This window comes from Halomicroarcula saliterrae (assembly GCF_031624395.1).
GTDB lineage: Archaea > Halobacteriota > Halobacteria > Halobacteriales > Haloarculaceae > Haloarcula > Haloarcula saliterrae.
Genome location: NZ_JAMQON010000004.1, coordinates 345080 through 398155, shown reverse-complemented (window position 1 = coordinate 398155; position 53076 = coordinate 345080). Strand labels below are relative to the sequence as shown.

Here is a 53076-nt window from a genome sequence, read left to right as displayed (position 1 = left end):
ACCAGTAGACCACGGTTTCACGGCGTCGCGAGCCGTCTCGGTGACGTTACCCGTCGCGGCGAGCCCGCTCCACCGCGGGGCTCGCGGATACGGTGGGCTTTCTCTCGGTGCCCGGCTGATAACAAAGACAGTGGCTACCAGACGCGCGTACGATGGACGAGACAACGACACGTCGACGGGTCATTCAGGGGGCGGGAATTATCGGTGCCACAGGAATCGTCGGCAGTTCCGTCGTCACGGCTCAGGAACAGACACCGACCACACAGGACGGGGAGACTGCCCTGCGGGTCGCTCACGCGTCGCCGGACGCCCCGGACGTCACCGTCCGTCTCGACGACCAGGCGGTCGTCGAGGGGCTCAGTTTCGGCAACGTGACCAGCTACCAGTCGGTCGACCCGGGAACCTACCAGCTGCGGATCGTCCCCGCCGAGCAGGGGCTTCTGGGCGGGTTTCTCAGCGACCTCTTTGGTTCGCAGGACGGCGAGACGGTGCTCTACGACCAGCAGGTGACCGTCGAGCAGGGGGCGACTCTCACCGCCGTCGCCTTCGGCGAGGCCGGACAGGGACCCGCCGAGACGCCGACCGGCACGGCCACTCCCACGCCCGACGGGGGTGCGACCCCGACCGAGCCGGCGGGGACGGAAACGGGGGCGACGCCGGCGATGGCGCAGGAGCTACAGATGGGTGGCGGCGGGCAGGCCGGGCCGCTCGTTCAGGGCCTCGCCTTCGGTGAGAGCGCGAGCGCGACCGTCCCGGCCGGTGACTACCGACTCCTGATTCGACCGGCGGCGGGAGACGGTGGGACGACCCCTGCCGGCACGGCCACTCCCACGCCCGGTGGGGGTTCGACGCCACCGGACGGCGAAACCGGGACCCCGGAGGAGACCGGCGCGTTCCGTGTCGAACTCCTCGAAGACGACCTCTCCAGTCCGTCCGAGGGACAGTCCCGAGTCCGTATCTTCCACGCGGTCCCGAACCTCGGGGAAGTGAATATCGTCGCAACGCCCCAGGGCGGCGGACAAGGTCAAGGGCAGACTCCGGGCCAAGGTCAGGGCGGTGGCCAGGGTCAAGGTCAGGGCGGCGGGCAAGGTCAAGGGCAGACTCCGGGTCAGGGTCAGGGCGGTGGTCAGGGTCAAGGTCAGGGCGGTGGCCAGGGTCAAGGCCCACCGGTTAGCGCCGATGTCTCGCTCGAAGCAGGCACCGTCTACAGCGCCTTCGCGGTCGGGTACGCCGACACAGGCACTGCGGAGGCGACGCCCGGTCAGACGCCGACGGAGGGAACGCCCGGACAGACGCCGACAGAGGGAACGCCCGGACAGACGCCGACCGAAGGCACAGCGACGGGGACGCCCGGCGGGGACCGGCCGGAGTTCGAACTGGTCGTCGTCGAGACTGCCACCGACGGGCAGCGAGTCCAGAACGGCGGGACGTGAGACCCTGACGCCGCGGTATCGGGCCGCTCACTCCCCGATTTTCCGGACGATCCGATTCGCCAACTGGACGGCCGTCTGCCGGTCCACCGGCGTCGGAATCAGGACCGATTCGGTGTGCCACTCGCCGCTTCCCTTCAGTTTCCCCGTGCGGACCTCGGCTCCCGGCGCGATGTCCTGGGCCGCGTGGGCCGCCCAGTCGGGGGTCCGAATCGTCTCGAAGGCGTCCGGGTCCCGGAACCGGACGTGGACGTACTCGTCGCCCTGCTCGACTTTCTGTGCACCGCCTGTCCCTCCGCGCTGGGCGCCCTGTCGATTCCGGGACGACGCTCGCTGTTGAGATGGCTGTCGCTGCTGTGACTGTTGCTGTGGCTGCTGGTGCGTTGGCTGCTGCTGTGGCTGCCGTTGTGGTGGTTGCTGTCGCGATAGGCGGTGGTGCGGTGGCTGCTGCTGTGGTGGCTGTTGTTGCTGCTGGTGCGTTGGTTGCTGTTGCGATGGCTGCTGCTGTGGTGGTGGTTGCTGTCCGGGCTGTCGACGCTCTGCTCCTGTCACCCGTTGTTGCTCGGACTGTTCTTCCCGCCGGTCGAACGGTGGTTGCTGACTCATGGTCGGTCTCCGTTCCCCGACGACGCCGTGCAGTGGTCCGACCGGGTCGGCAGTGGGGGGTCGGCGTTCGTGCCGGAGCGACAAAACTGATGTCCCGGCACCTGCGAGAGCGTCAGCGTCCCCGGTCGAACAGCGTCGGCGTCGAGAGCACTGCGAGCCGTTCGACTTCGACGGTGACGGCGTCGTCGCTCCGGGCGACAGCCACGTCCGTGCCCGTGAACCGGTCCGTGGTGTCGACGACCGGCCGGAGGTCGACGGTCCGCGGGTCGGCGGCGAAGTTGACGACCACGATGCGTTTCTCCGCGCCGGCGTCGCGACCGAAGACCAGCACGTCCTCGGGCGCCTCCGTGCGGTAGGCCGGGCGCACGAGCCCGGCCGTCGGCCCGAGCACGGGCGACTCGTGGTAGAACGCGACGAGGTCGCGGTAGAATTCGAGGTGAGACTCCGGACACGTCTCCCAGTTCACGAACGCCCGCTTGTACGGGTCGCGCTCGATGTCGTCGGCCCGCTCCGGGTCGTCGGCGTAGGGCAGTTCCCGGCGCTCTCCGTGCCGGGTGATGAGCCGTTCCTGTCCGTAGTAGAGCATCGGGACGCCGGGGAGGGTACAGGCCGCTGCGGCCGCGGCCCGAGCCACCGCCGCCGGCTCATCGCGGTGGCCGACGGCGGCCTCGTGGGCCAGACGGGCCTCGTCGTGGTTCTCGGTGGCGTTGAGCAGCCGGGTGTAGCGGGGGAACCCGTCGCGTTCGCGGGCCTCGATAGCGTCCAGCAGGTCGGCCGGCGGTCGCTCGCCGCGAGCGACAGCGTGGACTGTGTCGGTAAACCCCGTCGTATCGAAGTGGAGGTCGAACTCCGAAGCGGCGAAGGCCGGCGTCCGGGGGATGGCCTCTTCCAGCAGGAGGAAGTCGGCGTCCATTGCGCGCACGCGCTCGCGGACCTCTTTCCAGAAGCTGTGTGGAACGCCCCAGGCGATGTCACAGCGGAAGGCGTCCACGCGCTCGGCCCAGAACTCGACGGCCGCGAGCAGGTGCTCCCGCAGGGCGACGTTGCCGTGGTTCAGGTTCGGCTGGAGCCGGACGCCGAAGAAGCCGGTCCCCGCCGGTGCGGCGTCGTGGCGGCTCGGGCCCAGCTGGCGGTCGAACCAGTCGAAGTACGTCGAGGACTCGTCCCACGCCTCGACGTCCGGGAACGCGTAGGGGTCGTCGGGCTCGGGGCCGAGTTCGGCGATGGTGTCCTGGTAGAACGGGTGGGTCCAGCCGCAGTGGTTCGCGACGAGGTCGAAACAGACCCGGATACCGCGGTCGTGACACGACTCGACGAACCGGTCGAAGTCGGCCAGCGTTCCCAGGTCCGGGGCCACGTCGAAGTAGTCGGTCGCGCTGTAGCCGTGGGGGCCGCCCGGTGCCGACTCGACGGTGGGGCTCCAGGCGGGGACGACGGGTGTCAGCCACACCACGTCGACGCCGAGGCCGTCGAGGTAGCCGACGCGTTCCGTCAGCGTCTCGAACGTCGTCTCGCCGGGTTCGCCGGCGAACGAGCGGGTGAAGATTTCGTAGACGACGGCGTCGTCGAGCCAGTCCGGCGGTCGGTTCGGGAGGGAGACGGACTCGCCGTCGGGGTCCAGCAGTATCTGGTCGGCCACGCCCACGCGGCGCCCGTCGAACGGCGCCGCGTAGACGCTTGTCGGCCCGTCCAGTGCGGCCGCGGGGACCCGTGCGGTCGTCCCTTCGACGCGGATGTCGGTCGCTTCGAGACTCGCTGCGTCGTGCGGGAGAAACGCCACGTCGAGTTCGGACTCGACGGCGTGGCTGTCGGGCGCGAGCTCGGGGTTGGACTCGACGACGAACTCGTCGGCGGCCGCGTCGTACCGGCCCCCGAGTTCGATGCGCGGCGGCCCGCCGCTGTCGGTCGCCCCGGCGCCGCCGACGCCGTCGGCCGCCGCGGCGTCCTCGTCCCCGTCGAAGACGCGTATCGTCAACTCGTGTGTATCGTCCGGCGCGGCGAGTTCGAGGACGTAGGTCCCCGGCCGGTCGGGCTCGAACTCGGCGGTGTTGTGCAGGCCGTGGTCGTACCGGTCGCGGTCGTCGTACGGCGTCGGCGCGTACCGGAGCGTGGCGCTGCTCCCGGCCGGTCGCGAGGCGAGCGACCACGTGAAGGCCGCAGCGCCGTACTCGTCGGGGTCGCGCTCCGGCGTCCCCGCGACCGTCGGTGCGAGGTTGTCACGGTCGAACCCGTGTTCGACGTCGACGAAGACGGGGTCGACGATGCGCTGGCCGACCTGCAGGAACCGCGGCGGCCCGGGATGGTGGCTGTCGGTGGGTGTCTGGCGGACCATCGGTGCGCTGTCGTTATCGGCTGGGTCGCCCCCGGAGATGAGCGTTTGGGGTCGCCGGTAGCGACACCGTCGAGTCCGTGTCGACGGACCGGATGCCTGTGAGCGAACCGCCCCGATTCAGCCGGGCCGAACTCGGGTTACCTCCTGCCTAGTCGCAGTCGTCGCGCGGCTTGCGGCTACATAACGAAGCGCCGTCGCCGGGAACGGCCTGACAGCCGGGTGTACCATGGCAGAGACCTCGTGTGAGATACAGGACGGCGCTATCGTCGAGCGGCCGCGGGACGTCCGACAGCACCCGTTGCTGGCGGCGATATACGAGCGCCACGACGAACTGATCGCGACCCATCTCCCGGGCGGTGAGACACTGGAACTCGCCTTCGGCCAGCACGTCCACCCGCAGGCGGACGTCGGGACCGAGGCGTGGCGGCCGAACGTTCGACGGGTGCGGACGCCGGCGGTCCTCGGGGACGCGCGGTCGCTGCCGTTCGCGGACGGCTCGTTCGAGGCCGTCATCGGCCGGCGGTTCCTCCACCACGTCCCCGCCGAGGACCGGCCCGCGATGCTGCGTGAGGCCCGGCGCGTCCTGAAACCCGGCGGCCGACTGGTCCTCCTAGAGGGGACGCCGGGGCTGTACCGACGCGTCACCAAACGGCTCGCGTTTCGGTTCGGGTTTCTGGACGAAGACACGGACCGGTATGGTCACCTCTCCGAGGCCGACGTCGACGAGCTCGTCCGGTCGACCTTCGAGGTCGTGGACACGGAGACGCTCGGCTCTCCGCTCGTGGTCGCCGGAATCGCCGAGAGCCCCGTCGCCGCGGCGCTGTTCCCGCTGTACCGGCGGACCCAGTGTGTCAAGTGGTGGACTCTCGTCGTGGGCCGCAAGCCCGCCGAGCCGGCCGACACACAGGGTTAAGCGCCTGTCCGTCGACTGACGCCGTATGCGTGCCACGCAGTCACCGGATGGGAGCCGCCGGCGACGGTTCCGGTCGGTCGTTCGCGGCATCCGGGGGCGACAGCCCGAGCCAACCGACCGCTCGGGCGACCCCGACCTGCTCGCCCTGGTCGCGGAGCCGTACACGGACGTCGAGGCGGTTCACCGAGAGCTCGGCGCGCTCCTGCGGGCCTTCGAGACGCGAGAGGACCGCCGTGCGGTGTTTCTCGGTATCTACGCGCGGATGACCGACGCGGTCGGTCGCCGCGTCCAGCGGAGGGCGTTTACCGACCCGGACTGGGTCGCCGACTATCTCGTCGCCTTCGCCAACCGGTATCGCGTGGCGGTCCGCGACTTCGAGACCGGCGATACCGACGCCCTCGCCGACCCGTGGTGGCTGGCCTTCGAGGCCGCCGACGGCGGCGATTCGCTGGTGCTGCAGGACGCGATGCTCGGGGTCAACGCCCACATCAACTACGACCTGGCGCTCGCGCTCGACGACGTCGGCGTCGGCGCCGACCGGCCGTCGAAGTACGCCGACCACTGCGCCGTCATCGACGTTATCGCCGAGCTCGTCGACGAGGCACAGGACGGGTTGGCCGACCGCGACGCCGACGGACTCGCCGCCCTCGACAGCTCGCTGGGGCGCTTCGACGAGTGGCTGACCGTGGTCACCATCGACGAGTGCCGCGACAGCGCCTGGCGGACGGCGGTCGCGATGGACTCCCGGTTCCGGAGCCGCCGCCGCGTCGCGCGCTGGCTGAACGACCGCACCGCGACCGGCGCCGCGCACCTCATCCGGAGTTCACGCTCCAGCGACCGCGTTCACGACGCGCTGGTCGACCTCGAACGGACCGACGGCTGAGAGCCGGGTCGCGGCCGGCGGGGACACTCGGCCGTCACAGCCGCTCCGCGCCGGTCTTGAACTGCGTCGCCGTCGCGGTGCGTCGCGCTATCGTGGCCGCCCGCAGGACGTACGCGAAGACGACGGCGAGCGGGGCGAGGCCCGCGGCGACGGCAGCGTTCACCAGCCACAGCGGGGGCGCCACCGACGTCGCGCCGAACAGTCCGATGAACCGGAGCAACACGACCGCCATGAACGTCTCGGCCGGGACGCCGACGTACAGCAGTATGCGGGACATGTTCGAGAGGCTCTCCCGGGTGAACAGCTGCTTGAAGTGTTCGCGGGTGACGGCCAGCAGCTCCAGCTGGGCCGCGAGGCGGTCGACGCTCTCCCGCTCGGCCGACGAGACCGGTGGCGTCTCCGCCTGCCGGAGCCGGTCGACGCGGTGGTACAGCTCCGCGAAGTCCACCGCCAGGAGCGCGATGACGATCTCGTCAGTGGCTCGCACCGGCCGGTCGAGCGCCGCCCGGACCGCCGCGATATCCTCGGTGAGGCGCGCGGCGAACGCTTCCCGCCGGTCGTCGCCGGACTCCCGCAGCGTCGCCAGCTCCTCGTCCATCGCGTCGAGGAGGCTCAGCGCGAACTTGGCGGGCGTGAGTGGCTCGAACGCCTCGTCGCTCACCGACGCTACGTCTTCGCGGAGCTCGCGGATGCCGGCTATCTCCTCTCTGAACTTCCCGGGCGATTTGAGCTCCCGCGTGAGGACGAGCTGGTTGATGGAGACGACGATGGTGAGGAGGTTGAGATTCCCGCCGATGAGGGCGCTGAAGGCGTATAACAGCGGGGTGATGTTCCGATCGGTGAGTCGCGGCACGGGCTGGAACACGAGCAGGAGCGCCAGCGTGACGAGGACGACTGCGGCGGTGACCACCAGCCGATTCCCCCCGAGCAACAGCCAGTCTATGGCCCGGTGCGAGGCCGGCCGGCGAGTCCGTGTCGCGTTCGGTGTTTCGGGGGACATCGTGTGGTCGCGGCGAGGAGGCTACAGGATAGAGCGGACAGCGCGTTGTGTGCACTTCTCTTGCAGTCGCAGGCGACCGCCGTCACGCCGACGCCGCCGGCCGGTGCCTCGACGAGGTCCGTCCGGTCCACGAGGCCGCGCGGGACTCGCTCCTGGGGTGCCGGAACGCGAAACCGTTCCCGCCGCCTCGCCGCTACCCGCCGCTCTTGTACGTCTCACGCAACACCTGCTCGCCGTCGGCTGTCCGAACGCGAATCGTCGCCCCGTCCGCGGGCAAGAGAGACTCCGCCGCGTCCCAGTACCGCTCCGAATCAGTGTCCTTCCCCGTATCGCCGTGGAGGGTGAGCTGTTCGCCGGGGCGGAGGGTGGTCTCCCCCTCGAACCGGTAGGACTGTCCGCGGTCGGTCTCGACGACCCAGCCCGACAGGTCGACCGGCGCGTCGCCCTCGTTCTCCAGGACGACGTACTCGTCGGACCCTCGCCACTCGTCGGGGCCGACACGCTGTTCGTGAATCTCGTCGAGCACGACCGCCTCCGCCGCGTCGACCGACCCGCGGGCGGACTCGGTCATCGGCGTGTCCTGGGCCGACTCGCCAGCGTCGGCCCGCGGCTCGCTCTCCACGCGGTCGAAGATGGCCGGCTCGTCGCCGCCCGTGTCGCTGGTCGCGAGCTGGTCGCTGTCGACCCCCCTTGGCTCGGTCGTCTTTTCCGCCTCTCCGTCCCGGTCGCCCCGACGGACGAACGCGTAGTCCGCCTGCAGGTCGTCGTGGCCCTGGCGCTCCCGGTAGCGCAGCGCCAGCCTCTCCTTCTCCAACAGGTCGAAAAAACGGTCCCACGGGAGCCGAGTCCCCTCGGTGTCGTCGGCCCGCTCGATGCGGAGCTCGACCTGCCCGTCCGACTGTTCGACCGCCGTCGGCACCGCGTCCCGCGCGCCCGCCCACTCACGTATCAGGTCGCGATTCGCCGTCGTCTGCCAGTCCGCGGACTCGCCCGGCATGTGTCACAGTACTAACTGGAGCGGGTAATGCGCTTCGGCGGTGCTCCCCAGACGGTCACGAAGGGTCGGCCGTAAGCGACCCACTGACGGGCCGTATCCACATTCCGATTGTTTTTATACTATTAATATTAATAACTACAGGCTATGAAACGAGTCCTCTCGAGCATCGGTGTCGGTGCGGCGACAGTGGATACGGTCTTTCCCCGGACGGAACTGGTCCCCGGCGAGACCGTCACGGCCGAGGTGGAACTGTACGGCGGCGACGCGACACAGGAGATCGACGGTATCTACTTCGACCTGAAGACGCGCCTCTCCGAGGGCGAGGACGAGGAACGCCTCATTACGGAGTTCGCTCTCGACGAGGAGATCGAGCTCTCGCCGGGCGACGAGCGGACGGTTCCGGTCGACATCGAAATCCCGCCGTGGGTGCCACTGACCCGCGGCGGCGCGTCGGTGTGGCTCGAAACCGGTCTCGACATCGACTGGGCCGTCGACCCGACCGACGAGGACCGCATCGACATCGTCCCCGACGCGTACATACAGGCGTTGTTCGACGCCCTCGAAGAGCTCGGCTTCGCACTCCGATACGCCGAACTCGTCGAGACGCCGTATCTCGACGACCGACCGTTCGCTCAGGAGTTCGACTTCCGGCCGACGGACAGTCGATTCACCGACGACCTCGACGAACTCGAAGTCACAATCGTCCCCCGCAGTGACGACCTCCGGGTGTTCGTCGAGTTCGACACCGTCGACGAGGTCGCCGAAGAGTACGACATGGACTTCGACGAGATGGAGGCCTCGCTCACCTTCGACCGCGCCGACGCCGAGATGATTCGTCGCCGCATGAAAAACGAAATCAAACAGCACACCTGACACACCGGGTCGTCTCTGGGCCACAGATCCCTTCGTGTGAGTGCGTCTCTACGTGGGACGGCCGCCGTTCATACTGGTGGCTGTAACAAACTGTAGTAATTCGCCACCACGGGGTGGCGAATATCGTGACGAACGTACAGCCACCAGTATCAGTCCGACACTTCCGTCACCTCGATAGCGTATTCGACGTCGCCCGCGACCCCGACAGTCAGCGAGACGTTCCGCTGTTTGCCGGGCTCGATATCGACCGTCTTCGAGTTGGACGTTCCGCCGACGGTTGCCGTAACGTTCACCGTCATCGTCTCTTCTTCGGGATTCTCGACGACAGCAGTGTAGTCGGCGAACGCGCCGGCCACCTCCACGCACTCCTTTTCCACCACGTTCGGTCCGCCCAGAACGCCGCTACACCCGGCGAGCAAACCAGCGCCAGCACCCCAGTGGCGGCTACGTTTCCCATACGTCTCACTGATTCAAACGCGAAAGATACCGTTCGAGTTATCTGCCCATACGCCGCTCCGTTTCTGCCGTCGGTCGGCGCGTGTCAGGGACCGACCGGCGTTCGTTTGGCCCGGCTTACCCGCGCCGAGTCAGGCGCTGGACGGTCGGTGTCCCCGCTGACAGTCGGCGGCACCAGTCCGTCCGGGCACAGCGGATAGCCTGAGTATTACAAGGCGCGTATTCCCCGGCTATTCGAACATGGCCGGGGACGAGTATCGGATTCGACCGTACCGATCGAGCGACCGGGCAGCCTTCCTCTCGCTGTACGAGACTGTCTGGGGCTACAGGAAGGACAGCGACTGGTTCGAGTGGCGGTTCCGGGCGAATCCGTACTGTGACGGCGTGCAGATGGTCGTCGCCGAAGCCGACGACGGCGTCGTCGGCGTCGAACCGCTGCTGGCGTTTCCCCTCCGCATCGGCGACCAGCGCCTCGCCGCCTACCAGCCCGTCGACTGGCTCGTCCACCCCGACCACCGCCGGCAGGGCCTGTTCACGCGGATGACCGAGCGGCTCCTCCAGCGCGTCGCCGACGACGTCGACCTCCTGTTTAACTTCCCGAACGACGCCCTGCTCCCCGGGCTGGAGTCGTTCGACTGGCGCGTCGTCGGCGACCTGCCCACGAGCTATCGCGTCCAGAACCCCCGCCCGCTGCTCACCGACGCCGTCGGCCCCACCACCGAGCGGGCGCTCGCCCCCGTCCTGTGGCTCGCCTCGGCGGCCACGAAGTGGGGCCTCACCGCCCTCGACCGACTCAACGCCCCGTCGAACGACAGCACCGTCGAGTCACACGACGGCGTCCCGGTCGAGACGGTCGAACGGCTGTACGACTCGGCGCCACCGGACGCCATCCACGTCCCGCGGGACGACACCTACCTCGACTGGCGCTTCGACAACCCCAACTGGGAGACGACGACCTACGTCGCCACCGACGGCGGCGCTCCCGTCGCCAGCCTCGTCGCCGCGACCGAGCGCCGCGACGGCTGTGTGACCACGATGATTCTGGACGTCCAGCCGATGGATGACCCCGGCCACGCCGATGTCGTCGCGTCGCTCCTCGTCCGGCTCCTCCGTGACCACCGCGACGCCGACGTGATCAAATCACCCGGCTGGTACGCCCCGCGGCTCCGCCGCCGCTACGGCTTCTGGCACGACAGCGCCCTCTCGGCCTCCCGGCTTCCCAGCGTCTCGCGGGTCGCCGTCCGACCGCTGCCGGCGGGGGACATAGACGACGCCGACGCCTGGCACGTCGACGGCCTGTCTCTCACCGACTGCGAGAACTGGCGGCTCACGCTCGCCGACCTCGATATCGAGTAGCGCGGGCTTGCACGCGGGCAGGAGTACCGTTGCTCAACCGCCCGACACTCAGACACGCCCCTGCGTTGCAGTGGTAGTATCCTCCCCGCACGCACCGCTCGTGACCGCGACGTCGTCCTACAGCTCTTTCCCCGTCGCCTCTTCCGCAGCCTCCTCTGCTCCCTCCGAGAGTGCCTCGCTCGCCCCACCCGAAAGATACCCCTCGACCGCCTCCAACAGAATCTTGAGTACGTTCATACGGCACAACCACACTCGGCGCCATGAAATAAATTTCGGTCAGTAACTGGTGTATACTGCGATAGCGCGCTCTCTGCTCTCCACCTTGCCATCGACCGGACGACGCGGTCGTTGCGGTGACGGTCGGCTACAGAAAATGCCGCCTCCCGGATTTGAACCGGGGACAGCTCGATCTTCAGTCGAGTGCTCTCCCAGTCTGAGCTAAGGCGGCGCACTTCGAGCGAGGACGAGGGTAGAAAAAAGGATTTCGATAGCCCGCCGCCCTACGGGAGAAAGAGGTCGGCGCTGTCGAACGCCTCCCCGCAGTCGTCACAGGTGTACTCCGTGCCGTTCTCCGTGGATACGTGCCCGCTGCAGTACGGACAGGTCGAGCCGTCTATCATGGGTGGTGGTACCACAACTCCGGGTAAGTGAGTTTCGGCAGCTGACAGCTGACTGGCGGATTCGGGCCACGCCGAGACGGACTCCCCGTGTGCGTCGTCAGAAGTGGGTCTGGGCGGATTCGAACCACGGTCACTCCGCTTCGCTCCGTTCCCTGATTCGCATCCGCCAGCCGCTTCACACACGCGGCGCTCGCAAGTGAGCGCCGCGAGACGTTCAGTGGGTCCGGGCGGATTCGAACCACGCCGAGACGTGCTCGCTTCGCTGCGCGCGCCTCGTCTGCTTCGCATCCGCCGGATTCCACTCCTCGTTCCTCACGTCCGTTCGTCACAGAAGAGTGGGTCCGGGCGGATTCGAACCGGAGAGAGACTCGCTGTGCTCGTCTCTCAGGGCTCGAATCCTTGTCACCCACACAGACGGCGCTGGCTCCTCACTCCGTTCGTCGCAGTCGCCGTCAGAAGTGGGTCCGGGCGGATTCGAACCACCGACCTCGGCCTTGTAAAGGCCACGTCATAACCAACTAGACCACGGACCCGCGTTCGCAGTTTTTCCATCGGCAGGAATAACGCTTTCTCTCTGGGGCGGAACGCTTACCCATCGGCTGGTCCACGGTGTACCCATGGGACGCCGCGCGCTCGCTGCCGTTCTCGGGGTCGTCGTCGCACTCGCCGTCGCCGTGGTGGTCTTCCAGAGCGGCCTCTGGATCGACGTCCTCGGTGTCGGCGGCTACGAGACCGGGACAGTGACGGTCACCGACAGCGACAACTCGACGCCGTGTACCGCACCGCCCAACCGGACCGCGGTCTCGGCCTGCGACGAGTCCCGGACCTTGGCGACCGTCGACGTGCGCATCGCGGCCAACAGGTCACAGCGAATTACCGGTCTCAGCGACACCGAGTCGCTCGGCCCCGACGAGGGGATGCTGTTCGTCCACGACGAGGAGAAACAGCACACCTACGTCATGCGCGATATGGACTTCGACCTCGACATCATCTTCATCGATTCTAACGGCACTATCACCACCATCCACCACGCGCCCGCACCGCCGGAGGGCGAGTCCTACAGCGAACGGTATTCGGGCCGCGGGAAGTACGTCCTCGAAGTGAACCGCGGGTGGACCAACCGCACCGGCGTCGGTGTCGGCGATACGGTGGAACTGCCCGCTGGGGTCGAATGAACGACTGTCGCGAGTGACGGTCAACACAGCACTACAAACAGCCGGAAAGCCCCCACGTTCTCAGCTCCCGGGACTCGTTGCGGTCCTCGCTCACTTCGTTCGCTGCGGTCCGTCTGTCGTCCGGGGGCTTTCTGGCTGTTCGGAGTACCGTCGACGCGGACTGGTACCGGGGCTTTCCGACTATCCACATCGTCATCCGCTGCACTACATACGACCGTTCTCGTTCCAGAGCCCGACGCGTATTTGGGGCTCGAACCGCTACCCGTGGGCAATGGATATCGAGGCGGCGTCGGACGACGACGTGTTCGAGGACGCCCGCGACCGGGTCGACCGGCCGATGTGGCGGCTGTTCACGGAGTACGGTCGGGACCAGCGACTCGCCTTCGTCGTCGGGCTCGTCAGTTCGGTCTTCGCCCGGATGCTGGACCTGCTGCCGCCGCTCCTGCTCGCGCTGGCTATCGACGCCGTCATCGAGAGCAACACGAGCTACAACCTGCTGTTCGTTCCCGACGCGTGGATTCCGGGGGGGACGACCGGGCAGCTCTGGCTGACGGCGGGGCTCATCGCGGCCTCCTTCGGGTTCGGGGCGGTGTTCCACTACGCGCGCAACTGGGGGTGGAACAAGTTCGCTCAGCACGTCCAGCACTCGGTCCGCACGGAGACCTACGAGACGATGCAGCGGCTCAACATGGAGTTCTTCGCCGACAAGCAGACCGGCGAGATGATGTCGGTGCTCTCGAACGACGTGAACCGCCTGGAGAAATTCCTCAACGACGGGCTGAACTCCTCCTCGCGGCTGGTCATCATGGTGCTCGGTATCGCCGCCTACCTCTTCTACATCAACTGGCAGCTGGCGCTGGTCGCGCTGCTGCCGGTGCCCATCATCGCCGTCTTCACGAAGTGGTTCATCGAGACCATCCAGCCCAAATACGCCGAGGTCCGGGGCTCCGTGGGTTCGCTGAACTCCCGGCTGGAGAACAACCTCAGCGGCATCCAGATAATCAAGACCGCGACCACCGAGGAGTACGAGGCCGACCGCGTCGAGGACAGCTCACAGGACTACCTCGACGCGAACTGGGACGCCATTGGCACCCGAATCACCTTTTTCCCGGGCCTGCGGCTGGTCTCCGGGCTGGGCTTTGTCGTCACGTTCGTCCTGGGCGGGCTCATCGTCGTCGGGCAGGCCCCCGGGTTCTTCACGCTCGAACTCACGACCGGCGGGTTCGTCGCCTTCATCATCTACACCCAGCGCTTCGTCTGGCCGATGGCCCAGTTCGGGCAGGTCATCAACATGTACCAGCGGGCCTACGCCTCCGCCGAGCGGGTGTTCGGGCTGATGGAGACGCCGGGACGACTGGCCGAGGCCGACGAGGCCCCGCCGCTATCGGTCACCGAGGGAACCGTCGAGTACGACGGCGTGAGCTTCGGCTACGGCGAGGACGACCCCGTGCTCGACGACGTCTCCTTCGAGGTCGCGGGCGGCGACACCGTCGCGCTCGTCGGCCCGACCGGGGCGGGCAAATCGACCGTGATGAAACTCCTCTTGCGGATGTACGACCCCGACTCGGGTACGGTCCGCATCGACGACCAGGACCTCCGCGAGGTCCAGATACCCTCCGTCCGGCGGGCCATCGGCTACGTCAGCCAGGAGACGTTCCTGTTCTACGGCACCGTCCGGGACAACATCGCCTACGGCAGCTTCGACGCCACCGACGCGGAGATCCGCGCGGCCGCCGAGGCAGCCGAGGCCGACCAGTTCATCCGGAACCTCCCCGAGGGGTACGAGACGATGGTCGGCGAACGCGGCGTCAAACTGTCGGGCGGCCAGCGCCAGCGCATCGCCATCGCTCGCGCGATGCTCAAAGAGCCCGACATCCTCGTGCTCGACGAGGCCACGAGCGATGTCGACACGGAGACGGAGATGCTCATCCAGCGCTCGCTCGACGAGCTCACCGCCGACCGGACGACCTTCGCCATCGCCCACCGGCTCTCGACCATCAGGGACGCGGACGTCATCCTCGTGCTCGAAGACGGCCGGGTCGTCGAGCGCGGGAGCCACGACGACCTGCTGGCCGAGGACGGGCTCTACGCGAACCTCTGGGCGGTTCAGGCGGGCGAAATCGACGAACTGCCCGAGGAGTTCGTCCAGCGGGCGATTCAGCGCCGAGCGCAGACGGATGCGGATGATTAACTGATCGAGGGCTGCGAGGCGTGCCCGAGACGTAAATTAGCCGCAGTTGCTGATGATTGACTGACCGAGGGCCGGGATGGGTGCCCGAGGCGTGAATCGTCAGCAATTCCGACGACAGACCGGTGGCGCTGTGGCTTGCTGTTAAGCCACTGGAGTCCTATCCACGGGTATGCGCGTCCTCGTCACCGGAGCCAGCGGATTCGTCGGTGGCCACCTCGTCCCGCGTCTGGTCGAGCGGGGCCACGACGTCGTCGCGCTGATCCGGGACCCGTCGAGCTACGTCGCGCCCGCCGGTGTCGAGGTGGTCGAAGGCGACGTGCTCGACGCCGACCTGACGCTGCCGTCGGTCGACGCGGCGTACTATCTGGTCCACTCGATGCAGGCCGGGGGGGACTTCGAGGAGCGGGACCGCCGGGCCGCCCGGAACTTCCGGCGGGCGGTCGACGCCGCCGGAATCGAGCGGCTCGTCTACCTCGGCGGGCTGGGGAGCGAGGACGAGGTGCTGTCGGAGCATCTCCAGTCCCGCCGGGAGGTCGAGCGGTTGCTGGGGGAGGGTGAGGCGCAGCTGACCGCGCTGCGGGCCGCTATCGTCATCGGCGAGGGCTCGGCGAGCTTCCAGATAATCCGTCAGCTCGCGGCCCGGCTGCCGGTGATGGTGACGCCGTCGTGGGTCCGCACGGAGTGTCAGCCCATCTACGTCGACGACGTGGTGACGTATCTCGTCGGCGTCCTCGAACAGCCCGAGACGGCCGGTGAGACCTACGAGGTGGGGGGGCCGGACGTGTTGACATATCAGGAGATACTGACGACGACGGCCCGGATTCTGGTCGGTCGCCCGCCGCTCATCGTCCCCGTTCCGGTGCTCTCGCCGGGGCTGTCGGCGCGCTGGCTGGGGCTGGTGACTGACGTGCCGGTCAGCGTCGCCAAGCCGCTGGTCGACGGGCTGCAAAACCGCGTCGTCGTCACCGACCGCGGTATCGACGAGTACGTCCGGCCGGAGCTGACCGGGTTCGAGGAGAGTGTTCGGCTGGCGCTGGGTGAGGAACCCGCCGTCGCACGGCAGGCCGTCGAAGCGTGAGTCTCGACCAGCCACCGGGACTTTCTGGCTGTCCGCACTGTTAGCACAGTCGAGCGTATCGCCAACAGAGAGCCAAACCCATTTGCCCGGCAGTTCCCTACCGGAGGGTATGTTCACCGGCATCGTCGAGGCGACGGGTGCGGTACTGGCAGTGACGGACGACGAGGACGGCCGGCGCATCCGCGTCGGGACGCCGTTCGAGGGGCTCGACCACGGCCAGTCCATCAGCGTCAGCGGCGCCTGTCTCACCGTCGAGGCGTTCGCCGACGGCGAGTGGGCCGAGTTCTTCCTCGCCCGGGAGACGCTGGCGAAGACGTTCTTCGATTCGCTGACCGAGGGCGACCGCGTCAATCTGGAGCGGGCGATGCCGGCCGACGGGCGCTTCGACGGCCACATCGTACAGGGCCACGTCGACGCCACGGCGGAGGTCGCGGCTATCGAGCAGGAGGGCGCGGACTGGACTTTCTCGTTCTCACTGCCCGAGCACCAGCGTGACTACCTCGTCGAGAAGGGCTCTATCACCGTCGACGGCATCTCGCTGACCGTCGCCGCCCGCCACGACGACCGGTTCGACGTGGCCATCATCCCGACGACCTACGAGGAGACGACGCTCTCGGAGAAATCGGTCGGCGACCCGGTGCATCTCGAAGTCGACGTGGTCGCGAAGTACGTCGAACAGCTCGCCTAGGACTCGAAGTCGGGGACGCCCGGCTCGCTCTCCGGCTCCCGGGCGACCTGGGCCTCGTTGTACGCCTGCCGGTAGGCGTCGAGCTTCCGCAACAGGAGGACGATGAAGACGCCGTCGAAGACGACGACGAATCCGATGAACGCGACGAACTGGTTGACGCCGTACACCGCCGACAGTATCACCGTTACGGGGCCCGACAGCGTGTTGTAACTCGCGTGGATGACCGTCGCGATGAGCAGCCCCTTCAACACTATCGGGCCGGCGTCCTCGGGGTTGAACTTCGCCAGCCCGAGATAGTAGCCCGCAAACGCCGAGTAGATGACGTGGCCCGGGCCGGCCAGTGCCCGGACGGCCGCGATGCCGCTGCCCTCGTTGATAGCTTGGAAGGTCCCGGTGACGACATCGGTGTTCTGGACGATGTACAGCGCGTTCTCGATGGTGGCAAAGCCCAGCCCGGCCATCGCGCCGTACACCGCGCCGTCGATGACGGCGTCGAAGCGGTCGTCACGGAACGCGTACAGCCTGACGGCGAGCAGTTTCACGCTCTCCTCGACGGGGCCGACGATGAGGAAGAAGAAGGCGACCTGTCCCAGGAACGGCAGCAGGCCAAAGCCCGAGCCCACGAACTGGACGGGCCCTCGAAACACCGTGTTCAGGATGGCGGCGAAGCCGGCAAACAGCACGCCGAGCATGAAGGTTCCGACGAGCAGCGTCAGGGGCTCCTGTGTGGTCACGTCGGCGTAGTAGATGTAGCCCGCGAGCACCAGCGCCGGAATCGCCGACAGCGCCGCGAGCGCGGCAAACAGCGGCTGGGCACCGAGCGCACCGAGGCTCCCGAACGCGATCTGGACCGCCAGAATCGCGATGGCGAGAAGAATCACCAGCCCGCGCAGCGCCCACTGGCCGGCGTAGTACAGAAAATACACCACGCGGTCGAACAGCGACCTGACCTCCCAGTCGGAGATCTCGTAGAGGTCCGCCGACCGGTCGGCGTTGGATTCGACCGGGTCGCGGGGTCGTTCGCCCATGCTGTGACTCTCGGGAGCACGCCACCTAACGGTTTGGCCCGTGACAACCACCTCGGCCGTGACAACACTTCGTCGAGACGAGAAGGTTTTGACAGTCACCGCCGTACAGGCTGTCATGAGCTTACGGGCAGGCGTCCTCGCCGTGCAGGGTGATGTCTCCGAGCACGCGAGAGCCATCGAGCGGGCCGCGGCGGCCCACGACGAGACGGCCGAGGTCGTCGAGATTCGCGAATCCGGCCTCGTTCCCGAGTGTGACGTACTGCTGTTGCCCGGTGGCGAGTCGACGACTATCTCCCGACTCGTCCACCGCGAGGGTATCGCGGCGGAAATCGAGGCCCACGTCGCGGCCGAGAAACCCGTACTGGCCACGTGTGCGGGCCTCATCGTCGCCGCCAGCGACGCCCACGACGACCGCGTCGAGACGCTGAACCTCGTCGACGCCACGGTCGAGCGCAACGCCTTCGGTCGCCAGAAGGACAGCTTCGAGGCGCCACTGGACGTGGCCGGGTTCGACGAGCCGTTCCCGGCGGTGTTCATCCGCGCGCCGCTCATCGACTACGTCGGGTCGGACGTCGAGGTGCTGGCCTCGTGGGACGACCGCCCCGTCGCCATCCGGCACGGCCCCGTCGTCGGCACCTCCTTCCACCCCGAACTGACCGAGGACCCGCGCGTCCACGACCTGGCCTTCTTCGACAGCGTCGAGTCGTAGCGACGCGCTGAAGGGCGACGGCGTCGACATCCGCGTATGAACGACGACACCGAGGCCGTCATCGACGACCTCTTTGCGGTCATCGAGGACCGGAAAGCGACCCTCCCGGACGATTCCTACACCGCTTCGCTCTTCACCCACGAGAAAGGCGAGAACGCCGTCCTGGAGAAACTCGGCGAGGAGACCACCGAACTCGTCCTCGCGGCGAAGGACGACGACCACGAGGAAATCGCACACGAGTCGGCCGACATCGTCTATCACCTGCTCGTTTTGCTGTCGATGAAGGGGATGGACATCGAGGACCTCCGGGCGGAACTGGCCGAGCGCCGGTAACCCCGCGGGCCCTACTGCAAGTGGCGGGCGACGGGCAACGCCGAGCGGCCGCCACGCGATGTGACACGGTGGCAGCCAGCGCACCTGGCAGTTCTTTCCGCCGACACCGGCCCTTTATCCAGACCGGGCAATGCACATTACGCATGCCAAAGCTGAAATTTATAACTTTCAGTTGTAGAAGCCCCGACGAACTAGCCGACTTCTGGGCGGCCGCCCTCGACGGCGACCGGCGGGCGCTCCCGGACGCGCTGGACTCGGCAATCGTGGAGCGGCCCGACGACGGGCCGGACCTGCTGTTCAACGACCACCCGACGGACGAACAGCGGGACCTCCCCATCCATCTGGACGTTTCGGCCGACGACAGGGAGGCCGCCGTCGAGCGGCTCCGGGACCTCGGTGCGACGGTCCGTGAGACCAAGACCGAGGCGTACGAGACCCACACCTCGACGTGGACCGTGCTGGAGGACCCCGAGGGCAACGGCTTCTGCGTGACGGAGTATCCGTAGCGCTGCCTACTCGCTCACGACCTCGAATCTGTGTCGAACTACGTCGCTGTCGTCGTCCCACTCGAACTGGTCGTGGACGTGGTTCAGTCGCTCCCGGTAGGCGTCGAGATCTGCCGACCCCTCTCGCTGTGCGTCCTCGTCGGTCAAATCGCCCAGCGTCCGGTGGGTCACGTCGGTCACCTCGAACCTCTGGCCGTCGATGTCGAACGTGTCGCCCTCGTCGGCGTACTCGTGGCCGCGGTGCATCTGTGTAATCTCGCCCTCGGCGGCCATCTGCTGGACGTGGCCGTTCGGCAGAATCTCGTCGGCGTCGATGTGTGCCATATCGGCCCTTGGGGACCCGACGGACAAAAACGTGGCTCGCTCCCGGAACTCCGATTGAACGACCTTTTACCCGGTGACGGTCAAAGACGCAGCAATGAGCCATCCTTTCGAGAATCTCCCGACCACCCCTCGGGCCGAGGAGATACTGGACAAAGCGTTCTCGCGGGCGACGCGGGCCTCCGGGTCCAAGACCGGTATCGAGGCCCAGCAGTCGATGCTGATGACCGCCTCGAACATCATCTCCGACAACCTCCAGAACGTCGCCACGCAGTGGCCGACTATCGACGAGCTGGACCCGTTCTACGTCGAGCTCGCCGACGCCGTCGTCAGCGAGACCGACCCCGCAGACGACGACCCCGGCATCGACGCGCTGAAACAGCACCTCTCGAACATCTCCTGGGCCGGCCGGAAAGCCAAGGAGATCCGCCAGGAGTACGAGGGCCGGGTCGTCCGCAGCGACGTCGACACCGCCCGGAAGCTCCGCAAGCAGGCCTTCGCCCGGATGGCCGACATCACCGAACAGGTCGCCGGGGACCTCGAAGCCGTCTCGAAGGCCCGCGACGCGCTGAAGGGGCTGCCGGACATCCGGCCCGACGAGCCGGTCATCGTCGTCGCCGGCTACCCCAACGTCGGGAAGTCCTCCTTCGTCAACAGCGTCACCCGCGCCGACAACGAAATCGCGTCCTACCCCTTCACTACGACCCAGATTCGCGTCGGGCACGTCGAACACGAGCGCATCCGCTACCAGCTCGTCGACACGCCGGGGCTGCTCGACCGGCCGCCGGAGGAGCGCAACGAGATCGAATCGCAAGCCGTGAGCGCGCTCGAACACCTCGCCGACGCCGTGCTCGTCCTGGTCGACCCCAGCGGCGAGTGTGGCTACCCGCTGGCCCAGCAACTCGAACTCCGCGACGACATCGAATCGCTGTTCGACGCGCCGGTGTTGACCGTCGGGAACAAGAGCGATCGCTCGACCGACGTCGAGGCCGACCACTACATGAGCGTCACCGAGGACGACAACGTCCAGGGCGTCCTGCAGGCGGCTATCGACGCCGTCGGCTACGAGATAGAACTGCCGTTCGAGGACAGCGAGACCTGAGCGTAGCGACGGTCTCGGAATAGCGAGCGGGGAACGGAGTGACCCGCGGGCAGCGAGAGCGGAGCGTAGCGACGGTCTCGGAACAGCGAGCGGGGAACGAAGTGACCCGCGAGCTACGGGCAGATGCCCTCGACGCTATGCCACTCGTGGTCGATGTGTTCCATGAGCAGGGCGTTGTCGAAGGTCACGTCGTCCGCGGGAAACCGGCTGGACTCGAAGTAGCTGGCGCCGACCGATTCCACCGACAGCGGCGTCACCGACCACTCGTAGGTGTCCAGTTCGATGCCGTCGAAGCGCTGGCCGTCGGACGAGGGGGAGTAGCCCGTGGCCCCGCGCCGGTGGTACTCCGAGGCCGCGTCGACGCTGTCGAAGACGCTCGATTCGGGGATGGAGTCGGCCACCGCCGCGCGGACGTGCATCGACACGTCGTCGGGGCTCCGGACCGACACGTCGTAGCGGCCCGCGCCCTCGTCGACGGTGAACTCGGCGTGGTGGTGGTTGCCAAACGACCGGTCCGCGACGAGTGCGGTCAGCCGCGAGGAGGTGTCCCGCCGCGGGACGAACACGCCGTCCCGGCGCTCGCCGTCGTCGTCCCAGTGGATGCCGATTCGGTGGGCCGCGTTCTCCGAGCGGACCCCGACGGCGGCGGGCAACCCCGTCGGACGGACGCGGTTCAGCCGGAGGAGACAGATGCCGCCGATGGCGTACCCGTCGACGGTCCGCGGCTCGAAGGGGGACGGCAGGACCCCGGTCAGCGCGTCCGCGTCGATGCGGAAGTTGACCAGTATCCGCCGGTCGATGATACCGCGGAGTGACGGCATTCGCATGAGTTACAGTTCGCACGGGGCGAAGAAAAGTCCAGCGGCGCCTTACTCCAGCTCGTAGGTGACCTGCACCGTCGCGCCGACGGTGACTGGCCCCGGCGAGATGTCCGTCTGACCGCTGTCGGCCGCTGTCGCGAACTCGGCGCGGACCACTGGCTGGCCGCGTTCGCTCGTCTGAATCGTCACCGCGTCGCCGACGCCGCGGTCCTCGGCGCTCGCGAGGGTGGTCGCGTCGCCGCGGGCGCGGTCCATCGCCGTCGTCAGGGCGTCCTCACGGGCGTCGGCCCGCGTCTCGTCGCTCAGACTGTAGGTGATGCCCTCGACGCGGTCGGCCCCGCTGTCGACGGCGGCGTCGACGAGCGTCCCGACCGCCTCGACGTCGGTCGTCTCCGCCTCGACGGTGTGGACGGCGACGTAGCCGACCAGCTCACGGCCGCTCTCGCGGTAGTCGTACTCCGGCCGGACGCTGAAACGCGAGGAGGTGACGGTCGCCCCCTCGGCTTCGAGTGCGGACTCGACGGCGTCGTCGCTGAGGTTGTCCCGTGCGGCCGCCGCCGTCTCGCCCCGGCCGACCGCGGCGACGGTGACGGTCGCCTCGTCAGGGGTTCGCTCGACCGTCGCGTCGGCGCTGACGGTGACGGTCGCGTTCTCGGTCTCCGCTGTCGGAGTGGTCTCCGCCGTCGGTGCAGTTCCGGTGTCTGCCAGTGCGAAGCCGGCGCCGCCGGCCACGAGGAGTGCCAGCACGCCGACGACTGCGAGTGGTTGCGTGTCCATACGTCTCGGATGGAGGCCAGTTGCCTTTACCACACCGTACGTTCAAACGCGACTTTGACCCTTTTAGCCTCGTTCGACGACGATATAACGGACGGAAGTCTCGACGTCCTGCCCCGCCGCGTCGTCGACCACTGCGTCGAGTCTGTCGGCCAGTCTCGGCGGGTCCGTTCCCGGCGGGATGCCGACGGTGACGACGACTCGCTGGGGGTCCTGGAAGATGACGGCGTTGCTCTGTTCGACCTCGACGCTGAGGACGCGTGCCGGCGGCTCGACGCTTCCCTCGACGCGGTCCTGTATCTCGGCGTCAGTCGTCGCGCGGGCGAACGAGTCCAGGGTGACGCCGCCCAGAAACGCCGAGAGGACGAGAATCGAGACGGCGAGGGCCCCGATGCGTTTGACCGTCGCCGAGCGTGCGTCGCTCTCGCGGAACCAGTGTTCCGGACGGTACCCCTGGTACCACAGCCCGACGAGGACGGCGAGGTTGATGGAGAGGATGTTCACGAGCACGAGCACGCCCGACCCGAGGCTGACCATCGGCTGGCCCCACGCGATGCCGATGCCGACCGTCGCCGCCGGCGGGATGAGCGCGACGGCGATCATCACGCCGACCAGCGCCGTCGAGACGCCGGAGGTGAGGCTCAACACGCCCGCCGCGCCCGCGCCGAGAGCGACCACGAGCGACAGGAAGTCCGGGGCGACCCGCTCGCGGACCTGGTCGACGCTCGTGACGTCGGCTATCGGCGGCACGACGTTCGCCGTCCGCACCAGCAGCGCGAACGCGGTCGCACTCGCGATGGCCAGCAACAGACCGAAGACCTGCAGCTTGACGCCGCGGACGAACAGCTCGTGGTCGTCGACCACGGTGCCGACGTTGGCCGTCATCGCCGGTCCGATGAGGGGCGCGATGACCATCGACCCGACGACGACAGCCGGTGAGTCCAGCAGGAGGCCCGCCGTCGCGATGACCGCGCTGATGACGGTCATGGTGACGTACGTCGACAGCGACGGCGCCAGCGCCTCGGCTTTGGCGGTCAGCTCCTCGCGGGCGATGCGGTCCTCGTCTTCCTCCTCGGCGTAGCGCTCCTCCAGCGCGTCGAAGTCCCGGGAGAGGACGGTGTTCGCTTCCGTGATGACCGTGTACGTGTCGCTGCTGAGCCCCACGTCGCGGAGCGATTCGAGGACGGGTTCGACGGCGTTCGTCGGCAGCGGGAAGGTGACGACGGCCTCGATGTCTCTCCCGCTGGATTCCTCGTGGACGACGTAGTCGATGCCCTCGTCGTCGAGGACGCCCAGGGCCGCCTCTAGTTTGCCCCGTGGGACCGAGATCTGTACGAGCCGCACGGCTATCGGTCTCGCGCCTGTGGACAAAAACCCGGGTGATGCCGCCGCCGGTCAGAGCCGGCGCACGATCTCGCGGGCCACAGTCATCGGGAGCGTGACCGCGACGTACTCCGGGTCCGTCCGGCTGACCGGACTGCTTGCTGACTGTCCCCGCCTTCGCCACGCCGTGAACCAACTACTGTGGTGGCTGCGGTCCCGACGGAAACTGACGCGTTTTTCCCCGTCGGCGCAGTATCGAGCCTATGTTCGACTCACGCCCGGACCGCAGCGCCGAGGTGGTACTGGTCGGCCGGTCCAACGTCGGGAAGTCGACGCTGATGCGGGAGCTGACCGGTCACACCTTCGACACCGGCCAGCGCCCCGGCGTCACCCGCAGCCCGAACCACTACGACTGGACCGGTCCGGACTTCGTCCTCACGGATTTGCCCGGCTTCGGCTTCATGAAGGGCGTCCCCGACGAGGTGCGCGAACAGATCAAGACCGACGTGGTTCGCTACGTCGAGGACAACGCCGACAAGATTCTCGTCGGCATCCTCGTCGTCGACGGGAAGTCCGTCATCGACATCATCGACCGGCATTCGGGCCCCGACGAGATTCCCCACGACGTGGAGATGTTCCACTTCCTCCGTGAGGTCGGCGTCGAACCCGTCGTCGCCGTCAACAAGATGGACAAGGTCGACGACGAGGACGAGCGCCTGAACGAGCTCTGTGACCGACTGGGGCTCTATCCCCCGTGGAAACAGTGGCAGGAGACCATCGCCCCCATCAGCGCGAAACGGGGGAACATCTCGGCGCTGACCGAGGCCGTCCGGCACCACCTGCACGAGGACGAGCGCGACGACCTGTTCCAGTTCTTCTGAGACCACTTTTTACAGCACGGGTTTCCTTGCGCCGCTACACGGCGCTGCGGGAACCCCGTACTCCAAAAACTTGGGGAAAAACTACCGGCCACTCGCTTCGCTCGTGTCCGGCGAAACCGCGCCTTCGGCGCGGTATGCTTACCGCACCGTTCTGACTGTCACTCTCAGCCTTCCGCTCCCCACACGCTTTCCGCGCCCGCCCCGAACTGTTAGTAGCACGATGGTTCTGGTCCCGGCGCTGTACGGGCTCGGCACCGCCGTCCCGCTCGTCGTCGGTGCCGTGGTCGGCGTCTATCTCCCCTTGCCACGGCGTATCGTCGCGGCGCTGCTGGCATTCGCGAGCGGCGCGCTCATCACCGGGCTGGCCTTCGAGCTGTTCGCGCCGGCGTTCCGGACCGCCGGGTCGGGGCCGGCCGCGGCGAGCCTGTTCGTCGGGACCGGGCTGTACGTCGGCGTGAAGTACCGCGTCGGCTCGTCGGGCGAACTCGGCGGTTACCCGCTGCTGGCCGCCGTCGTCTTCGACGGGCTGGCCGAGAACGTCACGCTCGGTGTCGCGCTCGTCGGCGGGTCGGCCGGTGGGCCGCTCGCGATTCTGGTCGGCGTCGCGGCCAACAACCTCCCCGAGGCTATCGCCGGGGCCGCGGGCATGACCGAGAGCGGGCGCTCGGTCGTGTGGACGCTCGGCGTCTGGACAGGTACTGCGGCCGGGCTCGCCGCGGCGGTCGTGGTCAGCAACGTCGCCGTCGCCGGCGTCGGCCCGACCACGCTGGCTCTCGTTCGCGCCACCGGCGGGGGCGCCGTGCTCGCGTCGCTCGCCGTCGAAATCATGCCCGACGCCTACGAGGGCGGCGGGCCGTCGGTCGCTTTTGCTACTGCGTCGGGGTTTCTGGTGACGTTCCTGCTGGTGTGATACTCTGTGGAGAACGACCCCGGCGACTACGCCGTCTCCGGGTACTCGGCGACCGCCCGCTCGTGGACGTATCCGCTGAGGGCGCCGACCGGGAGCGTTATCCAGAACGTGAACGCGAACCCGAAGCCGCCGAACAGCACCGCGACGAAGACCGCGGTACCGGGTTCGATGACGGTCATCGGGCTGAGGAGCATGTACCCGAGGATGGCGGCGGCGACGAGCGCCGTCGCGCCGACGTAGGTCAGCAGCGTCGCGACCAGTCCGCTGACGGGGCCGGAATACGGGATGTCCCGGGGAACGAGTCCCAGGCCAGCGCGCCGGCGGCGAAGGCCGCCGGGACGACGAACGGCGGGGCGCGCAGGCCGAAATACAGCAGGCCACCGTCGGTGGTGAGCCAGAGCGCGCCCGGACCGGCGGTGACGACCGTGTTCACACTGTTCAGGACGACGAACGCCACCGACGCCAGTAGCGCCGCCGTGGCGAAGGCGTAGCCGGCGCCGATGGAACGACTGTCGGCCCCGGGCAGCCGGCCCGGTCCGTAGCGTTTGCACAGAACCCCGGCGGTCTCGACAGCGGTGGCACTCATGTGTCTTACTACCTCTGGCAGCAATATATTTCGCACGGCTCCGACGTGCAACGCGTATCTATCGCTCCGAGTACTATCGCCGGGCGGCCCGCCACGCTGGGCGAAACACAGTTGTAGCCGGCCCGTGCACGTCCGACAACATGGCAGGGCTGGGTGGACGTATCGACCGCTTGGGCGACCGCATCGAGACGGTCGAGGACCGTCTCAACGCACGCCTCCCGCCGTCGCTGAAAGTCGGCCTGGGTGTGCTGTACTGGTATTCCACCAGAACCTCGGCGCGGTTCGACGCCGTCGCCGACCGGCCCGCCGTCCGGCGCTGGTCGGACCTCGCCATCGCGACCCTGCTGGTCCTGCAGGTCGGGACGCTGGCGCTAGTCACCGTCGCCGCCGGCAACGCGCTCGGACGGGAGCCGACGGCGCTGAACGACCCGGTCAACACCGTCGCGATTCCGGGCGTCAACGACTTCATGCCGCTGGCCTCGACCCCCTACGTCGTCCTCGCGCTCGTCGTCGCCACCGTCGTCCACGAGGGCGGCCACGCGCTGGCCTGCCGGGCCGAGGGCGTTCCCGTCGAGGAGTGGGGCGTCGCGCTCCTGCTCGGCGTCGTCCCGCTCGCGGGCTACGTGCTCCCCGACGACGCGCTCGACGAGGCCGACGCCCGCACCCGGATGCGCGTGTTCGCGCTGGGCGTCCAGCACAACCTCGTCGTGACCGTCGCCACGGGCGCGATACTCCTCAGTTCGCTGACGGCGTCGCCGACAGCGGCTTTCCTCACGTACTTCGGCTGGGCGGCGACGGGTGGAGCGGCCCCGACGGCCGCGGCCGTGGCGGCGCTGGGCCCGCTGACGAACGCCTGTTTCTGGCTCGTCCTCCTGAACGCGAACGTCGGGCTGTTGAACGCGCTCCCCATCGGCCCGCTGGACGGCGGTCGCGTCCTCTCGGAGTCGCTCGCCGCCGTCGCCGACCGCACCGGATACGGGCGTTCCTCGCGGCTCCGGACCACCGCCGTCTACGCGACCAGCGGCGTCGTCGTCGCGCTCCTCGTCCTCGCTGTCGTCGGCCCGTATCTGTGAGGACGCGGGCGTGGCCACTGCCGGAGCCCACCAGTTCAGGGATAACTGCCCGCTGTCGGCACTCGTTGTGTTGGGTCCGCGGACGAACGACGGGAAGTAGAGAAACTGTCGTCGTCTGTTTCCGGACAGCGCCGATCCGCGTCGGCGCCTACCGGAACCCCGCTACAACAGCCCCTCTCAGGCGACGTTGAAGCCCTTGTCGCGGAGGAAGTCCTCGACGCGACCGGTGTGGTTGCCCTGGAGCTCGATCTGTCCGTCTTCGACCGTTCCACCGCAGGCGAACTTGGACTTCAGGTCGGACGACAGCGAGTCCATGTCCACGTCTTTCGGGTCGAACCCCTCTATTATCGTTACCTCTTTTCCGTAACGGCGCTCGTCGATGCGGATGTTGATCTCCTGGGATTCCTTTGCGACGTCCTCACAGACGCAAAGCTCCTCAGGCAACCCGCACGTCGAGCAGACTTCCGACATTACACCGGCCCGTACGAAACCTTCGTATTAAACACTGTCGGGGGAAAGCTCGCCCTACCGTTCGGCCACGATTCGGTCGGCGATGTCGATGGCCTCTTCGGCCGCCTCGGACGACACCGACCCGCCGTACCGGAGCTGTTCCCGCAGCGCGGCCAGCCGCCTGACGTCTTCCTCGGCGCCGACGGCGTCGAGATACGCCCGCACCGTCTCGCCGGCCTCGCGCTGTCGGTGGCGCTCGCCGACGACGTACATCGCGCGCTGGAACGCCTGCTCGATATCTTCTTCCGGGCTCTGTGGCGTCTGGTAGCGCAGCCACAGCGCCCGCGAGACCCGTTCGGGCACGCCGGCCTGACGGAGTCCCGCGACGGTTCCCAGGAGGGCAACGACCCCAAGCGCCGCCTCTTCGCGCGTGGGTAGCGCGGGGAGCTGGCGTCCGCCGCGCTCGGTCGTATTGCGCGCCACAGTGCGTTCGGTCGTCCGCCGCTCGCGCGGGTCCCGCGTCGCTGTGCGGGTCCGCGTCTCCGTGGGCGTCTGTCCCGGCTGGGTCGTCCCGGTCGGCGTCGGCGTGGGCGTCTCCGCGGTCTCGGTCTCCGTCGGCGTCTCGCGGCCGTCACTGTCGTCGCTCTCGGCGTCGTCGTCGAGCTGTTGTCGCTCCGCCGTCTGCCGCGGGCCGGCCGGCGTCGGGTCGAACTGCACCCACCCCCAGTCCTCGATGTACACCTCGACCCACGCGTGGGAGTGGAGCCCGCGCACCTCCCATCGGTTCGGTTCGACCTCCTCGCCGGGGGTGTAGCCGACGGTCATTCTGGCGGGGATACCCTGCGTGCGAAGCATGACGGCCATCGTCGTCGCGAAGTAGACGCAGTACCCCTCGCTCATCGCGTGGAGGAACCGGTCGGCGACGTTACGTCTGGGCCGGGAGACGTCGAGGGAGTACCCCCGGTTCTGTTCGAGCCAGCGCTCGACGACCAGCGCGGTCTGGTAGGGGGTCTCGGCGTTCTCTGTCAGCGTGGCGGTCGTCTCGGCGACGCGGTCGGGGGTGCTCTCGGGCAGTTGCAGGTACGTCCCCTCGACCGCGCTCGGGTAGTCGTCGCCGGCCGTCCGAAGCTCCTCCTCGCTCGCCTCGATGAGGGCGCTCTCGACGCGATAGCTGTCGCCGCTCTCCAGTCCGTCTTCGGGCTGGAAGCCGTCGTGTCGCGTCACCCCCACCGCAGCGTCCCCCTCGTACCGAACGGGTTTCCACGCTGCGGGGACGGTCCCGATGGCCGACTCGGCCTCGAAGGTCTGGACGAGCTCTCGCGTCCGGTCGGCCGGTCCGTCGCTCAGTCCGTCGCCGTCGTCGTAGGCCTCGACGCCCCCGGTTCGAACCCAGCCGTCACCGGTGTAGCGGTCGTACGTCCCGACGCGCCAGTACCGGGGCTCCGCGGCGTCGACGGTGAAACGGTGGGTCGAACTCAGCGAGACCGACCCCTGTATCGACAGCGACTCGCCGGCGTCGACGAGGCTCGCTTCGATGGTCCCGCCCGCGCCGCCGAGGACGGAGAGAACCGTCCCGTCGATACCGGGGATCCGCGAGACCAGCGTCGGCAGGACGACGACCGCGGCTAGCTGTGCCAGCACCGACCGCCGACCCGCGTCGATATCGTCGTCCCCGCCGGTCGACTCGGGGGAGTCATCCGCCGGGTCGCTCGTCACCGGCTCGCCCTCGCTCTCGATGGTATCGAGCGTCCCGAAGCCGAGCCCGGCGACCCCACCGACAACGCCGAGTAGCGTCGTGACGACGCCGGCGTCGGTCGTCAGGACGAAAAAGGAGAGCGTCACGCTGGAGACGAGGACGGCCGTCACGTACCACCGCCGGAGCGCGAAGTAGGTCGTCAGGAACACCGGCGCGGCGACGAAGGAGGTGACCCACAGCCGGACGTTCGCGATCTGGAGGAGCCGCCGACCCGTCAGCAGCTGGACGGTGTCGGCCAGCAACACGTCGAGCGAGGGGTTCGTCGTGAGGTTCGTGACGTACCACAGCAGCCCGAACCCGAACAGGCCCGCGCCGATGACGATGGCGAGTATCGGGTGGAGCACCCGTGCCAGCAGCGCCGCCGCCACCAGCGCCACGGCGGCCACGAGCAGGAACTGCGTCGGCGACCCGACCACGTCGACGAGGTGGTACATCGTCCGTAGCGGGGCTCCGAGCACCAGCGCGACTGCAAGCAGCGCGAGAACCCGCGTCTCGGGCCAGGGGAGACGACCGGCGAACCGGCTCATCCCGCCACCCCCGAGACCAGTGGGTTCTCGCGGCTCGCCGTCAGCCCGTCGAACGGTTCGGTCCGGTCCTCGACACCGACGGTGACCCCGTCGTCGGTCGCGCTCACGAGCAGGTCGGCGTCGGCTTCGCGGCCGCTCTCTCCGCTGGACGCGCGCGCGAGCGCCTCCAGCAGCCGGGTCCGGTGACTGTCACCGAAGCCGGCCGGGACGACGCCGTCAGGCGTCGCCAGCTCGACGCTGAACCCGCTCTGGAGCGCGCCGACGGCGACCGTTGCCGCGGCGGCCGCCATCGCGTCGGCGTGGCCCGCCTCCGCTCGCGCGGCGACGAGCAGCTCCCTGTCGTCGGTGTCGTCGTCGAACTCCGTGACGAGCAAGTCGTCGCGCTTCGCGCTCGATTTCCAGTGGACGTCCCGCAGCGAGTCCTCTGGGGTGTACTCCCGCAGGCGGTCGAACGTCTGTCGGTCCTCGGTGTCACGACTGACGATACGGGCGAACGCCTCGGGTCCCCCGAGCCGGTACACCGGCGGGAAAACGAGCACGCTGTCGGTCGCCTCGACCGTGCCGCTCGTGACGACGAGCCCGAGCGAATCGGTGACCGTCACCTCGACCGGGCCAAGCTGGTGGTCGCCGCGTCGCTCGTAGGTCACTTCGTACTCGACGGTCGCCGGCAGCGAGCGACGCATCGTCGCCGTCCCGCTGATGTCCGCGGGCCTGCCATCGGTGAACCGGGCGATGCCGCTCCCGCCGGCGGTGAGTCGCACCGTCCGGGTCTCGCCCGGGAACCCCCGACGGAGCGACGACCGCTCGATGTCCGGGAGGCCGGTCCAGTACACCTGGACCGTCGCGCCCAGAACGGCGACGAACAGCGGCGCGGCGATGGCCCGCAGGCCCGGCTGGCCGAACTGCGCGCCGACGACGGTGGCGCCGACAGCCACCAGCAGGACGCCGAAGCCGCGAAGCGTCGGCCGCATCTATTCGACGGCGACCCGCTCCAGGGCCGTCGCGACGAGTTCGTCGGCGGTCTGGTCGCTGCTGTCGGTCCGGATCCGGTGCGGGAGCACGACCGGGGCCTCACGTTGTAGGTCGTCCGGGACGACGTAGCCGCGGCCGTCGAGGACGGCCCGGGCCTGTGCGGCCCGCAACAGCGAGATGCTCCCCCGCGGACTCACGCCGAGTCGGGCGTGCTCGCGGGTGTAGGTCGCGAGCCTGGTCGCGTAGGCGCGAATCGGCTCCTCGACGGTGACCTGCGCCACGGCCTCGCGGGCCGCCTGTAGCTCTCCGAGCGTGGCGACGGACGTGAGTTCCTCTATCGGATGATCGCCCACCACCTCGCCAAGCATCGCCGTCTCCTCCTCGGCGTCGGGATACCCCAGCTGCAGCTTCGTCATGAACCGGTCGAGCTCGGCCATCGGCAGGTCGTAGGCCTTGTGTTGTTCGACCGTGTTCTGGGTCGCGATGACGGTAAAGGGCTGGGGAATATCGCGCGTCGTCCCGTCCGCGGAGACCTGCCCCTCCTCCATCGCCTCCAGCAGGGCCGACTGGGTCTTCGGCGGTGCCCGGTTGATCTCGTCGCCCAGCACGACGTTGGCGAAGATGGGACCCGGCCGGAACTCGAACTCCTGGGTCTTCTGGTTGTACACGTTGACGCCAGTGACGTCCGTCGGCAGCAGGTCCGGCGTGAACTGGACGCGTTTGAACTCCCCCTCGACGCTCGCGGCGACCGACCGCGCGAGCATCGTCTTCCCGACGCCGGGCACGTCCTCTAACAGGACGTGGCCCCGACCCAGCAGCGCCGTGACGATGTGTTCGATGGCCTCGTGGTGGCCGACGATGACCTCCTCGACGTTCTCGATGACCCCGGTTGCGAGACGGTTCGCGTCCCGGAGCGCGCTGTCCGACTGTTGGCTGGCTCTCGTATCTGTCATGGGTAGTAACTCTCGACGAGCCCCGGGCCGGAACCCCCGACCGTTCGGAGCGCCGTGGTTCCAGTTACGTTCCCGTTCGGAGCGGGAACATGTAACTCTGCTGGAGGGGCGAGGAAAACTGGACAGAGCCGACCCCTGACAAACGTAGCCGGACGTTAGGCCCGTTCCCAGTCCTTGCATTCGACACAGACCAGTCCACCGTCCTGCTGCCATCGCCGCTCGACAGTGTCGTCACATTCGTCGCAGACCGCCCCCTCGTCTGACCAGGCGTACGTGGTCGTCGCCGGTTCGACGTCGGCCGGTGCTTCCGGGCCCGGGGGGTCCTCGGCCGCGCCCGGGTCCGACTCGACCACCGGTGACTCCTCGCGTCGCTCGTCCGATTCGTCTGTCACGAACTGGTCCAGCGAGGCGTCTTCGCTCATGGCCCTAGCTGGGACCGCACGCGGCAAATAGCTGTCCGCTCTCGACCCGCTGTGGTTTCGTTCCGCGCCCGACCGTTCGGGCTGTCGGCAGAGGCCTCGCCGTACGCTGACAGCGGGATCTTCCGGCTGCTCGTACTCGCTGTCCCGTGGCGTCACACGTCGATATCTGCTAGCGGAAGCACAAAGTAGGGCCGCTCCAAAGCAGCGGGTATGCAAAGTCTCCCGTCACAGTTCGTCCAGAGCATCCTCGACGCGCCGGGGAAGTTCATCGACATCGCGATGGCCGACCCCATCTCCGCGGTGCTCATCCTCGTCGGCGCGGTGCTGGTCGGCGGCGCCTCGGCCGTCTTCGGCTACCTCTCGCTGGGCGCGGTCGTCTCGCTCGTTATTCGTCCGGGAAGCGGTCGATCGCCGCCCCCAGAAGCGAAATAGCCGCCTCGACGTCCGGCCCCAGCGGCGACGCGAAGACGACGCTGTCGGCGTGTTCTCGCAGCGTCTCGGTGCGCTCGGCCACGTCGTCGGGCGTGCCCGCGATACAGAACGCGTCCAGCATCGGCTCCGTGACGAGGTCGAAGGCCGCCTCGAACTCGCCGGCGGAGATGGCGTCGCCGATGTCGCTCGCGACCGACCCGTCGATACCGTGGCGGTCTAGTACGGGAGGCGGCGAGCCGGCGGCGACGAACGCCACCGGCGGGCGGGCGGCCTCCCGGGCCGCGTCGGCGTCCTCGGCCACGCTCACGCTGGCGTAGGCCGCGAGGTCGAACTCGGTGTCGGCGACGCGGTCGTCCAGCATCGAGTCGACCTGGTCGCGGGCCCACGCGAGGTCCTTCGGGTGGGAGCCGTTGTACAGCGCGCCGTCGGCGTGTTTGGCGGCCATCTTCGTCATGTGGGGCCCCTGTGCGCCGACGTACACCGGAACGTCGCCGACCTCGTAGTTCAGCCCGGCGTCGTCCGCCCGGAAGGTGCCGTCGTGGTCGACGCGCTCGCCGTCCCACAGCCGCTGGGCGACTTTGAACGTCTCCAGGACGCGTCGCAGCGCGTCATCGTGGTCGAACCCGAGGTTCCGAATCGTGGACTTATCGCCCGGGCCGACCCCGAAGAGGGCGCGGCCGTCGCTCATCTCGTCGAGCGTGGCGACCCGCGAGGCGAGCGTCACCGGGTGGGTCTCGTAGGGGTTGGCGATGCCCGGCCCCAGTAACACGTCGTCGGTCGCCTGTGCCATGGACGACAGCGCCATGAACTGGTCGCGGTTGTTGTAGTGATGGCTCGCAAACACCGCGTCGAAGCCTGCGTTCTCTGCGGAGACGGCGAAGTCGGTGAGCTGTGCCACTGGGTGTTCCGGTGTGAGTTCAATCGCGTACATGAGACCACTCTCTGAGTGCGTCGCGGACGACGTCTTTGTCGTTCGGGCGGTAGAGCTCGTCGCTCCCGGCGTGGTCGCCGAAGTCGAAGTCCCGAATCACGGCGACCGGCGTCCCGCCGTCGCCCTCGCCCGTCACGAGGTTGCCGGCGGCGGCGAGTTCGTCCACGACGGCCTGTACCGTCGCGCCGAGCTCCCGGCCTTCGCGGTCGTGCTCGCCCCGCCAGTCGCGGGCGGCGGGGATGCCGGCCCAGCCCAGCGCGACGCCGCGCTGGCCGAGCCGGAACGGCCGACCCGACGTGTCGGTGACGATGACCGCCACGTCGACCCCGAGTCGGTCGTCGAGCCCCGCTCGAACGCGCTCGGCACAGTCGGTCGGGTCTTCGGGGAGCAAGAGCAGGTCGGCGCCGGGGACGTTCGAGCGGTCGATGCCCGCGTTGACCGTGATGTGGCCAAAGCGGGTGACCGCGAGGACGAAGGGCGCCTCGGTGAGTATCTCCTCGCTCTCCTCGATGACAGCCTGCGCGAAGCGGGGGTCCTTCTGCTCGCCGGCGATTTCGGCGATGCCGTCGGCGATGCGCTCGGCGCGCTCGCTCGCCGGGAAGTCGGCGAGGTCGGCCTGTCGGCCCGCCGCTTTCGAGACGATGGTGCTCGCTACACAGACCACGTCGCCGTCCTGCAGGTCCGCCCGCTCGGCGACGACCTGTGCCACGTCGTCGCCGCGGCGAACCTCCGGCAGCCCCGCGACCGCGAAGACCTCCATACACCTTCTGTGGGTTCCGCGGGAAAAAGGACGCCGTTACTCGCAAGGCCCGCAATCAGTGGCAACGGCTGCCGGAACTCGCTGGGCAGGGACGAGGGCTCTGGACCGCTGGCGACTGTCGCGGCCGGATATTATCGGCAGCTTCACCAAACAATTATATCGAATAGAGGTGAAAAGTTCCCACAGATAATGAGTTTCCGGTCAGTGAGCGAGGCCCGGGAGGAGGCCGGACCGGCGGCGATGGAACCCCGCGAGGACTCACGGGAACGCCAGTCGGCAAGTCGGGACTCGGGCGAGACGCATCGGTTCGGAGTTGCGCCGTACCGGGACGGCCACGAGACGGTACTCCAGCGACTCGCCCAGCAACACGGCGCCGACCAGGTCCGCCAGTGGGCCGCCGAGGGGATGCCTATCGAGACGATGGGCAAAACCCGGGACATGGAGAAGTTTCGGGACCGTCAACGGGAACGCCCGTCCGAGGTTCCGACGGACATCGAGCGCCAGAACGCGAAATCCGTCCAACGCTCCAAAGGCGCCCATCACGAGTCGAGTTTCGGCGGCGAGACACAGGTGCCCGATTCCGTTCGGAGCGTGATTTCTTCGCCCGGGCAGCAGCTGGACCAGTCGATTCAACGGGCGATGGAAGAACGGATGGGAGACACCCTCGGTGACGTTCGCGTTCACACCGGGCCACAGGCAACGAAAGCCTGTGACGATATCAACGCGCGAGCGTTCACGGTGGGCAACCACATCGCGTTCAACCGCGGCGAGTACGACCCAGACTCGCCGGAAGGGCAGCACGTCCTCGCCCACGAACTCGCACACGTGAGACAGCAGACCGGCGGTGCGGTGTCGATGCTCCCACGGGAAGGTGCACTGGCTATCGACCCCGACGAGCATCTGGAACGCGAGGCCGAGGAGACGGCCGAGCGGGTGATGCGCGGTGGCATGCTGGGTATCCAGCGGATGCGGCGGGCCGACGTGCACGTCCAGCGGTTGAACGAACAGGAGGTATCTCAGGAGCCCTTGGATGAATTGGCGGACGCCTTCGATATCGAGTCATATATGGATACAGACGCTGAGATACCGGAAGCTGGCTCCAAAATACCACCAGAGATAGGCGAGACTGTAACCAGAAACTTACGGAGAGACGTTGGTGAGTTACAAACAAGGGGAGGGATCAACGATCGAGCGAATTTAGATCAGAATATTGCAGTTGCGAGTTTGAAAGTTAACGGGGAAAAACTGTGGATAGCCGCTGCTAGCGGGAAACGGGAATCGGGTGAATCGGATACGGAGAATCCATTGCTTCCCGGTCCATTCAAAGACGAACGGGTGTTTGATCACAGAGAACCCGGGAACGGGTTATCTCCGATAGATATGTGGGACAGTGAGGCAAAAATAATCGAGCACTTGGCAAACGAGTTTGATCTAAAAAGCTCTGCGGGGAGCATAGCAATATATACCGAGAGACCACCGTGCAATTCATGTGAAAAACTTATAGGTAAGTTTTCGACAGAGGACGAAAACACCGAATTCGATACCATCAGAATCTCCGTGAGCTACGATTCAAAATTAGAAAGGGATAATCCATGACTAAAGAAGAGAACACGGTGGGAAAAAAAGCCGTACAGTTGCTCGTAGAACACAGCTATGGGCCAGAAACGAAGATTACCGGATGTGATGAGGACGAAATACGGGATCTGGAGTCGGAATTTAACGTTACACTACCAGAGGCGTATAAATCCTGCATGCGACATATCGGAAAAAATCCCAACGGATTTCGTCGTGGCAGTGAGTTCGCCTACCCTGAAATGAAACGTCAACGAGAATTCGCTCAGAAGAGAGTTGAGGAAAACGATGTCGACTTCAAATTTGATGAATCTGACTTCGTCTTCATGGGTCATCAAGGGTATTCATTTCTGTTCTTCGACACCGATGAGGGCGATAACCCTCCTGTGTACTTATTCATGTCCCCTAACGAGCCATATAAACTCAATGACTCTTTCTCCGAGTGGTTATTCAACGAGATAAGACAGTGAACTGCCTGATCTCGTGTGGGTGGGGTGATGCGCGGTGGCATGCTGGGTATCCAGCGGATGCGGAAGGGTGACGTGCATGTACAGCGGTTGAGTGATGACACCGAGAGCAGCCCCTCGGTAAATAAAGAAATTGACATTTCTGACATTGAGTTCCCCGATTCGCAACTTCAGGCCAAATTTAAACACTCTGATTACTTCGGCATCGAAGGTGAATGGAACATGGACAACAAACGTCGCTTTCAAGAAGCACTACAAGCACATATTATCGATTCGGACACTATCATCATTAACGGCGAATACAGAAACAAGGATGCAGTCCACTACTACAATACACGAACGAATAATAACGTTATGACATATCCGGATGGGGAGTTCTGGTCGGCTTGGAAGCTCCGTGAAGACCAGCGGGAGTGTTTACTGTCTACAGGCGAGTTGGGAGGTGGGTGAAATGACAAATGATGAGTATGTGCGGACGTATCTGAATTTGATAGAGAGATTTACCAATGGAGAGTTAACAGCACGTGAATTCTCCAATAGATACATTGATATCTACCTGGATGACGACAAAGCACCAAATGAGGAAGTGTTTCGAATCCTTGACTACCTATTTGCGGAGGCGGATGCGTATTGCGAACCCGAACTCAGAGACGAAGTCCGCGGGAGTATCGACGAAGAACAATTGACTGAGGCAGCCGTGAAAACTGCTGAAAAGTTACGAGATACGCGATAAGTTTCGTCCGGTTTTCATTTGTAGTCTCTGACTCACCTCGGTCGTCAAAGCAGCCGTTGGTCCTCCCTGCTGATTCTAGTATCGACGAATCGTCCGCTGAATCCGTCGGGGCCAGTCGGGGCGACATTTTGGGCGGTTGTGAGTAACCGCTTCTAGATGTCTCCACACTGGGCCACAGGCGGCGAAAGCCCGTGAGGACATCAACGCCCGCGTCTGTACCGCCAGGAACCACGTCGCGTTCAACCGCGGGGAGTACGACCCAGAATCGGCGGAGGGTCAGCACGTCCTGGCCCACGAGTTAGCGCACGTGCGTCAGCAAACCGGCGGTGCGGTATCGATGCTGCCACAAAAAGGTGAGTTAGCTATCGCCCCTGACGAACGCTTAGAGCGGCCGGGAAATTGCGCCCAGTAGCGACGAGGTGACGGCAGATCAGGCATATGTGAACATTTAGCGAAAAGACGGGTCGGTATGGGCCGTGAATCCAATCGGCGCCGAGGTCTGTCTCGATACCAGTAGTGGTTCATTCACCGAGAAACGAACCGAGCGTTGGTGACCAATCTGTTCAGCCAGTACAAAGCCAGTTACGCCGGCGGACGATGGCATCTTGGGGCTGTTTCACACTGAACGGGAACGCGTCTACAACCGAACCGTTTCGACGTCGATTTCCCCGTTGCCCACCGTCGCGGTCATCATCGTCGCTCGCTCGGCCGGGGCGGCTCCGGTCGCGCTCCCGGGGTTCAGCAGCCTGACGCCGCCGTGAGTCGTGTCCATGACTTCGTGTGTGTGCCCGGCAACACCGACGGCGTCCTCGCCGGCCTCCTCGCGGACGATATTCGCGACGCGGTCCTCGTAGCCGCGCTTCGAGCCGGTGCCGTGGGTCACGACGAACGTGACCCCGCCGAGCTCGACCGTCGCGCGGTCGGGCAGGCCGATACGGGGGTCCATGTTCCCGCCGACGGCGGTGAGCCGCGACGCCATCGCGCGGACGTTCGACAGCGCCCCCTCGCTGTCGAAATCGCCTGCGTGGACGACGTGGTCGGCGGCTTCGATGCGCTCGCGGAAGCCGTCGGGAATCCGGCTCGCTCGCGAGGGGATGTGCGTGTCGCTGATGAGCGCGACGTCCATAGCGGCGGTTCTCGCCCGCGCCTCAAAACAGTTGGTCGGTCACTCGGCCGCTTCGGCCGCCGGGATGGCCGACTCCAGTTCCTCCAGCCGCTCGATGAGCCGGTCCAGCCCGGCGTTGATGTCCGCGACGCGCTCCTCGATGTCGTCGGCCGGCACCGCGCCCTGCGGCGTCGGCTCGACCAGCCCGTCGTCCTCCAGCATCCGCAGCGAGTACCGCACCTTGTGTTCGGGAATTTCGGTCTCTTCGGCCAACCGCACGATTCCTATCGGCCCGGCGTCGATGACGGTCCCCAGTATCGACAGGTCCCGGCTCTCTTTTTCGACCTGATCGCGTAATCTCTCCATACCCATTCTTGTCTACTGATATCGGGTGCGGATACATAACGGCGTTGTTGGCGAGACACGCGAGACGCCGACCAACGGGAGGCGTCTCGAAGCGATGCGGTGACCGAAGGGAACCGCAGAGCCGTGGGTGTGGGTGAGACCGACGGGAGGCGTCTCGAAGCGATGCGGTGACCGAAGGGAACCGCAGAGCCGCGGGTGTGGGTGAGACCGACGGGAGGCGTCTCACTGGTCGCCACTCCGCTACTCCTCGACCGGCTTCCGCCGCAGTTCGTCGAGCTGGTCCCGCAGCTTCGATAGCTCCGTCTCCAGCTCTTCGCGGCGGTCGATGAGCGTCGACAGCTCCTCGGTGTTGACCGAGTAGTCGTTCTCAAGTGCGACGTCGAGGGCGTCGGTCGTCGCGGCCGCCAGGTCCGTCGAGACGCGCAACACCTCGCTGGGCGTCCCGCGGGACTCGTAGAGCTGCTGGTCGCCAGACAGCGGGCTGTAGGTTATCATCGGCGACTCGACGCTGTGGTGGTAGGTGACGGTGTAGCTCGTATCCGTGACGGGGTTCAGCCGGTCCTCCGCGCGCTCGGTGCGAACGATGTTGAAGGGCTCGGCGAGCGTCGGGTAGGTGTCGGCGAGGTCGCGAAGCCGGTCGGCGGCGGTCACGTCGAGCTGGGCCTCCACGTCGCCGAAGAACTGCCGCGAGTTAGTGAGCGAGAAGGCCACCGTGTAGAACACCGACTCGTCGCTGTCGGCGAGGTTCCGCAGGCGCTCCCGGACCGCCTCGTGGCGGCCCTCGATGGTGAGCTTCTCCAGCTCCTCCAGCAGCGCCCGGACGCCCTCCTCGCGTTCGAGGAACGCCTCGACGATGGCGCCCGGCATCTCCTCGCCCTCGATATCGTCCATGCCCTCCCATGGAACCGGCCGACTAAACAGTCTGTCGGCGGGGCCAAGCGCTGTCCCGGGACGGCACGACGTACCGACGTTCACCCCGCGGTGGACCTGTGGCTGGGGCAGGGGACCGGCCCGGTTAGGTGCGTCGCTCTGTGACTCGCCGCTCCCGACCGAACGTGACAGACGGGCAGGGATTTGTTCGTGGACTGCGTACCACCAGGTATGTCCGCCCTCCAGCGGTCCCGATTCGGCGTGTCCCGCCGCGACGTCGGTGCCGGCCTCGTCGCCGGCGTCGCCGCGCTGCTCGCTAACGTTCTGTTCCACGCGATGATGGTGACACGGTTGGTCCTCTCTAACCCCGACCGTGTGTTCGCCGACCCCGGCATCGTGTGGTCCACGTTCCAGTGGGACCTGCTGACAGTCGCCCCGCTGGTGGTCACGCCGCTCGTCGCCGTTGTCGCCGGCACCGTCGTCTGGCGGTGGCTCGTGCCCGACGAGCCGACGCCGCGCCGCGGTGCCGTCGCCGGTGTGGTGACCGCATTCGCCTCACTGCTCGTCCTGGCGGCCGTGTTCGGAATCCTAGCGGGAGTGTCTGCACCGTCCGACGCCCTCGGCCAGTTCGTCCTCATCGCTAGCCTCGTCTTCTTCTTCGGAGCCGTCGGAACCGCCGCCATCATCGCTCCGCTGGGCGCGCTGGTGGGGTACGGATACGAGTGGTATCTGGCGCGGCAGTTCTGGTGATACGGGTTACTGTGGTGGTCGTCCGATCCAGTGGTCGACGATACCGGTCCCAGACTACCCGTTCGAGTAGTCGGCCTCGTCCTCTCGGTTCGGTACCAGCACCGTTGCCAATATATATTGCAGGATAGTAACTTCGATATGAGCGCTCCATCGTTCCACCGCTTGGTGACGCTGTGCAAGCGGTACGGTCCCGGTCGCCTCCCGCTGGCGAGCCGGCGGGATATCGGCGGTGGCTACGCGATGACGACGGCCGGTGTGTTGGCTGCAATCGCGTTTCTCTCTTTGACGACGGTGCCAGCGCTGTACTTCGGTGGCGGCTACGCTATGGATCAGCTCTCTATATACGTGGTGTACATCCCCCCGTTCGTCCTCGCTTCGTTCCCGATCGGCGTTCTCACGTGGCGCTTCCTCCCAGTTGACACCCCGCAGTTCGGTGCCGTCGCCGGCAGCCTCACCGCCTTGCTCTCTTACCCAGCTGGCGGCGTCGGCGTGGCGCTGTACTTCGTCACAGCGGAGTTCGTGGAGTTTGGCTCCCTTTCGACCGGCGACATTACCGGTCTCTTCGTCGTCGGCCTGTACGCCGCCGTGGTCGCGCTGCTCACGTCGGGCTTGGTCGTCGTCCCGCTCGGGGCACTCTCCGGTTACGTCCACGAGCGAAGCCGTTCTGCATCCGTCGGCACTGCCTGACGGTGTCGCTGTGTACCGGGACTCGCCCGATCCAGTTGTCGACGATACCGGTACGGAACTACAGCAATCCGTGCGACGCGTGGCTGGCCGAGTCGGTCGCAGTCCTTCCGGGTTCACCTGCTCACGATGGCGAGCACACGCTACGCGGTGCTCGCCGATTTGTCCGCAGTAGAAGACGCCCGGAGCGGGATTTGAACCCGCGTCACGACCGTGACAGGGTCGTATGATGGGCCACTACACCATCCGGGCACGCTGCCTTGCTGCACTCAATCGTATCCCGGTCGTAGTATTAAGGCTTTCCAAAGGACGGCGCCCTGTCATGGGTCCACTTGACTCGACCCAAACCTCTATATCTGTTCTGGGAGAAGCCCGTGATATCGAACGCCATTCTCCCCGGCGGCCGCGGGGGCCCAGTAGCTACTGCAGGCCAAGTTGGTAAGTGTTATTAGGGTCCCGACTATAGCGACCTGTAGTATCTCGTGACAGCCACCTTCTCCAGCCACAGGCCCCACGCACGCACACACACATGGTAGATGTAAGTCAACACGACCTCGTTCCCGACCACAGCGTCGTCGACGAGGCTGACCTCGAAGCAGTGCTCGACGAGTACGACATCAAGAAGACCGACCTCCCGAAGATCAAACGCGCCGACCCGGGACTCCCGGACGACGCGGAGGTCGGCGATGTCATCCGCATCGAACGCGACTCGCGAACCACCGATACCGCCGTCGTCTATCGACTGGTGGTCGAATAATGAACACACAGGACCGACGCGCAATCTCGCGCGAATACTTCGCGAAGGAACGGCTCGCCGAACACCACTTCCGCTCGTTCAACGCCTTCCTCGACCGGGGGATGCAGCAGGTGGTCGACGAGAAAGAGACCATCGACACCGACATCGGCGACAAGGAAGGCCAGGAGCCGGTGTGGGTCGAACTGGGCGACGTCCGCGTCGTCACGCCCCGCGTCCGGGAGGCCGACGGGAGCGAAGAGCTCCTCTACCCCCAGGAGGCCCGCCTCCGGAACATCACCTACTCCGCACCGGTGTTCATGGAGATGGCCATCGTCCGCGGCGGCGAAGAGGAACCCGAGGAAGTCGTCGACCGCACCGAGACCAAGATCGGGCGCATGCCCATCATGGTCGGCTCGAACAAGTGCAACATCGCCGGCTTCACCGACGAGGAGCTCATCGACATCGGCGAGGACCCCGCCGACCCCGGCGGCTACTTCTGTGTCAACGGCTCCGAGCGAGTCCTGATGACCAGCGAGGACCTCGCGCCGAACAAGATTCTCGCCGAGTACGACACCAAGTACGGCGACGAAGTGCAGGTCGCCAAGACCTTCTCACAGCGCCGTGGCTACCGCGCTCTCGTGCTCTGTGAACGGACCCGCGACGGGCTGCTCGAAGTCTCGTTCCCGTCTGTCTCGGGGAGCATCGACTTCGTGACACTCGTGCGCGCGCTGGGTCTGGAATCCGACGAGGAGATCGTCCACCGCGTCAGCGAGGACCCCGAAATCGTGAAGTTCATGCTCGAGAATCTGGAGGAAGCCGAGGTCCAGACGACCGAGGAAGCCATCGAGACGCTGGGACAGCGCGTCGCCAGCGGCCAGGGCAAGAACTACCAGCTCAAACGGGCCAACTACGTCATCGACCGCTACCTCCTGCCACACCTCCACGAGGAGGGCGTCGACGAGGAAGAGGTCCGCATCAACAAGGCGTACTACCTCTGCCGGATGGCCGAGGCGTGTTTCGAGCTCGCTCTGGAACGCCGCGAGGCCGACGACAAGGACCACTACGCCAACAAGCGCCTGAAGGTCAGCGGCGACCTGATGACCGACCTGTTCCGGACCGCGCTGAACAAGCTCGCCCGGGACGTGAAGTACCAGCTCGAACGCGCGAACATGCGAAATCGGCAGCTCTCCGTTTCTACTGTTGTCCGCTCCGACGTGCTGACCGAGCGGCTCGAACACCCCATCGCGACGGGGAACTGGGTCGGCGGGCGCTCTGGGGTGTCCCAGCTCGTCGACCGTACCGACTTCATGGGTGTGCTCTCACACCTTCGCCGTCTGCGCTCGCCGCTTTCCCGCTCCCAGCCGCACTTCGAGGCGCGGGACCTGCACGCGACCCAGTGGGGTCGCATCTGTCCTTCCGAGACGCCGGAGGGCCCGAACTGCGGACTCGTGAAGAACTTCGCACAGGCGATGGAGCTGTCACAGGACGTCGCGGACGCACAGGACCTCAAACAGGAACTTTCGGACATGGGGGTCCAGGGCATCCCCGGTATCGAATCGATCGAACAGCAGCCCGCGGACGACTAATATGAGTCAGAGTCGAGAAGCCAAGGTATACGTCAACGGTAGCTTGGTCGGGACCCATCCCGACCCCGAACAGCTCGCAGAACAGGTGCGACAGGCCCGACGCCGGGGGGACGTCTCCCAGATGGTCAACGTCTCGGTCAAGGGTCGCACCGAAGAGGTCATCATCAACGCCGACGCGGGCCGTGCTCGCCGTCCGCTGCTGGTCGTCGAGAACGGCGAGCCGCTGATGACCGACGAACAGGTCGAGGCCGTCAAGAACGGCGACATCGAGTTCGAGGAGCTCGTAGAGCGGGGGCTCGTCGAGTTCATCGACGCCGAGGAAGAGGAGGACATCCTCGTCGGCGTCGACGAAGACGAACTCACCGAGAACCACACCCACCTCGAAGTCGACCCGCAGCTGATGTTCGGTATCGGTGCGGGGATGATTCCGTACCCCGAGCACAACGCCTCCCCGCGGATTACGATGGGGTCGGGGATGATCAAGCAGTCGCTGGGCCTGCCGAGCGCGAACTACCGCATCCGGCCGGACACGCGCCAGCACCTGCTGCACTACCCGCAGCTCTCGATGGTCAAGACCCAGACGACCGAACAGATCGGCTACGACGACCGCCCCGCGGCACAGAACTTCGTCGTCGCCGTCATGAGCTACGAGGGGTTCAACATCGAGGACGCGCTGGTCATGAACAAGGGGTCGGTCGAGCGCGCGCTCGCTCGCTCCCACTTCTTCCGGACCTACGAGGGCGAGGAACGGCGCTACCCCGGCGGGCAGGAGGACCGCTTCGAGATGCCCGACGAGGACGTGCGCGGCGCTCGCGGCGAAGAAGCCTACACCCACCTGGACGACGACGGGCTGGTGAACCCCGAGACGAAGGTCGGCGAGAACGCCGTCCTGCTGGGCAAGACCAGCCCGCCACGGTTCCTCGAAGAACCGGACGACATGGGCGGCCTGTCGCCCCAGAAGCGACGCGAGACCAGCGTCACCATGCGCTCGGGCGAGTCCGGTGTCGTGGACACGGTGACCCTGATGGAGGGCGAGGACGGCTCCAAGCTCTCGAAGGTCTCCGTTCGCGACGAGCGAATCCCCGAACTCGGGGACAAGTTCGCCAGCCGGCACGGCCAGAAGGGCGTCGTCGGCCACATCGCGCCCCAGGAAGACATGCCCTTCACCGAGGAGGGCGTGGTGCCGGACCTGGTCATCAACCCGCACGCGCTGCCGTCGCGGATGACCGTCGGCCACATCCTCGAGATGATCGGCGGGAAGGTCGGTGCGCTGGAGGGCCGGCGCGTCGACGGGACCGCCTTCACCGGCGAGGACGAGGAGGAACTCCGCGGCTCGCTGGAGTCTCACGGCTTCGACTCCTCGGGCAAGGAGACGATGTACTCCGGCGTCACCGGCGAGAAGATCGACGCGGACATCTTCGTCGGCGACATCTTCTACCAGAAGCTCTACCACATGGTCTCGAACAAGCTGCACGCCCGCTCTCGCGGGCCGGTGCAGGTGCTCACCCGCCAGCCCACCGAGGGGCGCGCCCGCGAGGGCGGCCTGCGTGTGGGCGAGATGGAACGGGACGTGCTCATCGGGCACGGTGCGGCGATGGCGCTCAAGGAGCGCCTGCTCGACGAGTCCGACCGCGAGTGGATCAACGTCTGTGGCAAGTGCGGGATGACCGCCGTCGAGAACGTCGAACAGCGGCGTATCTACTGCCCCAACTGCGAGGAGGAGACCGACATCCACGAGGTCGAGATGTCCTACGCGTTCAAGCTCCTGCTCGACGAGATGAAGGCGCTCGGAATCGCCCCGCGAATCGAACTGGAGGACGCAGTCTAGCATGAGCTCACAGCAAACACCACAGGAGATCGGGCAACTCAGCTTCGGGCTGATGGACCCCGAGGAGTACCGCGAGATGTCGGCCACCAAAGTGATTACGGCCGACACCTACGACGACGACGGGTTCCCAATCGACATGGGGCTGATGGACCCGCGGCTGGGCGTCATCGACCCGGGGCTGGAGTGCAAGACGTGTGGCAAACACAGCGGGTCGTGTAACGGTCACTTCGGCCACATCGAACTCGCCGCGCCGGTCATCCACGTCGGGTTCGCGAAGCTCATCCGCCGCCTACTTCGGGGGACCTGCCGGGAGTGTTCCCGGCTCTGTCTCGACGAGGAAGAGCGCGAGGAGTTCCGCGACCGCCTCACGCGGACGCGGGACCTCGGTCGCGACCTCAACGACGTGACCAAGGCCGCCATCCGGCAGGCCCGCAAGAAGGACCGCTGTCCGTTCTGCGGCGAGAAGCAGTACGACATCAAACACGAGAAACCGACGACGTACTACGAGGTGCAGCAGGTGCTGTCGGCGGACTACCCCGCCCGCATCGCCGAGGCGATGGAGGAGGCCGACGAGCGAATCGCCCCGACCGACCTCGCCGACGAGACGGGTATCGACGGCGGCCGCGTCCAGGAGATAATCAGCGGCGACTTCCGCCCGCGACAGGACGACCGCCGGGCCATCGAGAAGGCGCTCTCCGTCGACCTGACCGAGGAGGACATGAACAAGCTGATGCCCTCCGACATCCGGGACTGGTTCGAGGACATCCCGGACGAGGACATCGAGGTGCTGGGCATGAACCCCGACCGTTCCCGGCCCGAGTGGATGATTCTGACGGTGCTGCCGGTGCCGCCGGTCACCGCTCGCCCCTCGATCACGCTGGACAACGGCCAGCGCTCCGAGGACGACCTGACCCACAAGCTCGTGGACATCATCCGCATCAACCAGCGGTTCATGGAGAACCGCGAGGCCGGTGCGCCACAGCTCATCATCGAGGACCTCTGGGAACTGCTGCAGTACCACGTCACCACGTTCATGGACAACGAGATCTCGGGCACGCCGCCGGCCCGCCACCGTTCGGGCCGCCCGCTCAAGACCCTCTCCCAGCGCCTGAAAGGCAAGGAAGGGCGCTTCCGTGGCTCGCTGTCCGGGAAGCGCGTGAACTTCTCGGCCCGTACCGTCATCTCGCCCGACCCGACCCTTAGCCTGAACGAGGTCGGCGTCCCTGAACGGGTCGCCCGGGAGATGACCCAGACGATGAACGTCAACGAGCGCAACCTCGACAACGCCCGTCGCTACGTCGCAAACGGACCGATGGGCCACCCGGGCGCCAACTACGTCCGCCGACCGGACGGCCGTCGCCTGAAGGTCACCGAGAAGAACTGCGAGGAGCTCGCCGAGAAGGTCGAGGCCGGCTGGGAAGTGTCCCGCCACCTCGTCGACGGCGACATCATCATCTTCAACCGGCAGCCGTCGCTCCACCGGATGTCCATCATGGCCCACGAAGTGGTCGTGATGCCGTACAAGACGTTCCGGCTCAACACCGTCGTCTGCCCGCCGTACAACGCTGACTTCGACGGCGACGAGATGAACATGCACGCCCTGCAAAACGAGGAGGCCCGCGCCGAAGCCCGGGTCCTCATGCGCGTCCAGGAACAGATGCTCTCGCCGCGCTTCGGGGAGAACATCATCGGCGCCATTCAGGACCACATCAGCGGGACCTACCTGCTGACTCACACCAACCCGCAGTTCAACGAGACGCAGGCGCTCGACCTGCTGCGTGCGACCCGCATCGACGAGCTGCCCGAGCCCGACGGCGAGGACGAGACCGGCGAGGTCTACTGGACCGGTCGCTCGCTGTTCTCGGAACTGCTGCCCGACGACCTCAATCTGGACTTCACCTCCTCGGCCGGCGACAACGTCGTCATCGAGGACGGCCAGATGGTCTCGGGCACCATCGACGAGGACGCCGTCGGTGCCTTCGGCGGCGAAGTCGTCGACACCATCGCCAAGGACTACTCGAAGACCCGCGCCCGAATCCTGGTCAACGAGATCTCCGCGCTGGCGATGCGTTCGATCATGCACTTCGGTTTCTCCATCGGTATCGACGACGAGTCGATTCCCCGCGAGGCCGAAGAGCAGATCAACGACGCCATCGACAACGCCTACGACCGCGTCGAGGAGCTCATCGAGACCTACGACCGGGGCGACCTCGAATCGCTGCCCGGCCGCACGGTCGACGAGACCCTCGAGATGAAGATAATGCAGACGCTGGGCAAGGCCCGTGACTCCGCCGGCGACATCGCCGAGGACCACTTCGACGACGACAACCCGGCCGTCGTGATGGCCGAGTCCGGCGCGCGTGGCTCGATGCTGAACCTGACCCAGATGGCCGGCTGTGTCGGCCAGCAGGCAGTCCGCGGCGAGCGAATCAACCGCGGCTACGAGAACCGAACCCTGAGCCACTTCGAGGAGGACGACCTCTCCTCGGACGCCCACGGCTTCGTGGAATCGTCCTACCGCTCCGGGCTCGGCCCGAAGGAGTTCTTCTTCCACGCCATGGGTGGCCGCGAGGGGCTGGTGGACACGGCCGTCCGTACCTCCAAGTCCGGCTACCTCCAGCGCCGGCTCATCAACGCGCTCTCCGAACTGGAGACGCAGTACGACGGCACCGTCCGGGACACGAGCGACACCATCGTCCAGTTCGAGTTCGGCGAGGACGGTACCTCGCCGGTGGACGTCTCCTCCAGCCAGGAAGAGGCCGCCGTCGACGTCGAGCAGATCGCCGACAGCGTCCTCAGCGAGGAGTTCGAGAGCGAGAAACAGAAAGAGAGCTTCCTCGGACAGAAGACCGAGCGGACCAACCTCTCGGAACACGCCGACGACTGGTGGATGGCCGAGGGTGATGACTGACCATGGTATCCGAAGACATCGAAGCCGTCGTCGAGGACACGGAGCTCCCGCGCCGGCTGAAAGACGAAGTGTACAGCACGGTCGAGGCCCGCGGCGTCGGCGTCGAGGACGCCGACCGAATCGCACAGGCCGTCGAGTCCCGCTACATGCAGACCCGCGTCGACCCGCTGGACCCGGTCGGCACCGTCTCGGCCCAGTCCATCGGCGAACCCGGAACGCAGATGACGATGAACACGTTCCACTACGCCGGCGTGGCCGAAATCGACGTGACTCAGGGGCTCCCCCGGCTCATCGAGCTGGTCGACGCCCGCAAGACGCCCGACACGCCGATGATGACCGTCCATCTGGACGAGGAGTACGCCGACAACCGCGAGCGGGCCCACGAGGTCGTCTGGAAGATCGAGGCCACGCGCATCCTCGCGCTGGGTGACATCTCGACGAACGTCGCGGACATGCTCGTCCAGATCGACCTGAACGAGGAGACCCTGCAGGAGCGGTGGCCCACCGTCAACGACACCGAGGCCATCGCCGAGGAGATCGCCGAGACCATCGAATCGAACCTCGGCGTCCAGACCCGACAGGCCGGGACCGTCATCGAGTTCGGCCCCGAAGAGCCCAGCTATCGGGACCTGCTCCAGCTGGTCGAGGAGCTGCGCGACATCGTCTTCAAGGGTATCGACGAGATATCCCGCGTCGTCATCCGCAAGGAAGAGCTCGAAGACGGCGAGGAGTTCGTCCTCTACACCGAGGGCTCCGATTTCGGCGACGTGCTCGGCATCGAGGGCGTCGACGCCTCCCGAACGACGTGTAACAACATCCACGAGATCTACCGGAGCCTCGGCGTCGAGGCCGCCCGCGAGACGCTCATCAACGAGACGATGAACACGCTCGAAGAGCAGGGGCTGGACGACGTGAACGTCCGCCACCTCATGCTGGTCGCCGATATCATGACCAACGAGGGGACCATCGAGTCCATCGGCCGCCACGGCATCTCCGGCTCGAAGGACTCCGTGCTCGCGCGGGCCGCCTTCGAGGTGACGGTGAACCACCTGCTCGACGCCGCCATCCACGGCGAGGTCGACGAGCTCGACGGCGTCACGGAGAACGTCATCGTCGGCAAACCCATCAAGCTCGGCACGGGGGACGTCGACCTCCGCATGGGTACGACGCAGGACTGATGGGCGTCGAAATCTCGGACGAAGCACGACGACTGGTCGCCCTCTTCGAGGACGAAGCCGGCGTCACTGTCCGGGATTGCGTCGTCGACGAGGACCACGACCAGGTGGTGTACCTCGTCAAGCGCGGCCAGATAGCCGACGCCATCGGTCCCGGCGGCAACACCGTGGGCCGCGTCGAGGAGCGACTGGGCCGCGAGGTGAAGCTCATCGAGGACGCAGAGCTGGCCGAGGACTTCGTCGCCAACGCGCTCGCGCCCGCCGCCGTCTACAATGTCACCATCTCCGAGAACGGCGACACCGTCGCCTACGTCGAGGTCCCACAGGACGACCACGGCGCGGCTATCGGCCGCGAGGGCCGCAACATCGACGCGGCCCGCCGGCTGGCGAGCCGGCACTTCGACATCGACGGCATCGAGCTGACCTGAGCGTCCGGTTCTTCGACAGCGCCCCAATTGCGAGTCGTTCGCGTGCGAGAACGCCACATACGGGCAGTAGGGCGACGACGAAAGAGGAGTCTTAAGTAGCTCGGCGGGATACCGACGTGTACTATGGCAAACGGCAAATACGCCGCGCGCAAGCTGAAGAAGGACCGCCAGAAACACCGGTGGTCCGACTCGGATTACGCGCGACGCGAACGCGGACTCGGCAAGAAGTCCGACCCGCTCGAGGGCGCACCGCAGGGTCGAGGCATCGTACTGGAGAAGGTGGGTATCGAGGCGAAACAGCCCAACTCCGCGATCCGGAAGTGCGTGCGTGTCCAGCTCATCAAGAACGGCAAGCAGGTCACCGCGTTCTGTCCCGGCGACGGCGCTATCTCCTTTATCGACGAGCACGACGAGGTCACTATCGCCGGCATCGGCGGCGCGAAGGGTCGCGCGATGGGCGACCTCTCCGGTGTCAACTACAAGGTCGAGAAGGTCAACGGCGTCTCGATGCTGGAACTGGTCCGCGGTAACGCGGAGAAACCGGTCCGATAACCATGAGTGGAGACGAAGACATCCCAGAGACCGAGGACGCACCGGAAGACGAGGCAGTCGAAGACGAGGCAGCCGAGGAAGAGACCGCCCGCGCCGAGTTGTTCGGCAAGTGGTCCGTCACCGACATCGAGTACTCGGACCCCTCGACGGAGCGCTACATCGCGGTGACGCCGATCGCCCACACGATGGGGCGCCACTCGAACAAGCAGTTCCAGAAGTCCGAGATCAGCGTCGTCGAGCGGCTCATCAACCGCCTGATGCAGACCGACGAGAACACCGGCAAGAAGCAGCTCGCGACGACCATCGTCAGCGACGCCTTCGACATCGTCCACGAGCGCACCGAGGAGAACCCGGTGCAGGTGCTCGTCCAGGCCGTCGAGAACAGCGCTCCCCGTGAGGAGACCGTCCGCCTGAAGTACGGTGGCATCTCGGTCCCGAAGGCCGTCGACGTCGCGCCCCAGCGCCGCGTCGACCAGGCCCTGAAGTTCATCGCCGAGGGTACCTACGGTGGCTCGTTCAAGACCACCACCACGGCCGAGGAGGCACTCGCTTCCCTGCTCGTCGGCGCCGCCAACAACGACGTCAGCACCTACTCGGTCAACCAGAAAGAAGAGAAAGAGCGCGTCGCGGCTGCAGCGCGGTAATATCGCCCGTTCTATTTCGTTTTCACCGCCCCACAGCGACCGCTCTGCCCCGCTCGTAAACCGCTAGCTATTTTGTGGTTGACGAGACAGTCACGGATATGTCCGGAACGGAGTCGGTCGAACTCGTCGGCGACGAGGCAGTGTCCAACATCGCGCTCGCGGCGGTGTTGGCCGCGTTGACGGCCGCGTTCGCGTACGTCTCGATACCGGTGCCCGGGCTCCCGGTGCCGATATCGTTTCAGGTCTTCGGCGCCTACTTCGCCGGCCTCTTGCTCGGGCCGCGCTGGGGCGGGCTCGCGCTCACGCTGTACCTGCTGGTCGGCGTGGCGGGCGCACCGGTGTTCTCGGGCGGCGCGGCGGGGCTGGGCTACCTGCTGGGGCCGACCGGCGGCTACCTCGTCGGCTTCCTGCTCGCGGCGGTCGTCATCGGGGCCATCGTCCACCGGGGACTGGAGCCGAGACCGCTGACCGAGGTCTCGCTTCCGGTGCAGGCCGGCGCGCTACTGGCCGGCCTCGCGGTCATCTACGCCGTCGGCGTCCCGTGGCTGGCGCTCTCGACCGCGAACACGTTTACCGAAGCGTTCATCGGGGGCGCCGTCACCGTCTTGCCGGGTGACCTCATCAAGATCGCCGCCACGCTGGCGCTGGTGAAAGGGGGCGTACTCGCCCGCCAGCAGGCGACCGCATGATAGCGGTCGACGACCTCACTCACCGGTTCGGCGACGCGGTCGCGCTGGACGGCGTCTCGCTGACCATCCCGGACGGCGAGTTCTGCCTGCTCGTCGGCCCCAACGGCAGCGGGAAGACGACGCTCGTGCGCCACTTCAACGCCCTGCTGGAGCCCGGGTCCGGCACTGTCACGGTCGACGGAACGGACGTGACCGTGGACCCCCTGGCCGCGCGGACGAGTATCGGCATGGTGTTCCAGCAGCCCCGCGACCAGCTGGTCGCCGCCACCGTCGGCGCGGACGTGGCCTTCGGGCCGGAGAACCTCGGGCTCGACCGCGGGGAGATAGACCGCCGCGTCGCGTCGGCGCTCGACGCGGTCGACCTCGGCGGTCGCGAGGACGACCACGTCGACGCGCTGTCGGGCGGTGAGCAGGCCCGCGTCGCCATCGCCGGCGCGCTGGCGATGGAACCGACCCACCTCGTGCTGGACGAACCCTTCGCCGGTCTGGACCTGCGGGCCCGACGCTCGCTCCTCTCGCGCCTGGACTCCCTTCACGAGGCGGGCACGAGTATCGTCGTCGTCACCCACGACCTGCGTGATCTCCGCGAGCGAGCCGACCGCGTCGTCGCGCTCGCGGACGGCCGGGTCGTTGCGGACGGGTCGCCGGCCGACCTCGGTGACCTCGAACCCCACGGTGTCGACGGCGGATGCTGACCTACCGCCCCGGCGAGACGGTCGCCCACCGGCTTGACGCCCGGTCGAAGCTCGCCTGTCAGTTCGGCTTCGCCGTCGCCGCGTTCGCCCAGCCGACGCCACGCCGACTCCTCGCGCTGGCGGGCCTCGCGGGAGTCGTACTGCTCGCGGGCCGCCTCTCCCCGGTGACCGTCCTCCGGGGGTACTGGTTCGTCTTCGTCATCCTCCTGCTGGCACCGCTGTCCGCGGCGCTGTCGGTGACACAGCCGTGGGTCGACCCGGAGAGAGGGGTCGCGTCGCTGTTGGCCGTCTCGCGCGTCGCGCTGGTGCTGGTCGTCGGCGCGGTGTACGTCAGGACGACGCCGGTTCGGGAGAGCCGGGCGGTCATCCAGCGCTACGTTCCCGGCCGGACGGGACAGGCACTGGGCGTCGGCGTGGCGCTGACGTTTCGCTTCCTGCCCGTCCTCCGACGGGACCTGCTGACGGTGCGGGAGGCCATCCAGGCCCGCGGGGGCGAGCGTCGCTCGGTCGTCGACCGCGCGAAGCGAATCGCCGTCGTCGGGCTGGCGCGGTCGCTCTCGCGGTCGGACCGGCTCTCGCTCGCGCTCCGAGCCCGCTGTTTCGCCTGGAACCCCACCCCGCCCGAGATGTCATTCGGTCGGTGGGACTATCCGGTGGTGGCGCTGGGCGTCCTGCTCGCGTGCTGGCCGCTGGCGGGCCTGCTCTAGTCCGCGGCCGGCCCGCTCCCGGCCGTCGCGTAGGCTCTGGTCACGTCGACCAGCGCCTTCCGGAACTCCGATTCGTCGGGGTCCGGCGAGAGGCCGGCGAAGTAGGCCTTGAACTCCGCCAAATCGATACCGTCGGCGTCCTGTGCGGCCGCGTGGGCGAGGTCGTACAGCATGTGGCCCTCGCTCACGAGGTCGTGGCGCTCGACGAGCGCCAGCGCGAAGGCGGCGTTGACCGCGGTGATGTCGGGGTCGGCGGCGGGCGTGAGTTGGGTCCAGCCGGGCTGGCCGCCCGGGCGGTCCGAGACGGCGGCCGCGAGGCTCGCCTCCAGAAAGGCCACCAGCTTCTCGCCCGAGACCAGCGCCATCCAGACGTCGTCGGCGTAGATGTCCTTCATGTGGTTGGCGATCTG

The 53076-nt window shown here is 66.8% G+C and carries 57 protein-coding genes, 3 tRNA genes and 1 pseudogene (1 of these 61 running past the window's edge); 35 read left to right on the top strand and 26 right to left on the bottom strand.

Features of this window, described 5'->3' with window-relative positions:
• Positions 1-152: 152 nt before the first annotated feature.
• Entirely contained in the window at positions 153-1433 is a 1281-nt protein-coding gene (locus tag NDI56_RS15820; RefSeq protein ID WP_310920620.1) for a DUF4397 domain-containing protein, read from the top strand.
• 27 nt (positions 1434-1460) lie between these two features.
• Here NDI56_RS15820 and NDI56_RS15815 read toward each other — a convergent pair whose 3' ends face one another.
• Together NDI56_RS15815 and NDI56_RS15810 are read right to left on the bottom strand one after the other, a co-directional pair.
• A complete protein-coding gene (locus NDI56_RS15815) occupies positions 1461-2036 on the bottom strand; it encodes a hypothetical protein (RefSeq protein ID WP_310920619.1) in 576 nt (191 codons plus the stop codon).
• A 112-nt stretch (positions 2037-2148) separates the two neighbouring features.
• The gene (locus NDI56_RS15810) at positions 2149-4368 is read right to left on the bottom strand and encodes an alpha-amylase family glycosyl hydrolase (RefSeq protein ID WP_310920618.1); all 2220 of its coding nucleotides are present in this window, start codon (positions 4366-4368) and stop codon (positions 2149-2151) included.
• Positions 4369-4594: 226 nt separating this feature from the next.
• Between NDI56_RS15810 and NDI56_RS15805 the strand changes: the two genes are divergently transcribed.
• Positions 4595-5281 (top strand): class I SAM-dependent methyltransferase, encoded by a 687-nt coding sequence (locus NDI56_RS15805; RefSeq protein ID WP_310920617.1) that lies wholly within the window; start codon positions 4595-4597, stop codon positions 5279-5281.
• A 25-nt stretch (positions 5282-5306) separates the two neighbouring features.
• Positions 5307-6164, top strand: coding sequence for a DUF5995 family protein (locus NDI56_RS15800; protein ID WP_310920616.1), 858 nt, complete (start codon positions 5307-5309; stop codon positions 6162-6164).
• 34 nt (positions 6165-6198) lie between these two features.
• Here the strand turns inward: NDI56_RS15800 and NDI56_RS15795 are convergent, their stop codons facing one another.
• Both NDI56_RS15795 and NDI56_RS15790 read right to left on the bottom strand, forming a co-directional pair.
• The gene (locus tag NDI56_RS15795; protein ID WP_470303416.1) at positions 6199-7164 is read right to left on the bottom strand and encodes a DUF7972 family membrane protein; all 966 of its coding nucleotides are present in this window, start codon (positions 7162-7164) and stop codon (positions 6199-6201) included.
• 193 nt (positions 7165-7357) lie between these two features.
• Positions 7358-8161: a lamin tail domain-containing protein gene (locus NDI56_RS15790; protein WP_310920614.1), complete on the bottom strand. Its 804-nt coding sequence runs from the start codon at positions 8159-8161 to the stop codon at positions 7358-7360.
• Positions 8162-8305: 144 nt separating this feature from the next.
• Here NDI56_RS15790 and NDI56_RS15785 point away from each other — a divergent pair, with 144 nt between their 5' ends.
• Positions 8306-9034: a sporulation protein gene (locus NDI56_RS15785; RefSeq protein ID WP_310920613.1), complete on the top strand. Its 729-nt coding sequence runs from the start codon at positions 8306-8308 to the stop codon at positions 9032-9034.
• 149 nt (positions 9035-9183) lie between these two features.
• Here the strand turns inward: NDI56_RS15785 and NDI56_RS15780 are convergent, their stop codons facing one another.
• Positions 9184-9411: a hypothetical protein gene (locus NDI56_RS15780; protein WP_310920612.1), complete on the bottom strand. Its 228-nt coding sequence runs from the start codon at positions 9409-9411 to the stop codon at positions 9184-9186.
• Between the two features lie 319 nt (positions 9412-9730).
• Between NDI56_RS15780 and NDI56_RS15775 the strand changes: the two genes are divergently transcribed.
• Positions 9731-10846 carry a GNAT family N-acetyltransferase gene (locus NDI56_RS15775; protein WP_310920611.1) on the top strand — a complete coding sequence of 372 codons (1116 nt, stop codon included), beginning with the start codon at positions 9731-9733 and terminating at the stop codon, positions 10844-10846.
• Positions 10847-11220: 374 nt separating this feature from the next.
• Here NDI56_RS15775 and NDI56_RS15770 read toward each other — a convergent pair.
• A tRNA-Phe gene (locus NDI56_RS15770) sits at positions 11221-11294 on the bottom strand.
• 631 nt (positions 11295-11925) lie between these two features.
• A tRNA-Val gene (locus NDI56_RS15765) sits at positions 11926-11999 on the bottom strand.
• Between the two features lie 84 nt (positions 12000-12083).
• Here NDI56_RS15765 and NDI56_RS15760 point away from each other — a divergent pair.
• From NDI56_RS15760 to NDI56_RS15745, 4 genes are all read left to right on the top strand, one after another.
• Entirely contained in the window at positions 12084-12641 is a 558-nt protein-coding gene (locus NDI56_RS15760; RefSeq protein WP_310920610.1) for a DUF192 domain-containing protein, read from the top strand.
• A 271-nt stretch (positions 12642-12912) separates the two neighbouring features.
• Positions 12913-14832, top strand: a complete 1920-nt coding sequence (locus tag NDI56_RS15755; protein ID WP_310920609.1) for an ABC transporter ATP-binding protein — start codon at positions 12913-12915, stop codon at positions 14830-14832.
• Between the two features lie 169 nt (positions 14833-15001).
• Positions 15002-15910, top strand: a complete 909-nt coding sequence (locus NDI56_RS15750; protein ID WP_310920608.1) for an NAD(P)H-binding protein — start codon at positions 15002-15004, stop codon at positions 15908-15910.
• 109 nt (positions 15911-16019) lie between these two features.
• A complete protein-coding gene (locus tag NDI56_RS15745; protein WP_310920607.1) occupies positions 16020-16598 on the top strand; it encodes a riboflavin synthase in 579 nt (192 codons plus the stop codon).
• Here NDI56_RS15745 and NDI56_RS15740 read toward each other — a convergent pair.
• The gene (locus tag NDI56_RS15740) at positions 16595-17626 is read right to left on the bottom strand and encodes a PrsW family intramembrane metalloprotease (RefSeq protein WP_310920606.1); all 1032 of its coding nucleotides are present in this window, start codon (positions 17624-17626) and stop codon (positions 16595-16597) included. The genes NDI56_RS15745 and NDI56_RS15740 overlap by 4 nt on opposite strands.
• Positions 17627-17741: 115 nt before the next feature.
• Here NDI56_RS15740 and pdxT point away from each other — a divergent pair, with 115 nt between their 5' ends.
• The 3 genes from pdxT (at position 17742) to NDI56_RS15725 (ending at position 19174) form a co-directional block, all read left to right on the top strand.
• On the top strand, positions 17742-18335 hold the full coding sequence (pdxT, locus tag NDI56_RS15735) for a pyridoxal 5'-phosphate synthase glutaminase subunit PdxT (protein WP_310920605.1): 594 nt from the start codon (positions 17742-17744) through the stop codon (positions 18333-18335).
• A gap of 36 nt (positions 18336-18371) precedes the next feature.
• Entirely contained in the window at positions 18372-18668 is a 297-nt protein-coding gene (hisE, locus tag NDI56_RS15730) for a phosphoribosyl-ATP diphosphatase (RefSeq protein WP_310920604.1), read from the top strand.
• Positions 18669-18811: 143 nt separating this feature from the next.
• Entirely contained in the window at positions 18812-19174 is a 363-nt protein-coding gene (locus NDI56_RS15725; protein ID WP_310920603.1) for a VOC family protein, read from the top strand.
• A gap of 6 nt (positions 19175-19180) precedes the next feature.
• On the opposite strand, the gene NDI56_RS15720 is transcribed toward NDI56_RS15725, so the two are convergent.
• Positions 19181-19498, bottom strand: coding sequence for an ASCH domain-containing protein (locus tag NDI56_RS15720; RefSeq protein WP_310920602.1), 318 nt, complete (start codon positions 19496-19498; stop codon positions 19181-19183).
• A gap of 94 nt (positions 19499-19592) precedes the next feature.
• Between NDI56_RS15720 and NDI56_RS15715 the strand changes: the two genes are divergently transcribed.
• Positions 19593-20597: an NOG1 family protein gene (locus tag NDI56_RS15715; RefSeq protein ID WP_310920601.1), complete on the top strand. Its 1005-nt coding sequence runs from the start codon at positions 19593-19595 to the stop codon at positions 20595-20597.
• A gap of 113 nt (positions 20598-20710) precedes the next feature.
• Here the strand turns inward: NDI56_RS15715 and NDI56_RS15710 are convergent, their stop codons facing one another.
• The 3 genes from NDI56_RS15710 to NDI56_RS15700 form a co-directional block, all read right to left on the bottom strand.
• Positions 20711-21424: a DUF2071 domain-containing protein gene (locus NDI56_RS15710; RefSeq protein ID WP_310920600.1), complete on the bottom strand. Its 714-nt coding sequence runs from the start codon at positions 21422-21424 to the stop codon at positions 20711-20713.
• Between the two features lie 42 nt (positions 21425-21466).
• Positions 21467-22195 carry an SIMPL domain-containing protein gene (locus NDI56_RS15705; protein ID WP_310920599.1) on the bottom strand — a complete coding sequence of 243 codons (729 nt, stop codon included), beginning with the start codon at positions 22193-22195 and terminating at the stop codon, positions 21467-21469.
• Between the two features lie 63 nt (positions 22196-22258).
• Complete coding sequence (locus NDI56_RS15700) at positions 22259-23536, bottom strand: TIGR00341 family protein (protein ID WP_310920598.1); 1278 nt, start codon at positions 23534-23536, stop codon at positions 22259-22261.
• Positions 23537-23778: 242 nt separating this feature from the next.
• Between NDI56_RS15700 and engB the strand changes: the two genes are divergently transcribed.
• Together engB and NDI56_RS15690 are read left to right on the top strand one after the other, a co-directional pair.
• Positions 23779-24396 carry a GTP-binding protein EngB gene (engB, locus tag NDI56_RS15695; RefSeq protein ID WP_310920597.1) on the top strand — a complete coding sequence of 206 codons (618 nt, stop codon included), beginning with the start codon at positions 23779-23781 and terminating at the stop codon, positions 24394-24396.
• A 220-nt stretch (positions 24397-24616) separates the two neighbouring features.
• Complete coding sequence (locus NDI56_RS15690; RefSeq protein ID WP_310920596.1) at positions 24617-25306, top strand: ZIP family metal transporter; 690 nt, start codon at positions 24617-24619, stop codon at positions 25304-25306.
• A 26-nt stretch (positions 25307-25332) separates the two neighbouring features.
• Here NDI56_RS15690 and NDI56_RS15685 read toward each other — a convergent pair whose 3' ends face one another.
• Positions 25333-25500, bottom strand: coding sequence for a hypothetical protein (locus NDI56_RS15685; RefSeq protein WP_310920595.1), 168 nt, complete (start codon positions 25498-25500; stop codon positions 25333-25335).
• 47 nt (positions 25501-25547) lie between these two features.
• Entirely contained in the window at positions 25548-25892 is a 345-nt protein-coding gene (locus tag NDI56_RS15680) for a hypothetical protein (RefSeq protein WP_310920594.1), read from the bottom strand.
• Between the two features lie 140 nt (positions 25893-26032).
• Between NDI56_RS15680 and NDI56_RS15675 the strand changes: the two genes are divergently transcribed.
• The gene (locus NDI56_RS15675; protein ID WP_310920593.1) at positions 26033-26965 is read left to right on the top strand and encodes a site-2 protease family protein; all 933 of its coding nucleotides are present in this window, start codon (positions 26033-26035) and stop codon (positions 26963-26965) included.
• 177 nt (positions 26966-27142) lie between these two features.
• On the opposite strand, the gene yciH is transcribed toward NDI56_RS15675, so the two are convergent.
• From yciH to NDI56_RS15650, 5 genes are all read right to left on the bottom strand, one after another.
• The gene (gene yciH / locus NDI56_RS15670; protein WP_004516073.1) at positions 27143-27436 is read right to left on the bottom strand and encodes a stress response translation initiation inhibitor YciH; all 294 of its coding nucleotides are present in this window, start codon (positions 27434-27436) and stop codon (positions 27143-27145) included.
• 54 nt (positions 27437-27490) lie between these two features.
• Positions 27491-29698, bottom strand: a complete 2208-nt coding sequence (locus tag NDI56_RS15665; RefSeq protein WP_310920592.1) for a transglutaminase TgpA family protein — start codon at positions 29696-29698, stop codon at positions 27491-27493.
• Positions 29695-30669 carry a DUF58 domain-containing protein gene (locus tag NDI56_RS15660; RefSeq protein ID WP_310920591.1) on the bottom strand — a complete coding sequence of 325 codons (975 nt, stop codon included), beginning with the start codon at positions 30667-30669 and terminating at the stop codon, positions 29695-29697. Before NDI56_RS15660 ends, NDI56_RS15665 begins: the two co-directional genes overlap by 4 nt.
• Positions 30670-31623, bottom strand: coding sequence for an AAA family ATPase (locus tag NDI56_RS15655; RefSeq protein ID WP_310920590.1), 954 nt, complete (start codon positions 31621-31623; stop codon positions 30670-30672).
• A 155-nt stretch (positions 31624-31778) separates the two neighbouring features.
• Complete coding sequence (locus NDI56_RS15650) at positions 31779-32045, bottom strand: DUF7573 domain-containing protein (RefSeq protein WP_310920589.1); 267 nt, start codon at positions 32043-32045, stop codon at positions 31779-31781.
• Between the two features lie 210 nt (positions 32046-32255).
• Between NDI56_RS15650 and NDI56_RS15645 the strand changes: the two genes are divergently transcribed.
• Complete coding sequence (locus tag NDI56_RS15645; protein WP_310920588.1) at positions 32256-32477, top strand: DUF8024 family protein; 222 nt, start codon at positions 32256-32258, stop codon at positions 32475-32477.
• On the opposite strand, the gene NDI56_RS15640 is transcribed toward NDI56_RS15645, so the two are convergent.
• A complete protein-coding gene (locus NDI56_RS15640; RefSeq protein ID WP_310920587.1) occupies positions 32431-33408 on the bottom strand; it encodes a 5,10-methylenetetrahydromethanopterin reductase in 978 nt (325 codons plus the stop codon). The two genes, NDI56_RS15645 and NDI56_RS15640, sit on opposite strands and share 47 nt — an antisense overlap.
• Complete coding sequence (locus NDI56_RS15635; RefSeq protein WP_310920586.1) at positions 33395-34168, bottom strand: coenzyme F420-0:L-glutamate ligase; 774 nt, start codon at positions 34166-34168, stop codon at positions 33395-33397. Before NDI56_RS15635 ends, NDI56_RS15640 begins: the two co-directional genes overlap by 14 nt.
• Positions 34169-34357: 189 nt before the next feature.
• On the opposite strand from NDI56_RS15635, the gene NDI56_RS15630 reads away from it, so the two are divergent.
• The 5 genes and pseudogenes from NDI56_RS15630 to NDI56_RS15610 all read left to right on the top strand — a co-directional run.
• The gene (locus tag NDI56_RS15630; protein WP_310920585.1) at positions 34358-35764 is read left to right on the top strand and encodes an eCIS core domain-containing protein; all 1407 of its coding nucleotides are present in this window, start codon (positions 34358-34360) and stop codon (positions 35762-35764) included.
• Positions 35761-36210, top strand: a complete 450-nt coding sequence (locus tag NDI56_RS15625; protein WP_310920584.1) for an SMI1/KNR4 family protein — start codon at positions 35761-35763, stop codon at positions 36208-36210. Before NDI56_RS15630 ends, NDI56_RS15625 begins: the two co-directional genes overlap by 4 nt.
• A 15-nt stretch (positions 36211-36225) precedes the next feature.
• Entirely contained in the window at positions 36226-36657 is a 432-nt protein-coding gene (locus NDI56_RS15620) for a colicin D domain-containing protein (protein ID WP_310920583.1), read from the top strand.
• Between the two features lies 1 nt (position 36658).
• Entirely contained in the window at positions 36659-36940 is a 282-nt protein-coding gene (locus tag NDI56_RS15615; protein WP_310920582.1) for a colicin immunity domain-containing protein, read from the top strand.
• A gap of 160 nt (positions 36941-37100) precedes the next feature.
• Positions 37101-37331: pseudogene (locus NDI56_RS15610) on the top strand (eCIS core domain-containing protein); the annotation flags it as partial.
• 246 nt (positions 37332-37577) lie between these two features.
• Here NDI56_RS15610 and NDI56_RS15605 read toward each other — a convergent pair.
• The 3 genes from NDI56_RS15605 to NDI56_RS15595 form a co-directional block, all read right to left on the bottom strand.
• The gene (locus NDI56_RS15605) at positions 37578-38066 is read right to left on the bottom strand and encodes a metallophosphoesterase family protein (protein ID WP_310920581.1); all 489 of its coding nucleotides are present in this window, start codon (positions 38064-38066) and stop codon (positions 37578-37580) included.
• Positions 38067-38105: 39 nt separating this feature from the next.
• Positions 38106-38411 (bottom strand): winged helix-turn-helix transcriptional regulator, encoded by a 306-nt coding sequence (locus tag NDI56_RS15600; RefSeq protein WP_310920579.1) that lies wholly within the window; start codon positions 38409-38411, stop codon positions 38106-38108.
• 240 nt (positions 38412-38651) lie between these two features.
• Complete coding sequence (locus tag NDI56_RS15595; RefSeq protein ID WP_310920578.1) at positions 38652-39302, bottom strand: hypothetical protein; 651 nt, start codon at positions 39300-39302, stop codon at positions 38652-38654.
• Positions 39303-39512: 210 nt separating this feature from the next.
• Between NDI56_RS15595 and NDI56_RS15590 the strand changes: the two genes are divergently transcribed.
• A complete protein-coding gene (locus NDI56_RS15590; protein WP_310920577.1) occupies positions 39513-40031 on the top strand; it encodes a hypothetical protein in 519 nt (172 codons plus the stop codon).
• Between the two features lie 138 nt (positions 40032-40169).
• On the top strand, positions 40170-40718 hold the full coding sequence (locus NDI56_RS15585; protein WP_310920576.1) for a hypothetical protein: 549 nt from the start codon (positions 40170-40172) through the stop codon (positions 40716-40718).
• 176 nt (positions 40719-40894) lie between these two features.
• Here the strand turns inward: NDI56_RS15585 and NDI56_RS15580 are convergent.
• Positions 40895-40967 (bottom strand) — tRNA-Asp (locus tag NDI56_RS15580).
• A 277-nt stretch (positions 40968-41244) separates the two neighbouring features.
• Between NDI56_RS15580 and NDI56_RS15575 the strand changes: the two genes are divergently transcribed.
• The 11 genes from NDI56_RS15575 (at position 41245) to NDI56_RS15525 (ending at position 52666) form a co-directional block, all read left to right on the top strand.
• On the top strand, positions 41245-41472 hold the full coding sequence (locus NDI56_RS15575) for a DNA-directed RNA polymerase subunit H (RefSeq protein WP_220589559.1): 228 nt from the start codon (positions 41245-41247) through the stop codon (positions 41470-41472).
• Entirely contained in the window at positions 41472-43037 is a 1566-nt protein-coding gene (locus NDI56_RS15570; RefSeq protein ID WP_310920575.1) for a DNA-directed RNA polymerase subunit B'', read from the top strand. The genes NDI56_RS15575 and NDI56_RS15570 overlap by 1 nt, the downstream gene beginning before the upstream one ends.
• Position 43038: 1 nt before the next feature.
• Positions 43039-44865: a DNA-directed RNA polymerase subunit B gene (gene rpoB, locus NDI56_RS15565; RefSeq protein WP_310920574.1), complete on the top strand. Its 1827-nt coding sequence runs from the start codon at positions 43039-43041 to the stop codon at positions 44863-44865.
• Position 44866: 1 nt separating this feature from the next.
• Positions 44867-47776, top strand: coding sequence for a DNA-directed RNA polymerase subunit A' (locus tag NDI56_RS15560; RefSeq protein WP_310920572.1), 2910 nt, complete (start codon positions 44867-44869; stop codon positions 47774-47776).
• Positions 47777-47778: 2 nt separating this feature from the next.
• Positions 47779-48954 (top strand): DNA-directed RNA polymerase subunit A'', encoded by a 1176-nt coding sequence (rpoA2, locus tag NDI56_RS15555; RefSeq protein ID WP_310920570.1) that lies wholly within the window; start codon positions 47779-47781, stop codon positions 48952-48954.
• Positions 48954-49379, top strand: a complete 426-nt coding sequence (locus NDI56_RS15550; protein ID WP_310920568.1) for a NusA-like transcription termination signal-binding factor — start codon at positions 48954-48956, stop codon at positions 49377-49379. Before rpoA2 ends, NDI56_RS15550 begins: the two co-directional genes overlap by 1 nt.
• A gap of 123 nt (positions 49380-49502) precedes the next feature.
• Positions 49503-49931, top strand: coding sequence for a 30S ribosomal protein S12 (locus NDI56_RS15545; RefSeq protein WP_220589566.1), 429 nt, complete (start codon positions 49503-49505; stop codon positions 49929-49931).
• A gap of 2 nt (positions 49932-49933) precedes the next feature.
• Positions 49934-50575 carry a 30S ribosomal protein S7 gene (locus NDI56_RS15540; RefSeq protein ID WP_310920567.1) on the top strand — a complete coding sequence of 214 codons (642 nt, stop codon included), beginning with the start codon at positions 49934-49936 and terminating at the stop codon, positions 50573-50575.
• Between the two features lie 98 nt (positions 50576-50673).
• Positions 50674-51264 carry a biotin transporter BioY gene (locus NDI56_RS15535; RefSeq protein ID WP_310920566.1) on the top strand — a complete coding sequence of 197 codons (591 nt, stop codon included), beginning with the start codon at positions 50674-50676 and terminating at the stop codon, positions 51262-51264.
• Positions 51261-51959: an energy-coupling factor ABC transporter ATP-binding protein gene (locus NDI56_RS15530; RefSeq protein WP_310920565.1), complete on the top strand. Its 699-nt coding sequence runs from the start codon at positions 51261-51263 to the stop codon at positions 51957-51959. Before NDI56_RS15535 ends, NDI56_RS15530 begins: the two co-directional genes overlap by 4 nt.
• Positions 51953-52666, top strand: coding sequence for an energy-coupling factor transporter transmembrane component T family protein (locus tag NDI56_RS15525; RefSeq protein WP_310920564.1), 714 nt, complete (start codon positions 51953-51955; stop codon positions 52664-52666). Before NDI56_RS15530 ends, NDI56_RS15525 begins: the two co-directional genes overlap by 7 nt.
• Here the strand turns inward: NDI56_RS15525 and NDI56_RS15520 are convergent.
• A protein-coding gene (locus NDI56_RS15520) for a DUF5781 family protein (RefSeq protein ID WP_310920563.1) crosses the window boundary here: on the bottom strand, positions 52663-53076 show its 3' portion. 336 nt of this gene lie beyond the right edge of the window; 414 of the gene's 750 nt are visible here — the last part of the coding sequence; its start codon lies beyond the right edge, outside the window; it ends in the stop codon at positions 52663-52665. The two genes, NDI56_RS15525 and NDI56_RS15520, sit on opposite strands and share 4 nt — an antisense overlap.

Coding starts and splice junctions, on each gene's coding strand:
- NDI56_RS15820 (WP_310920620.1), top strand. CDS start 153: ATGGACGAGACAACGACACGTCGACGGGTCATTCAGGGGGCGGGAATT.
- NDI56_RS15815 (WP_310920619.1), bottom strand. CDS start 2,036: ATGAGTCAGCAACCACCGTTCGACCGGCGGGAAGAACAGTCCGAGCAA.
- NDI56_RS15810 (WP_310920618.1), bottom strand. CDS start 4,368: ATGGTCCGCCAGACACCCACCGACAGCCACCATCCCGGGCCGCCGCGG.
- NDI56_RS15805 (WP_310920617.1), top strand. CDS start 4,595: ATGGCAGAGACCTCGTGTGAGATACAGGACGGCGCTATCGTCGAGCGG.
- NDI56_RS15800 (WP_310920616.1), top strand. CDS start 5,307: ATGCGTGCCACGCAGTCACCGGATGGGAGCCGCCGGCGACGGTTCCGG.
- NDI56_RS15795 (WP_470303416.1), bottom strand. CDS start 7,164: ATGTCCCCCGAAACACCGAACGCGACACGGACTCGCCGGCCGGCCTCG.
- NDI56_RS15790 (WP_310920614.1), bottom strand. CDS start 8,161: ATGCCGGGCGAGTCCGCGGACTGGCAGACGACGGCGAATCGCGACCTG.
- NDI56_RS15785 (WP_310920613.1), top strand. CDS start 8,306: ATGAAACGAGTCCTCTCGAGCATCGGTGTCGGTGCGGCGACAGTGGAT.
- NDI56_RS15775 (WP_310920611.1), top strand. CDS start 9,731: ATGGCCGGGGACGAGTATCGGATTCGACCGTACCGATCGAGCGACCGG.
- NDI56_RS15760 (WP_310920610.1), top strand. CDS start 12,084: ATGGGACGCCGCGCGCTCGCTGCCGTTCTCGGGGTCGTCGTCGCACTC.
- NDI56_RS15755 (WP_310920609.1), top strand. CDS start 12,913: ATGGATATCGAGGCGGCGTCGGACGACGACGTGTTCGAGGACGCCCGC.
- NDI56_RS15750 (WP_310920608.1), top strand. CDS start 15,002: ATGCGCGTCCTCGTCACCGGAGCCAGCGGATTCGTCGGTGGCCACCTC.
- NDI56_RS15745 (WP_310920607.1), top strand. CDS start 16,020: ATGTTCACCGGCATCGTCGAGGCGACGGGTGCGGTACTGGCAGTGACG.
- NDI56_RS15740 (WP_310920606.1), bottom strand. CDS start 17,626: ATGGGCGAACGACCCCGCGACCCGGTCGAATCCAACGCCGACCGGTCG.
- pdxT (WP_310920605.1), top strand. CDS start 17,742: ATGAGCTTACGGGCAGGCGTCCTCGCCGTGCAGGGTGATGTCTCCGAG.
- hisE (WP_310920604.1), top strand. CDS start 18,372: ATGAACGACGACACCGAGGCCGTCATCGACGACCTCTTTGCGGTCATC.
- NDI56_RS15725 (WP_310920603.1), top strand. CDS start 18,812: ATGCCAAAGCTGAAATTTATAACTTTCAGTTGTAGAAGCCCCGACGAA.
- NDI56_RS15720 (WP_310920602.1), bottom strand. CDS start 19,498: ATGGCACACATCGACGCCGACGAGATTCTGCCGAACGGCCACGTCCAG.
- NDI56_RS15715 (WP_310920601.1), top strand. CDS start 19,593: ATGAGCCATCCTTTCGAGAATCTCCCGACCACCCCTCGGGCCGAGGAG.
- NDI56_RS15710 (WP_310920600.1), bottom strand. CDS start 21,424: ATGCGAATGCCGTCACTCCGCGGTATCATCGACCGGCGGATACTGGTC.
- NDI56_RS15705 (WP_310920599.1), bottom strand. CDS start 22,195: ATGGACACGCAACCACTCGCAGTCGTCGGCGTGCTGGCACTCCTCGTG.
- engB (WP_310920597.1), top strand. CDS start 23,779: ATGTTCGACTCACGCCCGGACCGCAGCGCCGAGGTGGTACTGGTCGGC.
- NDI56_RS15690 (WP_310920596.1), top strand. CDS start 24,617: ATGGTTCTGGTCCCGGCGCTGTACGGGCTCGGCACCGCCGTCCCGCTC.
- NDI56_RS15685 (WP_310920595.1), bottom strand. CDS start 25,500: ATGCTCCTCAGCCCGATGACCGTCATCGAACCCGGTACCGCGGTCTTC.
- NDI56_RS15680 (WP_310920594.1), bottom strand. CDS start 25,892: ATGAGTGCCACCGCTGTCGAGACCGCCGGGGTTCTGTGCAAACGCTAC.
- NDI56_RS15675 (WP_310920593.1), top strand. CDS start 26,033: ATGGCAGGGCTGGGTGGACGTATCGACCGCTTGGGCGACCGCATCGAG.
- yciH (WP_004516073.1), bottom strand. CDS start 27,436: ATGTCGGAAGTCTGCTCGACGTGCGGGTTGCCTGAGGAGCTTTGCGTC.
- NDI56_RS15665 (WP_310920592.1), bottom strand. CDS start 29,698: ATGAGCCGGTTCGCCGGTCGTCTCCCCTGGCCCGAGACGCGGGTTCTC.
- NDI56_RS15660 (WP_310920591.1), bottom strand. CDS start 30,669: ATGCGGCCGACGCTTCGCGGCTTCGGCGTCCTGCTGGTGGCTGTCGGC.
- NDI56_RS15655 (WP_310920590.1), bottom strand. CDS start 31,623: ATGACAGATACGAGAGCCAGCCAACAGTCGGACAGCGCGCTCCGGGAC.
- NDI56_RS15650 (WP_310920589.1), bottom strand. CDS start 32,045: ATGAGCGAAGACGCCTCGCTGGACCAGTTCGTGACAGACGAATCGGAC.
- NDI56_RS15645 (WP_310920588.1), top strand. CDS start 32,256: ATGCAAAGTCTCCCGTCACAGTTCGTCCAGAGCATCCTCGACGCGCCG.
- NDI56_RS15640 (WP_310920587.1), bottom strand. CDS start 33,408: ATGTACGCGATTGAACTCACACCGGAACACCCAGTGGCACAGCTCACC.
- NDI56_RS15635 (WP_310920586.1), bottom strand. CDS start 34,168: ATGGAGGTCTTCGCGGTCGCGGGGCTGCCGGAGGTTCGCCGCGGCGAC.
- NDI56_RS15630 (WP_310920585.1), top strand. CDS start 34,358: ATGAGTTTCCGGTCAGTGAGCGAGGCCCGGGAGGAGGCCGGACCGGCG.
- NDI56_RS15625 (WP_310920584.1), top strand. CDS start 35,761: ATGACTAAAGAAGAGAACACGGTGGGAAAAAAAGCCGTACAGTTGCTC.
- NDI56_RS15615 (WP_310920582.1), top strand. CDS start 36,659: ATGACAAATGATGAGTATGTGCGGACGTATCTGAATTTGATAGAGAGA.
- NDI56_RS15605 (WP_310920581.1), bottom strand. CDS start 38,066: ATGGACGTCGCGCTCATCAGCGACACGCACATCCCCTCGCGAGCGAGC.
- NDI56_RS15600 (WP_310920579.1), bottom strand. CDS start 38,411: ATGGAGAGATTACGCGATCAGGTCGAAAAAGAGAGCCGGGACCTGTCG.
- NDI56_RS15595 (WP_310920578.1), bottom strand. CDS start 39,302: ATGGACGATATCGAGGGCGAGGAGATGCCGGGCGCCATCGTCGAGGCG.
- NDI56_RS15590 (WP_310920577.1), top strand. CDS start 39,513: ATGTCCGCCCTCCAGCGGTCCCGATTCGGCGTGTCCCGCCGCGACGTC.
- NDI56_RS15585 (WP_310920576.1), top strand. CDS start 40,170: ATGAGCGCTCCATCGTTCCACCGCTTGGTGACGCTGTGCAAGCGGTAC.
- NDI56_RS15575 (WP_220589559.1), top strand. CDS start 41,245: ATGGTAGATGTAAGTCAACACGACCTCGTTCCCGACCACAGCGTCGTC.
- NDI56_RS15570 (WP_310920575.1), top strand. CDS start 41,472: ATGAACACACAGGACCGACGCGCAATCTCGCGCGAATACTTCGCGAAG.
- rpoB (WP_310920574.1), top strand. CDS start 43,039: ATGAGTCAGAGTCGAGAAGCCAAGGTATACGTCAACGGTAGCTTGGTC.
- NDI56_RS15560 (WP_310920572.1), top strand. CDS start 44,867: ATGAGCTCACAGCAAACACCACAGGAGATCGGGCAACTCAGCTTCGGG.
- rpoA2 (WP_310920570.1), top strand. CDS start 47,779: ATGGTATCCGAAGACATCGAAGCCGTCGTCGAGGACACGGAGCTCCCG.
- NDI56_RS15550 (WP_310920568.1), top strand. CDS start 48,954: ATGGGCGTCGAAATCTCGGACGAAGCACGACGACTGGTCGCCCTCTTC.
- NDI56_RS15545 (WP_220589566.1), top strand. CDS start 49,503: ATGGCAAACGGCAAATACGCCGCGCGCAAGCTGAAGAAGGACCGCCAG.
- NDI56_RS15540 (WP_310920567.1), top strand. CDS start 49,934: ATGAGTGGAGACGAAGACATCCCAGAGACCGAGGACGCACCGGAAGAC.
- NDI56_RS15535 (WP_310920566.1), top strand. CDS start 50,674: ATGTCCGGAACGGAGTCGGTCGAACTCGTCGGCGACGAGGCAGTGTCC.
- NDI56_RS15530 (WP_310920565.1), top strand. CDS start 51,261: ATGATAGCGGTCGACGACCTCACTCACCGGTTCGGCGACGCGGTCGCG.
- NDI56_RS15525 (WP_310920564.1), top strand. CDS start 51,953: ATGCTGACCTACCGCCCCGGCGAGACGGTCGCCCACCGGCTTGACGCC.